The organism is Cytobacillus sp. (assembly GCF_964223445.1).
GTDB lineage: Bacteria > Bacillota > Bacilli > Bacillales > Cytobacillaceae > Cytobacillus.
In genome coordinates this window covers 1-57,671 of the sequence record NZ_CAXQGS010000115.1, presented here as the reverse complement: position 1 = coordinate 57,671, position 57,671 = coordinate 1, and the positions used below count along the sequence as shown (strand labels likewise).

Here is a 57,671-nt window from a genome sequence, read left to right as displayed (position 1 = left end):
CTCTATTGCAAGGTGTAATCATTAACTTGAGTGGTGAATCTTAGTAATCTCCACAAAACCGCCATACGTATCTAGCGAAAAATAAAATTTTAAAAAAATCTACTATCCTTTTAATCACCTTTGTATAAAATCTGCCAAGTATGTCCATCCTTTAACTAAGGCAACAGCAAAAAGAAATAATTTAGGGAGTTGAGGTTACATGAAAGTACGTCAGGACGCTTGGACAGATGAAAACGATTTATTGCTGGCAGAAACCGTTTTACGGCATGTGAGGGAAGGCAGCACTCAGTTAAACGCTTTTGAGGAAGTTGGAGACAAGCTGAACCGCACCTCTGCGGCATGCGGATTCCGCTGGAACGCTGTGGTAAGGCACCAGTATGAAAAAGCGCTTCAGTTAGCCAAGAAACAGCGCAAGCAGAGACAAAGAATGCTAGGAAAGGATCAGGGCGGCAAAAAGAAACTCTTATACTCTCCGCCAGTCCCAACTATGCAGGAGGTTGAAGCAGCGCCAATTCAGACAAATGCAATTGTACCGCCGTCACCGGCTGATTTTTACGAGGAGCGCACAGAGGATGAAGTGCACTCCCAAACAGAAACGGTCTCATCCTACACCTATTCAGAGCCGGTTTATACTCCGCCTGCACAGCTGGATATGGATACCGTTATCGCATACTTGCAAACATTGAATCATTCAGGCATTCAGCTTGATATACTAAAGAATGAGAATGAAAGATTGAAGCGCGAAAATGCAGATCTAAGAAGCCGGAATGAAGTGCTTGAGAGCAAAATCGGCGAATTGGAGCAGAATACGGTAACCATTCAGGAAGATTACGAGACACTGATGAAAATTATGAACAGAGCCCGCAATTTTGTTCTGTTTGATGAAGAAGAAAGGCCTGCATCCAAGTTTAAAATGGACCGCAACGGCAATTTGGAGAGAGTAGCGGAATAGAAAAGTGGAAGCGCCTTCCTCCCCAGGAGTTAAGACGCTGAAAATTCCAAAATAAAAAAGGTGTTCCCGGCAGCGGGAGCAGGAGAAAATGGCAGCAATTCCTTTCAAGGAGGGCCGCAGATCGATCATGACTGCGGCTCTTCTTTTATTTATTCGCTGCCAAGTACTTTCTCATTCCGTTCTATCACACGGCGATAATAGGCTTCAAATAGGCCCGCTTCCACATTTGTCAGCTGCCCTGCATAGAGGCGGCCCGCTTTCTTTTTCAATGATTGCAAAAAGCGGAGCATCACATCCTGAACCGTCAGCTCTGTCCCCAGCAATTCCGACAAGGATGCCATCACAGCCGGCTGAATTTCAGGGTACAGGAACTTCGTCTGTTCTTCTCTTTTAGCAAGAGAATAGAATTTGCCAATCAAATCTGCCCGCTCACTACCGCTGCCATCCACACACAGATAAATCTGAACTGCCACGCCATTGCGCAGCCGCCTTTGCGAAATGCCGGCAAACTTCTGTCCCCCGATACTTAGATCATAGCTTCCCGGGCAATAGGAGCCGACAATTTCACGCGCTTCTATTTCTATATGAAAATCGGAAAACATCTCCTGAATGAGCAGCCACATTGCATCATAGCCACGGTTTATATCAATCCCCTTTTCACTTTCGGGAAAAATCAGCGAAATATTAAGGACCCCTTGATCCAGGACAACGGCAAGGCCGCCGGAATTTCTAACGATCACTTCATATCCCTGGCTTTTTAGAAAATGGATTCCTTCACTCAGGAAAGGCAGCTTTGTATCCTGAATTCCAAGCACGATCGTATTATGGTGAACCCATGTCCTCGCGCTCGCAGGCGCTGCACCGGACCCGACAGAAGCACAAAGCGTATCATCCATCCCAAATGAATGCAGGGCATTTAAGTGGATTCCCGCAGCAGACTGGTCAATGACCCTCCATTCTTCCTGAATCAGCAAATCTTGTAGCGAATTCATCTTCATTTGATCCCCTTTTGCCGATATTTCCAGTAAATCGGCAGAATTTATCTATTTAGTATCCATTTAACGGCCAAAACTACAGCTTTATCGGCCAAAGGCCCATAACAGATACATTATAGCAAAAAAGCCAGTCGCAAGGGACCGGCTTCTAAGCTGCTGTATTATTGATGCAATGCTTGAGCAGCAGTAATTAAAGCAAGCTTGTATACGTCTTCCTCGTTGCAGCCGCGGGACAGGTCATTAACCGGACGGTTCAAGCCTTGAAGGATTGGTCCCACTGCTTCGAAGTTTCCTAGGCGCTGGGCGATTTTGTAGCCGATGTTTCCGGCTTCCAGGCTAGGGAAAACAAATACATTTGCATCTCCCTGGATTGGTGAATCGGGAGCTTTTTTCTCAGCTACAGATGGAACGAATGCCGCATCAAACTGGAATTCCCCATCGATGATCAATAGCGGATCGCGAACTTTAGCCGCTTCAAGTGCCGCCGAAACTTTTTCCGTTTCAGGAGACTTGGCAGAGCCCTTTGTTGAGAAGCTCAGCATGGCCACACGCGGTTCGATATCGAACATTCTGGCTGTCTTCGCGCTTTCAATAGCGATTTCTGCCAGGTCCTGGCTGTCAGGCGAGATGTTGATGGCACAATCGGCAAAAACATATTTCTCATCGTCACGGACCATGATGAATACACCGGATGTTTTGCGCACGCCTTCTTTTGTTTTAATGATTTGAAGAGCCGGGCGCACTGTGTCAGCTGTTGAATGGGCTGCACCGCTCACAAGGCCGTCTGCTTTGTTTGCGTAGACCAGCATGGTTCCAAAATAGTTTTCATCCAAAAGGATCCTGCGCGCATCTTCTTCTGTCGCTTTGCCTTTGCGTCTTTCAACAAATGAAGCCACAAGCTCATCCATCATTAAAAAGTTATTTGGGTCATAAATTTCTGCTGAATCCAGGCTGATATCCATGTCCTTTGCTTTCGCTTCAATTTCTGCAATGTTTCCAACAAGGATCGGAGTAACGATTTTTTCTGCAGCCAATCTGCCCGCAGCCGCTAAAATGCGCTCATCCTGTCCTTCTGGAAAAACGATTCTTAAATTCTGCCCTGTTACTTTTTCTTTCAATACTGTGAATAAATCACTCATGCTAATTCCTCCCACGGCGATAATTTTTCCGTTCAGTTTAATAGAAATTCTCCTATATACTCCCTTAGAATACTCTTCATCCTAATAATTTCAAGGAGTTCACATGCTGTTAGCGTTTACAACTAAAAAGTTTTTGTTTTCGGTAAATTTCCAATAATAAATATCCTTCTGATAGCCCATCTTCATACCTTTTTTAAGATATCCATAATGTCCGCTTTGTAAACGGGATTTTGCGGCGACAGGCACCTATAACCAGTTCGGCAAATTGGTATAGGTGCCTGTCACCCTGCCTGAATTCCAACATTTCAAGTTTTGTACACATGTTAATTGGAGAAACTATGTTATAGTAATGATGAGAATTTTAGTACATATTAGGAGTGATTATAATGAGTGAAGCAGCAGTAACGCTTGATGGCTGGTATTGTTTACATGACTTCCGCACAGTTGACTGGACAACTTGGAAAATGGCTCCCAGCGAAGAGCGTCAGGCAGCGATCCACGAATTTATGGCCCTAGTGGACAAGTGGAATACAACACAAAGCGGGAAAAACGGCAGCCATGCCCTTTATACAATTGTCGGCCAAAAAGCTGATTTTATGATGATGATCTTAAGGCCTACAATGGAAGAGTTAAATGAAATTGAAAACGAATTCAACAAAACCAAATTAGCTGAATTCACGATTCCGGCTCATTCATATGTTTCTGTTGTCGAGCTGAGCAACTACCTGCCGGCAGGAGAAGATCCATACCAGAATCCGCAGATCCTGGCTCGCCTTTACCCTGAGCTTCCAAAAGCGAAGCATGTCTGCTTCTATCCAATGGACAAGCGCCGCCAGGGCAATGACAACTGGTACATGCTGCCGATGGAAGACCGCCGCAATATGATGCGCAGCCATGGCATGATCGGTCGCCAGTATGCAGGAAAGGTAAAGCAGATCATCACAGGTTCAGTCGGTTTCGATGATTACGAATGGGGCGTAACCCTCTTCTCTGATGATGTTCTTCAATTTAAAAAGCTTGTTTATGAAATGCGCTTCGATGAAGTCAGTGCCCGCTACGGCGAATTCGGCTCTTTCTTCGTCGGAAACATCCTTGAAGAGGATAAAGTTGAAAAGTTCCTTCACGTTTAATCACCAAAACTCCCACTCTGCTGGGAGTTTTTCTTTTTTCACAGGTCATAAATAAACATGCCCCTTCATAGTAATGAAATAGTGAGTTTCTATTTTAAAATTCAACCCGCAGGACTTTCGACAGTCCATGGCAAAAATGCGGATAGAAATGGCTATTATAATTATTAGGAGGGAAAACATTGAGTCAATCAAATTATGGTCAATACCCTTTTTATGGTTACCAGCAGCAGCGTTACACGGACGGCACTCAAATGCCGCAAAACTTCCAGAGCCAGCCGCAGTTTCAGCCTGCTCAAACAGGCGGAACAGTTCCGGGTGCTAGCTCGGGCGGAATGTTTCCAGGTGCAGGTACAGGCGCCGGCGGCATGGGTGCACCTGCAGCTGCTCCTTCTATTCCAGGCATGCTCCCGCTTGAACAATCCTACATCGAAAATATTCTTCGCCTGAACAGAGGAAAACTCGCGACTGTTTATGCAACATTCGAAAACAATACGGAATGGAACGCTAAAATATTCAAAGGCATCATTGAAGCGGCCGGACGGGATCACTTAATTCTTAGCGACCCTCAAACAGGCCAACGTATCCTCCTTCCAATGATCTACTTAGACTATGTAACGTTTGATGAAGAAATAGAATATGAATATCCGTTTGGCGGAGGGCAAGGGATGTCGCAGTACTCTCCTAGATAATGAAAATGGAGCTTTGACACCCCGTCAAAGCTCCATTTCTATTATAGATATTTTACCGCCGCAATGATCAAGAGCACCCAAGCCGCAAGGAATGAGACTCCGCCAAGCGGGGTGATGGCACCCAGCACACTGATTTTTGTTAATGTTAAAACATATAAGCTTCCTGAGAAAAGGATTATGCCGATCAGCATCAGCCAGCCTGACCAGGATAATAAAGATGTCGCCGGCAATTTGCCAAGCAGGATGCCAATAATCAAAAGGCCTGTTGCGTGGAACATCTGGTAGGTTACACCTGTTTTCCATATCTCCAAATACTTCGGCTCCACTTTTCCCTCAAGCCCATGCGCCCCGAACGCACCTAATGCAACTGCTAAAAAAGCATTAATGGCTCCAATTATAATAAATAGCTTCATAGTCCCCTGCACCTCTTATCGTTTTATTAAAAATCGAATAATGAATCGCCGTTTGCCTCATCATCCATCTGCATTCTCTTTGGCTGCATCCCTGCTGTCTGAGCCGGTGGCGGTGTATTGTATGTATGGCTAATAGAAGCGGCAGCAGACACACTTCCGGTATCCGACTCTTCCAAAACAAGCTCGCATAATGACTTGATCGCCTGCACTCTTTCTCTTATTCTGGCGTCTGAAGAGCTGCTTTTCGCTTCCAGCAATTCCTTTTCCATCTTCCCTAAAAGCCTCTGAACAGAGATATTCATTCTCTACACCTCTTTCTGTAAGAAAAGCACAAGCACCTTGTGCCCGCAGCGACCCTCAGGGATCAGGCTGCTTCCGATGTACATTCCCGAAGTTCAAAAAAATGCTGCATTCTTTTTATAAAAAATGGCCTATGTTACCGGTCATATAAAGTTTATCAGTTTTTCTTTTCAAAACGCAAACAAAGGATGACCGGATGCCCGAAAAACTTCGAGAGAGGTCATCTGTCTGGTTTTAAGAAAAGCGGAAGCGCCTTGTCCACCCCTGACCCTCGAGGGGGTAGGCGCTGGAGCTAGACAGTTTAAACTGAAAAGCCCTGCATCCTTTTGGGTGGTTCCGGTCCCATGTAACATAGAAATATTTGCATTTAAAACAATCGATTTTCTGTGAACTCATTTATCTTTCCCTTCTCGAACAGAGCATATTTCGAGCACTTCTCTTATTCTCTTACACGAAACGGTATGTTTCACGTGAAACATGACGAATAGAATCAGAGATCATGAATCTTCCAGTCAATGGGCTCGTCCCCAAGCTCTTGTAATATCTCATTCGTCCTTGAAAATGGACTGCTGCCAAAGAACCCTTTCCTTGCCGAAAATGGACTTGGATGCGGCGATTTTATTATATAGTGTTTAGAAGCATCAACCAGAACTTCTTTTTCCTGAGCCGGTTTTCCCCATAAAATAAACACAACGGGCTTTTCCCTTTCATTCAGTTTTTGTATGACTGTGTCGGTGAAAATTTCCCACCCTTTCCCCTTATGCGCGTGCGCCTGCCCTTACCGGACGGTCAGAACCGTATTTAAGAGCAGCACTCCTGCTTGAGCCCATTTTAATAGATAGCCATTGTTTGGCACCTCGAAGCCCAGGTCATCCTGCATTTCCTTGAATATATTTTTCAGTGATGGTGGCAGCTTTACATCAGGCTGAACCGAAAAGCTTAATCCATGTGCCTGCCCGGGCCCATGATAAGGATCCTGCCCCAATATCACTGCCTTTACGTCTTTATGAGCTGTATATTGGAGAGCATTGAAAATATCCTCCTGCCTCGGATAAATGGTTTGCTCCTCATATTCTCTTTTTAAAAATTCACGAAGATGGAGATAATAGGGTTTCTCGAATTCCTCTGCCAAAATCTCCTGCCAGTCATTTCTTAAGACTCGCTTCATCTGCCAACACTCCCTCCTCTTATTTGAAAAGTCTATATGTACTCTTACTACCCATTGGTTATCATGGCATAATCTTTCATTTTTTGCATACATGTTTAAAAAATTTCAGAACGGATATGTATTAAATATAACGGCAGGACAGGCTGCCATTTAAATAAATCTGCAAATCTTTTAAGGAGGATGTTATATATGTATAAAGTTGAAGTTGTTGAAAATGGTGTACAGGCTACTGATACGATTGGACTGCTGCAAAGCCAGGGATTCAATAAGGAGAACATCTATATTTTCGCACATGACAAGGATCGTTCCGAGCACCTTTCTGACGCTACGGATACAGGTGAAGTAGGCATGAAAGAGCAGGGTTTATTCGATTCTGTCGGCAACGTATTCAAAAAGCGCGGAGATGAGCTTCGTTCAAAGTTTGAATCTGTTGGTTTAACGACAGTAGAAGCAGAACAATATGAAAAAGTTTTGGACGAAGGCAAGTTAGTTATTGTTGGTACAGACGAAGTGAAATAACTTGAAAAACGGAGGCGCCTTGCCCATCCCCGACACATCGAGGGGGTAGGCGCTGGAGCTAGACAGTATGAAAAAGCGATGAAGATTCTTCATCGCTTTTTTTGTGCCCTTAAAACATCAAGACCCATAACCCAATAAGCAATACAGGGTAAAGCACATACCACCAGACTCTGGTTACATTAACTTTTGACAGGATGAAAAAAACCAGTTCAGGCAGCACAATCAGACCTGCCTGAAGCCAGATGAACGTGCTGAAATGCTCCGGCGCTGTAATGCCGGCACCTGTCGCCCAGTCTCCACTATTGAATAAAAAGTAGAAAAAGTTCAGGAATGGGAGAATGATAGCGAAAAGAATCCGGCTTATATGCACGATTAAATCTGAAGGACGCTTTGTTTTATACATAGGGGTAACCGGAATGATAAAGCTGTAAAGGATCAAAACCAGCCCTATAAAATTGACCAGCAGCTGGTCAAACAAATACCCGAAAAAATACATGAATGTAATCATTGTTAACCTCTTCTGTCTTTTTGTCTTTATTTTACAAAAAAGGAAGGGGCATATATATAATGAAAAAGCACTAGTTTTCTAACCCATAATCCGCTGATAAATGGACTTCGCCTGAGCTAAATCCTTTGTGCCATGAATAAGGGCGCGTCCGTCTTTAAAGAGGACAAGGCGCTGCTCCTTCATTTCGACGGAAAGCAAATACGGATTGCCCTTCACCTGGAAGCCAAGTGCTTTCAGCTGCCGTGCGATTTCAGCGAATTCGATTTCCTGCTCCTTTGGCGGACGGATCTGAACAGTATCCCTTCCGCAGAGAACAGTGGATTTCATCATGTTTTCCGGCTGCAGATAAGGATACGTTCTTTCTGTTCCGCAAGATAAGCAGCCCTCATCTTTCGCTCTTGACACCTTCATGCTTGTGTATTGGTTTCGCCATAAATCAAAGCTGACCATAGCGGTACGCACGGCTTCCCAGTCCTCAGCCAGAATTTTCAGCGCTTCAGCTGCCTGATGGGCGACGACCATTTGCACAGCTGGGGCAATAATTCCTCCTGTATCACAGGTCATCCCCTGGATCGGAATCTTTTTCAATAAGCAATTCATGCATGGCGTTTTCCCGGGAATGATGGTCATGCTCATGCCAAAGCTGCCGACACAGGCTCCATAAATCCATGGAATATTAAATTTTTGAGAGATATCATTAATGGCCATCCTGGTTTCAAAGTTATCAGTCGAATCCAGAATCAGGTCCACCCCTTCCGCAAGCTCTTCCAGCTTTTCCGGAGTAGCGTCGCCAATAATTGAGCGGATTTCGACCTCACTATTAATCTGTTTTAGCCGTTTTTCTGCTGCTGCCGCTTTGGGCATTTTTTCTAAGGCGTCGCTTTCGGCAAAAAGCTGCTGGCGCTGCAGGTTGCTTTCCTCGACATAATCCCGGTCAATGATTGTCAGTTTGCCGGCACCTGAACGCGCCATTAATTCCGCATTTCCCGAGCCGAGAGCGCCGGCACCGACAATCACCACATGCTTGGAGCGGATTTTATCCTGACCCTCTTTTCCAATAGGCGGAAACAAAGTCTGGCGTGAATACCTTTCAGACAATGCGGCCCCTCCTCTCTTGAAGCTGCCATCATCCTCCGCTGACTGGAGGAATAAAGGCGATTGTATCTCCGTTCTGAATGACTTCATCATCTGAAGCAAATTCTTCATTCACAGCTGCCATGACTGAATCAAGCTTCAGCTCGTAATTTTCCTCAAGCATCTGTTTCAGCTCAGAGATTGTTTTGCCGCCGACATCCTTTGTCACAGACTCTTCTCCAACACGGTCCCGCAAATGGGCAAAAAACATAATTTTATTCATGTAAATCCTCCGCCTCCGGTTTTCCTTTTGGGTATGCCACTGTTTCCAGCTGGTTTCCGATCCATTCTTCGCCATCTTCCCAGTGTTCCTTTTTCCAGATCGGCACAATTTCTTTAATTCTTTCAATTGCATAGCGGTTTGCTTCATAAGCATCCGCACGGTGTGGAGTGGAAACTGCAATGACCACCGCTACATCGGTGATATCCAGTTTGCCTGTCCGGTGGGTAATTGCTACCTCTGCCCCATTCCAGCGCTCCTTTATCTCGTTTCCGATCTGCTCCAGTTTTTTCGCAGCCATTGATTCATACGCTTCATATATTAAGTAAAGTGTTTTTTTGCCATGTGTCAGCTCACGGACTGTTCCGATAAAGGTCGTAATCGCTCCCGCTTCCCGCTGCACCACTTTATCGATCACACTTTGGATATCGATCGGGTCTTTAGAAATCTCAAATTTCATGGAATCACCTCGTTTTATTTGATTTTGACATAGACAGAGCTGGAATGGAAATGAATGTATCCTTATTTTGAGGCATCTTCAGCCATTTTCAGTGCCAGCTGGTATTCCTCAGGACGGTTCATGTTAAAAAAATGAGCATTCTTATATAAAAATCCCATCTCTTTAAGCTGATCCTCCTTCAAGATTGCAGCATCTATATCCTGCAGGAATTGGCGGATCCGCAGCTTATTTTCCCCCAATGCCCGTTCTGCTGCATCTTTTGCATCCTTTCGGTATGCTGCAAAAAGCGGGTGAAGCTGCCCTTCAATTTCAGGTACGGATGCCTGATGCTGATTCAGCTGTTCAAGCAGAAGCCTGGCAAGCTCCCCGGATATGAATGGCATATCGCATGCCACAATTAAATTGTTTTGTGTCCCGGATTCAGACAGGCCGGCATGAATTCCTGCAAGAGGCCCCTTCTCTTTCCAGCGGTCGCTCACAAGGGGAAGGCCAAGAAACCGATAATCCTCCTGTTTATTGGCTACGATGATGATATGGGGCAATATAGATGACAGCTGATCGGCGATTCGTTCAATAACCCTTTTGCCGCCAATTTTCAGAAGGGCTTTATTCTCCCCCATCCGGCTTGAATGCCCTCCTGCCAAAATGATGCCTGTACTGCTCATTTTCCTCACCGTCTTTCGATGTAGCATATCGTTATCTATTTATTTTATCATCAATTCCGGCTTGTTTCTTTTATGAAGGCCTCTGGAGGTGGCAAAATTGTGACGTTGAGCAAATCAGAAATTCCATTATGTGCGGATAAATTTTTTTTACGTGCGAATAAGCTCGATTTATGTGCGCATAGCTATTTTTATGTGCGTTCAGGTAATATCGCGCTGTATTTTTGCCTGAAGGAGCGATTAACTTAATGCTATCTGCAGTCCGTTATAGTTTTTACCCTTTTCAATTATTGTTATAATTAGAAAAAGATATCCAGCAGCATTTCAAGGAGGAATTAAGCATATGACAATGAAAAAAGTTATGACCATTGCAGGTTCGGATACGAGCGGCGGCGCCGGCATCCAGGCTGATCTTAAGACATTCCAGGAGCTTGGCGTTTACGGGATGACTGCGCTGACTACAATTGTGACGATGGATCCGAAAAATAACTGGAGCCACAACGTTTTCCCGATTTCTACAGACATTCTGGAAACACAGATTGAAACGATTATTTCTACAGGAATCGATGCAATGAAAACAGGCATGCTGGGTTCTGAAGAAGTGATTAAAATTGCGGCAAAGACCATTAAAGAAAACAGCCTGGATCATGTTGTTATCGATCCTGTCATGGTATGCAAGGGTGAGGATGAGCCGATTCATCCTGAATTGAATGAAGCATTAAGAGATTTGCTTGTACCGCTTGCAACAGTAGTAACACCAAATTTATTTGAAGCATGGCAGCTGGCTAAAAAAGGTCCGATCAAGACTGTGGAGGACATGAAGGAAGCAGCTGTTAAAATTCATGAACTTGGTGCGAAGTATGTATTAATCAAGGGCGGAAGCAAGCTGCAGCATGAAAAAGCCGTTGACCTTCTATATGATGGACAAGAGTTCACTCTTTATGAAAGCGAATGCGTTGAAACGACTTACACTCATGGCGCAGGCTGCACCTACTCCTCTGCGATCACAGCAGAAATCGCGAAAGGCAAGCCTGTCAAAGAAGCGGTTCAGACTGCGAAGGAATTCATTACGGCTGCTATCAACCATGGCTTCAAATTAAATGAGTATGTTGGCCCTACGATGCCTGGCGCGTACCGCAAATATGGTGCAGGCCGTCTGGAATCAGAATAAGCATGATGGAACAGAGTCCGAATGGGGCTCTGTTTTTTCGAAATGGGCGGTTTCGCGTATAAAACGGGGATTTAGCGGATATATTGATTTTTTCGCGGTTATATTGATTTTCCCGCGGATAATATAAATTTTTCGCCGTTATATCTATTTGGCAGTCTTCATTGAGATTACTTTTTCGCTTTTCACTTCTTTTTTTAGTAAGATAAACATATAAATGCCGTCTCAGACGAAGATATGAAGATAAAACGGAAGGGGGACTATAGAGTGGAACCAGCAGTGATAGAACATGTGCAAAAAGAGATCGACCGCCTTGCCAATAAAGAGGTCTTTATTCATCTGGAAACAACGAATGGGGCGTATGCTTCCCATTTTGATGAAAGCTTCTTTTCTTCAGGCGCCTATATCCGCAATGCCAAATTGGTATATGAGCATGGAAAAATCACCGGAAAAGGCCCTTACCGGGTTGGATTGAAAATGAATTTTGGCTGGGTGTATGCTGAAGGAATTACCCACTTTGAAGTCGATGAACAAGACAGGCTCCTTTTAGCCGGCCACGATTTCAGCGGCAAGCTTGCAGTCGCCCTGCAAATTAGTGAAACACCTTTTGAATAAACAGGGCTCAGAGGACATCAAATGGAAAGGAGCACGACCATGATGGAAAAGGAAAGACATGTACTCGTCATCTTCCCACATCCGGACGATGAAGCATTTGGCGTTTCAGGAACGATTTCCTTACATATCGATAACGGCACACCTGTCACCTACGCATGCCTGACGCTCGGAGAAATGGGGCGCAATATGGGTAATCCCCCTTTTGCCACCAGGGAAACTCTGCCGAAAATCCGCAAAGAAGAGCTGGAGGAAGCAGCCAGGGTTCTGGGCATCCAGGACTTAAGAATGCTGGGGTACCGGGATAAAACCGTGGAGTTTGAGGATGAAGAAAAGCTCGCGAACAGACTCGGAGTCATCATTGGTGAGACCAACCCTTCCCTCATCATCACGTTCTATCCGGGATACGCTGTGCACCCGGATCATGACGCAACAGGCGCTGCTGTGATCCGTGCCGTAAAAGAGCTGCCTGCTGACAAGCGTCCGAAGGTTCACTGTGTCGCATTCGCCAATAACTGCGAGGAAGAAATCGGCCAGGCTGATATTGTCAATGACGTCAGTGCGGTTGCAGACAGGAAAGTTGCAGCCATCAAGGCGCATGCCTCACAGACACAGCTGATGGCAGCGAATATGGAAGAAAGCATTAAAAAGCAAGAGCCTGAAGTATTGGCCAGAATGTATAAAGAGCGTTTTTGGACCTATAAATTCTAAAAATAGAATACGCCGCCTCTGCTGTCAGAGCGGCTTTTTGTTTTTTCTGAATATTAACTACTTTCTGCCCATGAGTGAGCTTTCCCTATGATGATGTTAGAATTTACTTAAGTTTATGCAAGCGGTTTCATTTACTTTTTAGTGCAATCGATTGCACTACTTCTACTCAACCAATTATAGGGAGGGAATTTTATGGGCAGATATAGGAAAGCTGGCATCTTGATCATGCTGCTAAGCCTGATTCTCAGTTTATTCACAGGAATTCACCCGCATTCATCCTCTGCCAGCTCAGGCGAAAGCCCTGTTGTGGACAGGAATCAAGTTACTTTCTCCTATCAGGGAGAAGCTCAGCAGGTTCGGGTTGCCGGAAGTTTTTCCGATTGGCAAAATAAAGCGTTAGCAATGACGAAAGGCGCAAACAATATTTGGACAAAGACTATTCATTTGTCACCTGGAGTCTATGAATATAAATTTATTCTGGATGAAGACAATTGGATTACAGACCCGGCAAACAGCAGGACTGCTAATGGAAACAGCTTACTGGCTATTAGCGGATTAAAAACTGAAATGCCTGCTGAAGCTGTAAAAGACACCATGATTCCTCTTTCGGCCAAACTAGTACATAGCAACGGCACTATTGAAGATGTGCAGCCATCCTGGAAATTAAAAACTGAGGCAGATGGTGTTGAGGTAAAAAATAATCAGCTGGCAATCTCTGATTCTGCTGAAGCAGGAAGCGTAACTGTCATTGGCGAATTCAATGGCTATACTCTAGAGCATAGCTTCAGCATTATCGGTCAAATGAATAGCTATACAATAAACTACTGGCGCAATGACGGCGAGCAGTTCAATTGGGATCTATGGGCATGGGAGGATGAAAAAAGCGGCAAGGCTTACCCATTTACTAACCGGACAGAAGGATTTGCCCAAGCTGAGGTTTCCGTTCCTTCGAGTAAAATCCATGTCATTCCCCGTCCCGGAAACTGGGATACTCAGGATGTTTCCAGAACCATTACCATGCCTGATGGCCAAAATGAGGCAGAAGTATGGCTCGCTGAGGGCGACCAAACCGTTTATTACTCAAAAGAGGAATTTGACGATCGGAATGCTGAAGATAACCGTCGTTTTATTGAGTTTACGTATGTAAGAGACAATCACGATTATGAAGGCTGGAACATTTGGACCTGGCAGACTGGCATAAAGGATGGGCAGGCAGATTTTACCGAAGTCAATGACAAGGGGGCTGTTGCATTGATTGAAATTGGCCAGCAGACTGAGCAAATGGGATTTGTGCTTCGCAAAGGAACAGGCTGGGATCAAAAGGATCCTTATGGTGCCGACCGCTATATTAAAACAGGGAATGACAAGTACACCAAGGTTATTGTCAAAAGCGGCCAGAGTGAATTCTATCAGGTCCCTTCTCTTACGGGTCCTCTCCTGAACAATGGCAGTCTTACTCTTTATTTTAGAGATCCGGAGCTGTTCAAACAGGGAAAAATGGATTCGATTGAAAAGGTTCAGGCAAAGTTGAATGGACAGATTTATGATATGCAGTATTCCCTTAAGGAAGAACGTTTCTTTGTGACGATTGATCACTTAAAAGAAGGCACATACGAGTACTCTTTCCTTGTTACTAGAGATGGAGAGACTTCGGAAATGAAAGATCCTTTTAATGAGAAGTCATCCATCACCTATAAAAACCCAACAGCAGAGATCAGAACTGACGTGAATCCAAATAAAGTTTCATACAATGAAAATGCCGTTTTGTCTATTGAAACAATACTTTCAGATCCTGAGGTATCTATTAAAGAAGCTTACGCTGACCTATCTGCTATCGGCGGAAGCAGCAAAGTCAGTATTGACCCGGCATTAAATGCGCACACCATTTCCATTGATCAATCTGTAACGGCAGGCATTAAGAAGCTGCCGATCACAGTGATTGATGAATATGGGAATTTTCATGAGGGAGAAGCTTCCGTTGAAGTCAAAACCCGCACCTTCAGCGGCAAAAAGGAGGATTTTGATTGGGATGAAGCACGCATTTACTTTATGCTGACAGATCGCTTCAACAATGGAGATTCTTCCAACGATGATCCAAACCATTCAAATTATGATACGTCCCATCTGGAAACCTATCATGGCGGGGATTTCCAGGGTGTGATTGAAAGACTGGATTATCTAGAGGACCTTGGCATTAACACGATTTGGATTACACCGATCGTCGACAACATCAATTGGGACCTGCGCCATGATAAAGATGGAAACCAATATGGCTATCACGGCTACTGGGCAAAGGATTTTACAAAATTGGATGAGCATCTTGGGGACATTAAGACATTCCAGGAGCTTTTGGAAAAAGCGCATGACCGCGGCATAAAAGTGATGGTGGATGTGGTACTGAATCATACCGGATATGGATTAAAGGAAAACGATCCCTCCATTGGGCTTGGAATTCCCAACTTCCCTTCTGATGCTGACCGTGAGCGCTTTGCCGGCATGCTGCGGGATGGAGGAAATGATGCCATCCGCGGCGAGCTGGCCGGATTGCCTGATTTTAAAACGGAGGAAGAAGAGGTCCGCAGACAAATTATTGACTGGCAGACAGACTGGCTTGAAAAAGCAAGAACAGACCGCGGGGATACGATTGACTACTTCCGTGTGGATACCGTTAAGCACGTGGAGCACACAACCTGGAAAGCATTTAAAAATGCCCTGACTGAAATCAGGCCTGACTTTAAAATCATCGGCGAATATTACGGCGGCCACATCGATGAGCATGGAGGCTTTCTGAACAGCGGCGAAATGGACTCCATCCTCGATTTTGATTTTAAACATACCGCTGCTGATTTCATTAACGGCAAAATCGACGCAGCTGAAGCAAAATTACAGGCTCGAAATGATAAGCTCTCAAATACGGCAGCTCTTGGCCAATTTTTAAGCAGTCATGATGAAGACGGCTTCCTGATTACAAGTGCGGGCAATGATTGGGGCAAAATGAAAATCGCCTCTGCCCTCCAAATAACGTCAAAGGGACAGCCAGTTATCTATTATGGGGAAGAAATCGGGCTTTCCGGCAAACATGCAGGAGATATGGATAAAGGAGAGTTTAATGAAAACCGCTATGACTTTGACTGGTCCCTAATCGGAAATGACATGCACAAGCACTACCGGAAGCTCCTTAACATCCGGAAGGATTACTCGGCAGTGTTTTCAAAAGGTACACGCGAAAAGCTCGCAGGCAGTGACGCTGACGGGTATCTAGTCTTTAACCGCTCCTATAACGGCATAAATGCTGTTGTAGGCATAAACACTATGACGGATAAAAAGAAAGTAACAGTAAAAGTCCCATTTGCCGCCGGCAGCAAGGTCATTGACCAATATTCCGGAAAGAAATATTCAGTGGACAAAAATCAGCAGATTAAAGTCAAACTGCCCGGCAGAAATGCGGGCGGTACGGTCATTCTAGTTTTGGATGAAAAAAGGGATTAATAAGTCAGGGAGCCTCTCTAATGGAGAGGCTCCCTGTTTTCCTTTTAGCTCCAGGTAAGCTTAGCAAGTTTCATCATCACACGACGAAAACCGTTAAGAAAATGCTCCCATGATGTGTCGGGGGATAGTCAAGGCGCCTTGCGCTCTTCTTATTTCTCCATCATTTCCTTCAAATACTGAAGCTGGCTTCCGTCTTCCCGCTTCACAATATTCACGATGAAACGCTTCGTTAATTTGGCGACAAGGCCGCTGGTTTTGACGCTTGCTTCCATCTCCACCTGCGTTCCTTCTTCTATTTCATGAAAATCATATTTATATTCTGTTATCAATCCATTGGCATTGCTGCGGGTGGTATAGGATCTGTCCTGTTCAAAATCAATGATTTCAATATCTGCACTGATTTTTTTCCCTCTGACCATGCGGGTTTCAATGAACTTTGTTCCTTTTCCGATCTCGCCCTCGGTCTGTTTTTCCACTTTCACAACAAACGGCATGAGTTCAGGGACATTTTCCATTTTAATCATATAATCAAATACTTCATGTACAGGTTTATTGATAATCTCACTGGAACGAAAATCAGCCATGCTTTGCACCTCAGAGTAATAGATTCTATGACTCTATTATATAACAAAAAAGCCGGGCTGACTAAGAAAAGCGGAAGCGCGAACACAGGCTAAGAACGCTGCGTCCTCCCAAAAGCTAGCGCTTTTAATGTGAGATGATAAAGCAGTCGAAGCATTCCTTGTGGAGCAAAACATTCTTGAATTTTAAATTTGTACTTGCTCACCTTAAAAGTAACTTGCCCTTACAGCCTCTGATGGTAAAGGGAGCAAAATTTGCACCAGTCCACAATGACGATTTTTCTGCCTGTAATCTCGATGATTCCTTCTTTTTTCAGTCTGGAAAAAACCCGGCTGACACTTTCCCGGGATGTTCCGACAAGGGTGGAGAATTCCTGGACGGTTATGGGAAGCTCAAGATGCATCCTATTACAGTGGTTGGCGCCGAATTTTTCCGCGAGCCTTTCCAATGTCCGGACTGTTTTTGTATACACATCAAGCAGGGCGATGTCCCTCAGAATGGAGGTCATATCACGCAGCGATTCACTCATATAGCGGATAATCTGAACAGCCATTTCCGGTGAATACAAGAGCTCCTGTTCCAGATCATCCGTTTTCAGAAAGTAGATTTCACCATCCTGAACCATTGTACCCGTCGCAGGATAGGATTGGCCCGTCTGGTTAAAAAGGTTGGCTTCTGCAAAAATCTCGCCTTTTTTCTTAATGCAGGTAATGAGTTCGTTGCCATGTTCATCCTGTTTCGTCAGCTTCACAATGCCGGAATGAACAAAGTAAACTCCTTTGGCGACTTCATATTCAGACATAATTCTTTCGCCTTTTAAATAAGCTTTCTTAATAATTCGTTTATCGATCAGCAGTATGGATTCACTGGGGAGTTCTTTAAAGATTTCAATCTTGCCTAAAAATTCATCGATTAACCGCCTATGATCCTGCTTTTCATATTCCATTCCCATCCCCCGCTTTTACTATTCTATTAGAAATATTTTAGCTAACATGAGTTCGGGAAGTAGTGACTTAACTCACAAAAGCCTGCTCATACTTAAAGTTCCTGTATTACTGAAAATAATGAGTGATTACTCACTTTACAAACAGGCTGTACTTCGATTATTATTTATGTGAGTGATTACTCACTTTTTAAAAAGGAGTGAACTGATGAAAAGTCCAATTGTTTCCATTCAAAGTGTATCCAAGATTTATGGAAAGCAACAGGTTTTAAAAGACATTTGCCTTGAGATTTACGAGGGCGAAATTTTTGGCCTGCTCGGTCCATCTGGAGCCGGCAAGACGACGCTTGTTAAACAGCTGGCAGGACTTGAGGTGCCAACACAGGGGGAAAACTATATTTTCAGCGAAAAAATGCCCCAGCTGGACTTGATCAAAAGAATTGGCTATATGGCACAATCCGACGCCCTATACACCGACTTAACAGCAAAGGAAAATCTTGATTTTTTTGCAGCACTGTATGGATTAAAAGGAAAAGAAAAAAAGCAGCGGATGAATGAGGTCATGGAAATTGTTTCGTTAACGGATCACCTCGGCAAGCTGGTTTCCGATTATTCAGGGGGTATGAAAAGAAGACTTTCCCTTGCCATTTCCCTTTTGCATAGTCCCGGTCTCCTCATCCTGGATGAACCTACAGTTGGAATCGATCCTGTCCTCAGAAAAAGCATCTGGGAATCTTTTAACAGCCTGAAGGAGAATGGAACGACCATCCTGGTGACGACTCATGTCATGGATGAAGCGGGAAAGTGCGACAGGCTGGGCATGATTAGAGACGGAGGGCTCATTGCAGCTGGAACACCGGAAGAATTAATGCAGCAAACCAGCTCTGCCAATATTGAAGATGCCTTCCTGGCATATGGAGGTGCTTAATATGAGGATCATGGCCCTGGTTATACGGATACTCCGCCAGATTGTAAGAGATAAACGGACAATGGCTCTATTGATCTTCGCCCCTATCCTCGTCCTGACTATGCTTCACCTTGTGTTTAACGGAGATGAATATTTGCCTGAAATTGGCCTCGTTGATATCCCTGAAAAGCTGGAGGCTCAGCTTAATCTTGAAAATGCCAAACTCAAACACTATGAAACAGAGAAGCTGGCAGAAAATGATTTATCAGACAAAAAGCTGGATGCATATCTGATATTTGATAAGATGCCGCCATCATTGGTTTTGGAAGGAAGCGACCCGAGTGTAAACGGAGCTGTGGTGAGATGGGTTCAGGAGGCATTGAAGCCATTGCAGCAAAATGGCATGAATCAGGAAATAAAGATCGATTATTTATTCGGCTCGGGCGACATGGGGCAGTTTGATTATTTCGGCCCGGTGCTGCTGGGATTCTTTGTTTTTTTCTTTGTATTCCTGATTGCCGGTGTTTCCTTTTTGAGAGAAAGAACAACTGGTACGCTTGAGCGGCTCTTGACCAGTCCGCTTCGGAGGTGGGAAATTGTTGCGGGATATATCATGGGATTTGGGATTTTCACCATGATCCAGGCTGCCATCATCGCCTGGTATGCAATCTATGTGCTTGGCATGCTGATGGAAGGATCTTTTGGCTATGTCCTGCTCATCACACTGCTTCTTTCGCTGACTGCATTGACTCTGGGAATCCTGCTGTCTTCTTTTGCCAATAACGAGCTGCAGATGATTCAATTCATCCCGCTTATTGTGGTTCCCCAGATCTTTTTCTCGGGGTTATTCAATCTGGAGACTATATCAGAGTGGCTAAGCTGGATCGGCCCTTTTACGCCTTTGTATTACGCTGCTGAAGCATTAAGAAATGTAATGGTGAGAGGCTTTGGATGGGAAATGATTTATAAAGATCTGCTTATGCTGCTCGCGTTCTCCTTCCTCTTTATGATATTGAATATCGCTGCTCTAAGACGGTACCGGAAAATTTAAAATTTCTTTTTGCAATTTCATTCCTTTATAATAATGCTATAGATTTTGCACGTATAAAGGAGTTAACCATGCCAGAGCAGGATTCCATTTTAGAAGAGTTATTTCAGGAAGAAGAAAAACTTACGGAGAAGCAGAAGAAAATTATCATGGCTGCGATTGAATCGTTTTCCGAAAAAGGATTTGCAGCCACTTCGACAAGCGAAATCGCCAAGAAGGCTGGAGTGGCCGAAGGAACTATCTTCAGACACTATAAAACAAAAAAGGATTTACTGATGGGGATTGTTTCCCCTATGATGGCAAAGCTGATTGCTCCCTTTGTCATCAAGGATCTTTACAAAGTAATTGATCATAAATACGAGCGGTATGAAGATTTTTTAAGGGCTATGATGGAGAATCGGATTGAATTTCTTAAAAACAATGCCTCTTTGATAAAAATTCTTATACAGGAAATTCCGTTTCACCCGGAACTGAAGGAACAATTTAAAGAGCATATTGCCATGAAGGTGTTTGAACGCTTTGCCGGATTGGTCGAATACTATCAAAAAAAAGGCCAGATTATTGAGATTCCAGCCTACAGCGCAGTAAGAATGACCTTTACTTCCATTTTCGGCTATTTAATTGCGAGGTATTTACTCTTGCCTGAAGCCAATTGGGATGATGAAAAGGAAACCGAACGGACCATTCAATTTATTATGCACGGCCTTTCAGCCAAAGACTAAAGCCTGGCACTGCTGCCAGGCTCTTTTTATATATCCAATAACCGAATTTGATAAAGTTTGTCATCCTTATCAAGCGGATTGCCGCGTCCGTCCGTATTGTTGCTGATAAAATATAGCACATCTCCTTCAATAAAGACGTCCCGGATTCTTCCTAAGTTAGAAACCATTTTCCTGACTTTCTTTGTTTCCAGATCAAATTCAAGAACGGCATTGCCTCTTAAGGCGGCAGTGTAAAGCTTGCCTTTATAATAGGCCATCCCGGAAGGAGCCCAGGTTTCATCATCACCGGAGGTAAACAGCTGCGATTCCATGCCCTCCTTCGTTTCATTCCCTTTTATGACGGGCCATCCGTAATTTTTACCGGGAAGGATCTTATTTATTTCATCATTGGCCGATGGACCGTGCTCACTTTCATATAAAGTCCCATCCTCAGCCCATGCCAGCCCCTGCGGATTGCGGTGGCCGTAACTATAAATATAGGATCCGCTGAAAGGATTATCCCCCGGGACGCTTCCATCCAAATTCATTCTTAGGATTTTTCCTCCCAGAGAATTCACATCCTGAGCAATTTCAGGATCAGTGGCAGCATCGCCTGCAGTAGCATAAAGCTTTCCGTCAGGGCCAATTTCAAGCCGGCCTCCGTGGTGGAACTGCCCGCTCGGGATTTTATCGAGCAAAAGCTTCTCCTCTTTCCACGTTCCTTCTTGAAGCCTGAGAGTCACTATACGATTAAACTGACCTGAGGTGTTTTCATAGGTGTAATAGGCATATGCTTCGTTTGATTGTGAAAAATCAGGTGCCAGCACAAATCCAAGCAAGCCAGCTTCGGAAGCAGTAGAAAGTTTTTTCGCAAGCTCAACCTGTTGACGTTCTTTCTTGCCATCCTCCACTTTTACAATGCTGCCCTGTCTTTCCGTCATGTAAAAGGTTTCGCCTGTTCTGGCAATGGACCAGGGAATATCAAGCTCATCTGCCAGTATTTTTGGCTCTTCACCGGCAGGAAGGCTGGCCTCCTGATCCTCAACCTGTTTCCCGCTATCATTCTCGCCGGTACTTGAGCAGCCAGTCAGCAGACCAAAAACCAGCAAACCTGCACCTAACACCTTTTTCATCCAGCTTTCATCCCCCTTGAATTTTACTTCAGGACTTCCCGGATTGCCTTGGCAACACCGCTGTCTTCATTTGCAGATGTCACAGCATCACATTGTGCTTTTATTATTTCGTCGGCATTGCCCATGGCAACGGATCTTCCTGCGCGTTTGAACATGGACAAATCATTATAATTATCGCCAATTGCCATTGTCTCCAGAAGTGAAATGCCTTTTTCTTTTACAAAAGCTTCAAGGGCAATCCCCTTTTGGGCGTTCACACTTGTCAGCTCCAGGTTCTCATCCCCTGATGAACTTACGGCCATACCTTCAAGCTTAAGCAAGTCTTCTTTGGCGGATACGAGAAAATCCGGTTCGAATGAGAAGGCAAGCAGCTTGTATATTTGGTGCTCGTCACTGTTGAAAAGTTCGTCATAGCTGTTCACTTTTCGCACCAGCCCTTTTGTAAATCTTTCTTCGGCAGCTTTTGTCACTTCATCAATATCTGCTTCAGGATTTCCGCTTAAAAAGATGTCGACAATGATGGAGACGCCGCGGTCTTCATCAATTGTATATGTACCCTGGTTTGTGTATACCTCGAAATAAACGTTGTTCTTCACAAGGATATAGGCCGCTTTTTTCGCCAGGTCCTTGTCGAGCGGGTTGGAGGATACGACTTTTCCATCTGCAGCCCTTACTTCTGCCCCGTTTGCACAAATAATCGGGCAGGAGATGCCGGCTTCATCGAGGACGAAGCTTGCTTCGAAGTAGGAGCGCCCGGTTGCGATGACTACTTCGACTCCTTTTTCCTGTGCTGTTTTAATGGCCTCGATATTATCAGGCGTGATTTTCTGTGTGGCGGTTAAAAGGGTACCGTCCATATCACTGGCAATGCATTTGATCATTATCATTTCACCTTCTGGCTGTAGTATTTTTACTGAAAAACTTATTTGCCATTCTAACATGTTCTTTGGGTTATTTTAAATAATTGCTCTTTCCCAGGAATCTATCCTAAATATTTACTCCCTTCCCTAATGCTCAATTTGGCAAGTGTGTTTGATTCAATAAACCTTTTAACTGATTCAGGGTTTGTTTTGGAGTATTCCCTGAGCGCCCAGCCGATGGCTTTTTGGATGAAGAATTCTTTGCTGTCATTGTTTTGCATGATGTAGCGGTATAGCAGGTCTTCGTCTGTGCTGGTTTTGTATTTTAGCTGAAAAAGAATGGCTGTCCTGCGGAGCCACATATTTTCGCTGGTTGCCCATCCCTCTATTTTTTCGGGGATGACTTCCGGGTTTTTAGACGCGATGGCACCTACTGCATGGGTGGCCAGCATGTCAACGGTATCCCACCAGGATTTTGTTGTGATCAGCTTTTCGATTAATGCCAGATGGTTTTTGTCCAGTTTCCTGGTGAATTTTCCAATGTAATCGAGGGCGGAAGCCTGGTATTCACGCTCCTCCATGTCCCATAAGGCTTCCACAAATTCCGGATTAAACTCCTTCTTCAGCAGGCCTGTCTTATTGAAGAATTCTTTTAATAGAGTTCTTCTTTCAGGTGCCTTAATTCCCAGAAAGGAAAAGTGGTTTTTCATATAGTTTTGCATGGGGACTGCTTTTTCTGCGTCTTTGTTTTTTTCAAAAAGCTCTCTTAATAATTGGGTATCCATATAAGCACTCCTTTTTACATCAATGCAGGTTTATGTCATCATGTTAAGGGTAAGGTACTGTAGAGATTTGTTGCTTTCTCCGTTTTTGGACAGCTTTCCCTCTTCTATTTAATTCCATTTTATAGAGTTGTGCCTGCATTTTACAAATCCCAATGAATGATTAGACAGAAAAGAAGACCAAAATACAAATGTGATTGACTACTTTAGGGGGGATTTTATTGAATGATAAATCCGGCAGTATTAACAGTGTATTTTGGGTTTCAGCCGTTGTTATAACGCTATTAGTGTTACTGGGAGCCCTGGCTCCAAATTTGTTTGCCAGTGCTGCAACAAAAGCTTTCGATTTTACTACATACGCATTTGGCTGGTTTTACTTAATTTCGGTCTTGTTTTTTGTCTTATTCTGTATCTTTCTGGCTATCAGCAAATATGGCCGCATCAAGCTTGGGAATGATGAAGATAAAGCGGATTATCCCTTTTTCACATGGATTGGGATGTTATTTAGCGCAGGCTTTGGAATTGGATTGGTTTTCTGGGGGATTGCCGAGCCAATGAGCCATTATTTCACCCCGCCAAGACAGGGCATGGATCCTTTAACTACAGATGCTGCCCGCGAGGCGATGGGCTACTCCTTTTTCCACTGGGGTGTCAGCCAATGGTCTGTATTTACGATCGTCGGACTGGCAATGGGGTATTTCCAATTTAGAAAGAAAGAAAACGGATTGGTCTCTACGACTTTAACTCCTTTATTCAGCAAGAAAAAGGATCCTGTTCTGCTGAAAAAGATCATTGATATCCTGGCTGTTATTGCAACGGTCATGGGGGTTGCAACCTCGCTTGGACTGGGCATTCTGCAAATTAACGGGGGACTTGACGCTGTATTCGGAATTGAGCAGAGTACTATGACTCAAATTCTGATTATTGCGGTAATGACTTCTTTATTTCTTCTGTCTTCCTCGACAGGACTTGATAAGGGCATCAAATACTTGAGCAACTTAAATCTTGGATTGGCACTTCTCCTTATGATTTTCGTTCTGGTTACCGGCCCAACGGTGTTCATCTTAAATACCTTTACACTCGGAATTGGGGATTATATTTCGAATTTTATTAATTTAAGCCTGCGAATGACCCCCTACAAGGGAGGAACATGGATCCGCGACTGGACCATTTTTTACTGGGCATGGGCCATTGCCTGGTCCCCTTTTGTCGGAGCCTTTATTGCCCGGGTTTCCAGGGGGAGAACAATCCGCGAATTTGTGATAGGCGTCCTGATCGTTCCTCCGCTTATCGCGCTTGTATGGATTGCCGTATTTGGCGGAACAGCACTGCATTTTGATTTATTCAGCGGAACGCAGATTGCTGAAGCCGTTAACAGCGATGTGACTTCTGCTTTATTCCAAACCTATAACCATTTGCCTTTCAGCTTTTTGGTTTCTGTGCTTTCCATTCTGCTGATTCTCACGTTCTTAATTACATCAGCCGATTCAGCAACGTATATTTTGGGTGTTATGACAGCCAATGGCACTTTGACACCGCCGCTTTTCCCGCGAATTGTGTGGGGCATTTTAATGGGAGCCATTGCCGCAGTCCTGCTATTAAGCAGCGGACTCGAAGGCCTGCAGACAGCCTCACTGGTGTCGGCACTTCCGTTCACTATCATTCTGATATTCATGTGCGTATCGCTGCTGAAAATGCTGCGCAAGGAAACGATTCCTGTCAGGCAGAAAAAATAACGGGGCAGACCTCTGTAAAAGGAGGTCTGTTTTTTCACTTATAAGTCCGTATTAGGACCAGGTTCGGATTGTTTTATAAATTATCATTTCACCTTTACCAACTGCCCCACACATTCTTCTCCATCCTCCATTCTGGAAGTCTCCTGAACATCAAATTGATAATCACGATACACCTTTTGCCAAAAGCGGACGGCAGGCGTGTTTCGTTTTAATTGCTCGATATAGTAGGTACCCTTATAGTCACTAAAAAGCAGTTCGACAGCAGCTTGTCCCACTTTTTTCCCTCTGAACGAGTTGTATAGGAAAAAGTCATTGATGCAGTAATCTGCTTTTTTTAGAAAAGGAGCACGTAAAAGCAGCAGGAATCCTGCCAGTTTGTCATCAGCTTTAATGAGGTATGGTTCAATGCCTTCTTTGTCCCATATTAATGAGAAGGCATCAAATTCGAATGTGCCGTCTTCATTTACTTCCAATGCATCAGTGTATTTTGTTAAATCGTGCAGATAGAATGCATACAGGTTTCTTATGATGTCCTGTTCCCCGCTTGCCGCTTTCACTATTTTAACGTCCATGTCCCAATTCTCCTTTTCGGAAGTATACTCTCCAAATTTAAAGGGTCAAAGCATTTTAGACAAGATTTATTTCAGAAAAGAAGGAATAAATTGAATTTTACAGAAAATATACTAGGTTCGAGAAATATATTTTTTAGGGGGTTGCATCATGAAAGTACTGGTTTCTTTCTTTAACCGCATTATGCAGCGGTATTTGCCGGATCCATTTTTATTTGTTATTATCCTAACTTTTGCGGTTTTTGGATTAGGCTTGATTTTTACAGATAATGGACCTTATCAGATGGTTCAGCATTGGGGGAATGGGTTTTGGGGCCTCTTGACTTTTTCCATGCAGATGGTGCTGGTTTTAGTCACAGGTCATGTATTGGCCAGCAGCACGATCTTTAAAAGAGGGTTAGGTGCAATGGCATCATTAGCCAAGTCACCCGGCCAGGCCATCCTTATTGTGTCATTCGTCTCAATGATTGCAAGCTTAATTAACTGGGGATTTGGTCTCGTGATCGGCGCCTTATTTGCTAAAGAGCTTGCCAAAAAAGTAAAAAATGTAGATTATCGTCTGTTGATTGCAAGCGCTTACTCAGGCTTCGTTGTCTGGCACGGAGGAATTTCCGGTTCGATTCCATTGACCATTGCTACACCTGGACACTTCTCTGAAGATATGATTGGCGTCATCTCTACTGACCAGACCATTTTTGCCGGCTTCAATATTTTTATTGTCGTCGCACTTTTATTGGTTTTGCCTTTTGTAAACCGCTTTATGATGCCGTCTAAAAAGGAGACCATTGTGGTCGACCCTGCTCTTCTTCAAGAAGACATCCAGGCAGCTTCACTTGAAAAAGGGGCAATGACACCTGCTGAACGCCTGGAAAACAGCCGCATCATCTCATTGCTCGCCGGAATTTTTGGACTTGTATTCTTATTTTATTATTTCGCTTCAAAGGGGTTTAACCTGAACCTTGATATCGTGAATTTCTTATTCCTGTTCCTGGGCATCCTTTTCCATGGAACACCTAAAAGGTTCCTCGAAGCTGTCCTTAATGCAGTGAAAGGGGCCAGCGGAATTATTATTCAGTTTCCGTTTTATGCCGGAATCATGGGCATGATGACTGCCTCAGGGCTGGCAGCGGTTATGTCCGAAGCGTTTGTCAGCATTTCGAATGATTACACATTCCATTTCTTCACGTTTTTAAGCGCGGGGCTTGTGAACTTCTTTGTTCCTTCCGGAGGAGGCCAGTGGGCTGTTCAGGCACCCATTATGCTTGAGGCCGCTCAGTCAATGGGGGCTTCCATCCCTAAGACAGCCATGGCTGTCGCATGGGGCGATGCCTGGACCAACTTAATCCAGCCTTTCTGGGCGCTGCCGGCACTCGCCATTGCAGGCTTAAAGGCAAAAGATATCATGGGATTCTGCGTTCTGACCCTGCTGGTCAGCGGCGTGATTATTTCAATAGGTTTTTTATTATTTTAAAGGTAAAGAGCATGGCATCCGCCATGCTCTTCTATTATGAGATAATGTGTAATTTATGAATTTTGATAGCTGTCCAGCTCCACAAGGAACGCTTCGGCAGCATCATCATCGCACGACTAAAAGCGAGGAGCACCTACCCCCTCGAGGTGTCGGGGGTAGCCAAGGCGCTTCCGCTTTTCTTATGACATTCCGTTATGATGATCATTTTTCATGTTATGCATATAAGACTCAATGTAGGCTCTCTCTGACTCAGATACATGCTTTTCATTTTCCTCAGGGTCAAAATCGTCAATTCCATGCTTTTTATGCCACCAGTCCACAAACATTCCTGCACCCAGCAATACTGCACAAAAGCCCAGCAAATATAGAATCAATTTGATCACCTCTCTACAGTATATAAATTTTTCAGAAAATATTGACATATTAGCCGAGCCTATTTTTGCTAGTGCTGCAACTTACACCTTGACCGTTTCAGGCAGTTCCTGATAGCCCTCCTGATAAATGCGGCTGATGATCGATTCGATTGCAGGCTCTTCCACGGTTAAATCTTTGATATTATGTGTTTCGGTAATTTGGGCAATTATTTCCGATGCTGACACTTCATCCCGGTTAAATCGGATCCAGAAGCGGCTTGCTTCTTCTTTAAACACCTCACCGCCCTTAAGCTGAAGGCTGTGAGATGATTCCTCCAGGTCAACGATAAGTGTCATCGTTTTGCCAAAACGCTCTTTTACCACTTCGATTTCCCCGTCGTAAACTTTTTGCCCATGGTCAATGAGAATCATCCGCTCACAGAGTTTTTCGATATCCTCCATATCATGGGTGGTTAAAATGACGGTGATTTTGCGCTCATTATTAATCTCTTTAATAAAAGTCCTCATCTTCTCCTTGGCGACGACATCCAGGCCAATCGTCGGTTCATCCAGAAATAGGATTGGCGGGTCATGCAGCAGAGATGCGGCAATATCAGCCCTCATCCTTTGCCCAAGCGACAGCTGGCGGACCGGTGTATTCAGGAATTCATCCAGCCCCAATATCTCTGTAAAGGTGTCCATGTTTTCCTTATACCGTTTATCCGAAACCTGATAGATTTCCTTCAGCAGCTCAAACGATTCGATCGTAGGAAGATCCCACCAAAGCTGTGTTCTCTGGCCGAATACCACTCCGATATTCTTGGCATTTTCCTGCCTGTTTTCATAGGGAATGATGCCGTTTACCTTCACACTTCCTGAGCTTGGGACAAGAATGCCCGTCAGCATTTTGATGGTGGTTGATTTTCCGGCGCCATTCGGTCCGATATAGCCCACCATTTCTCCTTCTCCGATCGAAAAGCTGATATCCTTCACTGCTTCCTTCTTAATATGTTCTCTTTTAACCAGGCTCTTCACTGCGCCAAGAAAGCCTGTCTCCCTCTTGGCAATCATAAAGTCCTTCATTAAATTTTCAACCTCTATAATCGGCAATTCCAGCCCTCCTAAACTATGTCATGAACCTGTACTCTTATATCTCTTTAAACCAAGCATCCAAATAGAATAAGCTACGGCAAAAAAGACGATGCCGACAAACGGCGACAAATAACCGATATTCTCCGGGAAAAACGGCGTTTCCTTTTCCAGAAGCACAGCCGCGGGAAAATAGTTCACAAAACCGAATGGAACGACAAAGGCTGTAAACCATTGGACGGCTTTCGGATAAATGACCAAAGGATAATTGGTCAGATTTCGGGCAGGAAACATGGCCACCCAGTAAAATTGCTCCGATTTCGTCGTCCAGAAAGCGAGGGCAGATATCATGACAAGCAGACCGCCCTGGATGAGGATGCCTCCCACCACAGATAACAGCAGAAATAAACTTTTTCCAACTGTCCAATCCAGGTGCAGCTCAAAGCTGACCCAAATAAAAATGCCGATGCTGAAGATGAACTGCCCAAATGAGGCCACGTCAAACTTCATCGCCATGAAATGAAAAAATGGATTGATGGGCCTGACAAGAAAGCGGTCAAATGTGCCGTTTAAAATATAGGTGTCCAACCCCCTGAAATGAAAAAAGAGAATGATGCAGAATCCCCAGGATAAAACAGCAACAGCAAATAGAAACAGCATCTCATAAAAGGTCCATGAGCCCAGTTCCTGAAACTGATATAGCATGATCCACATGGTGACAGCAGTGCCTGTATAAGATGTAATGAGCCCGACAATCCGCATGACAAAGGCAAACCGGTACTGCAACTGAGCCCTCACACCTGCAGAGATGAGCTTGAAGTACAAATCGAAATATTTTAGAACACTCACACTCTATCCCCCCTGCACCACTACTTTTTGGGATGCGCGATTCCAGACAAACCTTAATAGCAGATAACTGGCAGCAGCCCAAAATAATTGGACACCCAGGGATAGCAGGATCTCCTCACCAGAGATTTTGCCAATAAAAATCGCATTTGGTATGTAATAGATTCCCTGGAACGGCAAGTAAAGTGCCATCTTCTCCAGCCAGCCCGGAAAAAACCACAGAGGAATTACTGATCCTGAAAGAAGGGACATGGCAAAGTAAAAGACATCGACAATGCCGCCCGTTTCAACGAGAAAAAAGGAAAGCAGCCCAAAAGACATTTCAATGCAATAGCGAATCAGGAATCCAATTAAAGCTGATACGATGAACAAAGCCCAAGTCTCCCAGGCTGAAGGCAATGTCAAATCCATAAAAAAGAACATGACTGTATATAAAGGGAGCAGTGCTGTCAGTATGTAAAAGGCCACACTTCCAAAGTCGGCAAAAAGATAACGCAGCGGCACATCAAACGGCCTCATTAATTCCAGGGAAATATCTCCTGTCCGGACCTTCTCCTGGATTTCCCACAGCGGGGTGCCCGCCCCATTTACTCCGGATAAAAATTGACTGACGACAATATAAGTCAGCATGGACTCAAAGCTGACGCCGCCAGCTTCTTCCCTCCCGGCATATAAAGCAGTCCAAATCGAGCCCCACATCAGCAAAAAAATAAGATTTGAGCCAAGCCGCGACCATACATCAAACCGATAAACGGCTGATCGAAGAAAGGCCTTCTTTGTGAAGGTCCAATATAACCGAATCCTGAACATCCGCACACCCGCTTTTTAATTATTTTGATTATTTTATATTTTAACATAATATGGGAGCGTAAAAATAAGTTTGTTTTAGAAGTTTAAAAAGAAGGGAAACAGTGGAATTTAAGAGAAAGGGTTGGCTTTTTCAGGGGTTATGAATTAAAATAACATTTGGCTTATAAATATAAGAAAAAGGTGAATATATTGATTGATGCATCCAGAAAGAAGCATTCTTCTTCAGACCTGATAAAATTTCTAATACCGTCTTTAATTGGAATCAGCTTGTTCATGGTTCCGATCAAATATCAAGGAGATATTACAATTCCCATAGCCATTTTTTCAGGCTGGATCCAAAACCTGCTCTCAGACTATCTTCCTGAAATCATGACCTTTATTATTGTCATTACATTATTGGGTACATTGCTTGCAAAATTCGCTAAGCCTGCTTTTATCGAAAAAAGCCCTTTTTTCAAGAACTTATTTGACGTTCCCTATATCTGGGCTGCAGCGAGATTTATAGGCGCTGTTTTTGCTGTTATTACCCTTTTTCAAATCGGTCCTGAACAGATCTGGTCTGAAAACACAGGAGGATTGCTCTTAAATGACCTTCTGCCGATCCTGTTTTCAGTCTTTTTATTTGCCGGGCTGTTCCTGCCTTTGCTATTGAACTTCGGATTGCTCGAATTTTTTGGCGCGCTTTTAACGAAAATCATGCGTCCGGTATTTAAGCTGCCTGGAAGGTCATCAATTGACTGTGTGGCATCCTGGCTAGGCGATGGTACCATTGGTGTTCTTCTGACCAGTAAGCAGTATGAAGAAGGCTATTATACGAAAAGGGAAGCAGCTATTATTGGCACAACCTTTTCTGTAGTATCCATTACCTTCAGCCTTGTGGTAATTTCACAGGTGAATCTTGGCCATATGTTTGTGCCTTTTTATCTGACCATCACAGCAGCGGGCTTCATTTGCGCCATTATCAGCCCTAGAATCTGGCCCCTTTCCAGGAAGCCTGATACGTATTATAACGGCCAGGAGGCAGAACTGAATGAGAGCATCCCTGAAGGACATACTCCAGCAAGCTGGGGACTTAAACAGGCTGTTTCTAAAGCAAGAACAAACCAGAGCTTGAAAGCCTTCTTCCAGGATGGCGCCAAAAACATTCTGGATATGTGGATGGGTGTAGCCCCTATTGTCATGGCTTTGGGAACCTTGGCTCTGATTATCGCGGAGTACACTCCTGTTTTTGCATTTTTAGGAATGCCGTTCATACCTTTGCTTGAATTAATGCAGGTGCCGGAAGCAAAAGCTGCTTCTGAAACACTAGTGGTCGGGTTTGCTGATATGTTCCTGCCTTCTGTAATCGGTGCAGGCATCGAAAGCGAAATGACACGGTTTATCGTAGCTTCTGTATCCGTTACCCAGCTGATTTATATGTCAGAGGTTGGCGGCCTTTTGCTTGGCTCTAAAATCCCGGTAACATTATGGGATCTGATTATTATCTTTATTCAAAGAACACTTATTACTTTGCCGGTAATTGTGGTGGCTGCGCATATTCTTTTCTAAATGTTTTGCTATCTGGTTCATGCTAAAAGCTGATATGACGGGAAGTGACCGATATATTGAGAAACTGACCGATATGCTTGGGTAGCTGACCGATATATCAGCATTTTAACCGATAAACTTGCTTTACTGACCGATATATTAAAATCCTGGCAGATTATCAAGCTGCGGTGGCTGAAGAATTAGTGTAACAAGCGCTGTTTCTTCAGAAAAAGAGGTATCCTCAAGCGGGATACCTCTTTTTATTAGCTCTTTATTTTAAAAACATTGGAAAGAACGAATTCTTCTCAAGTCAGTTCCATAATAGGTCCAGCGCCAGTTTCTCCAGCGCCAGCCAGCCACAGAAGTTCTGCCGACGAAGGTTGGATAGAACCAGAAGCTGTTACCGTTTTGAAGCCATACAAACGTATAGCGGAATAGGCAGCCTCTTATGGCGCCAGGATCAACAGCAAACGTGCTGACCTGCTGCATCTGAGGTGTGAAGCTTGGCGGCGGCCCTGATGGAGGCCCATCCTGCCCCCCTGGGCCTCCTCCACCGCCCGGAGGTCCTGGTGGAGGTCCCGGAGGCCCAAAGCCGCCGCCCCCTCCTGGAGGAGGTCCCGGCGGAAAACCTGGAATATTGAACCCGCCTCCTGATCCTCCGCCTGGAAAACCTGGAATGCTGAACCCGCCTCCCGATCCTCCGCCCGGAAAAATGCGTCCATGTTCATTTTGGTCATACATATATGGATAAAACGGATAGTTTGTATAATCCATTTTTGAAGCTCCTTTCGTTTCCTGATTTAGACTTTCTCTGAAATCAGCAGCAGCTCAGAGCGGACTTTCTCTTTGATCCGGTCAACCACTGTAAAGTCCATGGCGTTGACATAGATTTTTTCCAGCGTGTCCCGCTGGGTTTTTGCCCGTGCCAGATAGGATATGGCTTCGGTCATTTTATTTTTATAACGGGTGCTGATATCCTTTAGCTGTTCAGCGTAAATTTCATCTGTGCCCGAATTAATCGTAATTTCATACATGTCGACGATTTCATCCCCATCACGATTCGGAAAATACTCATGCGGGGCCGTGCTGTCGAATATAGCGAGGCCCAGCTCACGTACAATGATCATATCCAGGCTGTGCGGATCAAACCCGCAATGATAGATTTCAATATCAAATCCGCGGTTTTCAGCTTCGACTGCCAGCTTTTTCAGCATGGTTGACTTGCCGGAACCCGGACGCCCTTTTATGAAGTACCTTTTGGGAATATCCTCCGTAAGATTCGGCACAAAATCCACCGCTCCGATTGGAGTGGCTGCCCCTAAATAACGATGTTTTACAGTTGGTGTCTTATTTAATTTCATCTTTCCATAGAAGGTGGAGATCAGCTTCTTGGTCAATTCATCCGCCTTCTGGAAATTCATATTTTCTATATAGATTTTTTCCCATTCATCATGGATTCTCAGTGCTTCTGCAAACGTGTCATAGGCCGCTGCAAAGGAATTGCTGATCTGACCAGTCAGTACAGTGATTTCTTCTTTACTCGCAGCCAGAGCCCTTGAGTCCCAGGCTTCTCCGAGATTGATATATTCTTCGACCGCGCCGGGTGCTTTTGGTTCTATCACGTGCGGTGCTGTTCCATCGACAATGCCTGCTTTCAAAGAAGGAATGATCAAACCATCGATTGATTGACTGTCAGAGGAACAATAAATGTATTCAAGGTCATAGCCCTTTTCGGACAGTTCCGCTCCGATTGCTTTCATCAGGGATGATTTGCCTGTTCCAGGGCCGCCTTTTAAAATGAATAAGCGATCAAGCCCCTGCAGGTTCGATTCGAATAAATTGTGAAATCCCCGGGCTGTATTCCCCCCGGCGAAGTATTTTAATATTTTCCCAGCCACTCTTACACTTCCTTTCGAAATGCATTTTCACCTTACAATATGCAAAGGGAGCAGGATGGGTGAAAGCCTATTTAGAAAAGCGAAAGCGCCTTAACCACCCCCGACAAGCCTTTTTGGGAGGATTGGCTTGTGCTTGTCGGGGGCAGGCTGCTTGCGCTAGACAATTATCGACGTTCAAAATTTTATACTTTTTTCGGAAAAAAGAGTGCTGAATCATGGTGATTCAGCACTCTTCACTTTCATTATTTTATTAAATCCGCAAGATTAGCTCCGATTGCTTTCTGTAAATCTTCCGCTTTGAGCTCCATCTGCATGCCGATTTTGCCTCCGCTGACAATGATCAGATCAAGCTCCGCTGCCTTTACATCGATGAAAGAGGGATACTGCTTTTTCATTCCAACCGGGGAGCAGCCGCCGCGGATGTAGCCGGTCAGCTTTTGGATATCTTTGACCGGAATCATTTCGACTTTCTTTTCGCCGGATGCTTTAGCGGCCTTTTTCAAGTCCAGCTCGTCCTTCACGGGAATGATGAACACGTAGATCTGCTTGCTGTGGCCTTGAGCAACTAAGGTTTTATAGACAGCTTCAGGATCTTTGCCAATCTTCGATGCCACCGAAACCCCATCGATTTTCCCGTCCTGATTGTCGTATGTAATCAGTCCATACTCCGTTTTCTGAGAATCCAGCATACGCATTGCATTTGTTTTACCCTTTGCCATTGCCTGCGCCTCCATTGGTTATTTTTCTCATTTTAGCATTTTGGGATGATTTCAAAAAGGATCAGACTTATTAAAAAAGCAGGATCCCTAAAAGGAATCCTGCGAACAAAGCTTATTTCAATCGATAAACACGGGCTTCATAAGGCTTAAGCGTAAATGAATCCATATCTTCATGCGTTTCAACCGGGTAGTTATTCAATAAAAGCTGATTATTAGAAAGCTTAAATTCAGCTTCAAAAGATGCTTCCTCTGTTGAAAGATTTGTAATGACGACTACCTTGTCATCATCTGATGTACGTGTATAGGCATAGATTTGCATATCTTCTTCAAGAAGCAGATCGTATTGGCCATAGGTGAAGACTTCATTATCTTTTTTCAATCGAATCATTTTTTTATAGAACGAAAGGATGGATTCCTGGTCCTGCGACTGGACTTCCACATTGATTTCCTTATAGTTCGGATTGACCTTCATCCATGGCTGGCCTGTTGTGAATCCTGCGTTGTCCCTGGAAGACCACTGCATAGGCGTACGGCTGTTATCGCGGGAAGAGGCCCAGATAATATCCATGATTTCCTGATGGGACATGCCTTCCTCTTTTTTAAGGCGATAAAGGTTTTTCACGGCTACGTCATCATAATCTTCAATGGATGGGAATTGGACATTGGTCATGCCGATTTCCTGTCCCTGATAAATGAATGGCGTTCCCTGCATCAGGAAGTACATGGCACCCATGGATGTTGCGCTCTGGTGCCAGTATTCCTCATCATTTCCCCATGTTGAAACAACTCGAGGCTTGTCATGGTTTTCAATAAATAGGGCGTTCCATCCATCAGATTCCAGGCCTTTCTGCCAGCGGGTAAGAACTTTTTTCAGCTCGACAATATCAACCTCCGGATTGGTTTCCGCATCCCAAAGGCCAAGGTGTTCAAATTGAAAAATCATATCCATTTTACCCTGTTCTTCACCAACCCAAAGATCAGCTTCATCCACGGTAACTCCGTTTGCTTCCCCCACTGTCATTACATCATAGTTCGCATATGTGCGGTCTTTAAATTCCTTTAAGAATGCGTGAATGCCTTCCTGGTTCATATGCATATCGAAGGAAGAAACATACTTTTGCTTCTTCGGATTCGGCATATCAGGCAGGCCGGCTCGCTTTTTGATATGGCTGATGGCATCAATCCGGAAACCGTCGATTCCCTTATCCAGCCACCAGTTCACCGTATCATATAAAGCCTCACGGACTTCTTTGTTCTCCCAGTTTAAATCAGGCTGCCTGGTTGAAAAAACATGCAGGAAATACTGTTCCGTCTTCTCATCATATTCCCATGCTGACCCGCCGAAAATGCTTTCCCAATTATTCGGTTCCTTGCCATTCTTTCCGTCTCTCCAAATATACCAGTCCCTCTTCGGGTTCTCCTTGGATGAACGGGATTCGATAAACCATTGATGTTCGTCACTTGTATGGTTCAAGACAAGATCAAGAATCAGCTTCATATCTCGCTTATGAACTTCATCCATCAGCTGGCTGAAATCCTCCATCGATCCGAAATCCTCCATGATATCCTGATAATCTGAAATATCGTAGCCATTATCATCATTAGGGGATTTGTACATTGGGCAAATCCAGATGACATCGATCCCTAATCCTTTAATATAATCTAGCCGCTGAATGATTCCCTGAAGATCGCCAATTCCATCTCCGTTTGTGTCCTGGAAACTGCGGGGATAAATTTGATAGCCTACTGCTTCTTTCCACCAAACCTTCTTCATGTTAACACCCTCAATTTATATAAATTTCTTTTCTATTATCGCGGTTGGTGCGCAAACGTTTGCATTAAGAGCCATAAAAAAAGCTGCCTGCTTTTAAGCATTTGCATACTACTACATAAGTGTAACGCTTACAATTGGATTTTTCAATACCCTTTTTCAGGACAAATAAGAAAAGCGGAAGCGCCTTGCCCACCCCCTACACCTCGAGGGGCAGGCGCTCCTCCTAAAAGCTAACGCTTTTGACGAGCCATGATGATGCTGTCGAAGCGTTCCTTATGGAGCTAGACAATTATCAAGATTCCAGAATATAAAATCTGGTAAAAATTTAAAAGCCGCAGCATTTGGACTGCGGCTTTCTTATATATTGTCAGGCTGGCTCCACTTGAAGCTGCTCCCGATATGGTTTTAACGAATGATAGATGATTTTCTGCATGAAGGCTTTATCCATATCCGGCAGCAGTTTTTCAGCAAATGCCCATGCATTCTCCTCAATTTTCAATGCTGTAAGGAAGTGCTCCTGCTCTGTTATGCAGGAATCAAGATGATTGGCCAATTCCTCCAGCTCTGCATCTTCTGCATGGCCAAGCTCATGAGCAAACACAACAGTGAAATAGTCCAAGAAACGATCAGCAGAAGAAAAAAGCTGATGACATTGGTTCTTAATCTCTTCCATATATAAGGTTACGGTATGTGTTCCCATGCTGTATTTTCCGCCAGCTATACGATTTCCCGGAAAATGACTCTCTAATTTAATCTCTGCCAGACTCCCCGATCTCTCCAGTAACTCCCGAACGACTAGATCCAAGCTTTCTTTCTTCAATGCATACACCTTTCTCTATTTAATAGCTTATAGGCTATTATATGAGAAAAGTGTACAGAAATAAACCAATATATACCCTTTAAATTCTATGTTCAAACCACAATTGGTTAATTTTTGTTCTGAAGCAGCGATTTATGGATCCAAATAGCAGCCTGAGAACCCTCCCCCATTGCGATCGTTACTTGTTCCGAATGGGCAGCCACATCTCCGGCTGCCCAAACATTTTTGATGCTTGTCATTTTTGAGCGGGGATCTGTCAGGATATGCTTATTTTCAAGGCGCTCTGCACCAAGCTGTTTCGCCAGATCAGATTTTACTTCGTTTCCTCCAAAAGCGATAAATCCTCTGTCACCTGTAATTTCTTCACCATTTTCAAGCTGTACACCATTGAATTTTTCGTCGTCTGCGAGTACCTTACTTATAGATTCTTCAAGGTATTCAATATTCTTTTCTTTCATTTTCTCCAGTAATTTCTGATCTGCCGGCTTTTTCTCATGATTGATAAAAACTAGATCATTTGTCCAATAAGACAATGTTAATGCCATATTAGCTCCGGCATTCCCTGAGCCAAGCACAATGGTGCGTTTATCCTTTACCTCATATCCGTCGCAGTCAGGACAGACATAGACAGAAATGCCGAGACAGGGCATTAATTCGGGAAAGGGCGGCATCCTGTCCATAATACCCGTTGCAAGTAAAATCCGTTTACCCTTATATTTATTGCCCTTTTGGGATGAAACCTCAAATCCTCTATCAGTCTTTTCTGCCTGCTCCACTTTTTCATTAACAAACTCCACTCCAAGGCGTTCCGCGTGCTTTTTCCCAATCTCCCGGAGTTCCGGGCCGCTCACACCATCCGGATAGCCTAAGATATTATGATAGCTTTTGCATATCGTGGAACGCCCATCATTGGAATCAAGCACCAGAACCTTATGTTTATATCTGCCCAGCTGAATGGCAGCCTGGAGTCCTGCAATACCCCCTCCAACAATCAGGCAATCATAATTCAATTGAAATTCCTCCTTTTCGTTTCAATATAGGCTATACGTGTAAATTACCCAGAAATTCGGCTTCCAAATACACTACTTTAATAAAATGGTCTGCTTCGTTACTGGGAAGAGGGGCTGCTGTTTGAGGTGCGGGAACTTGGTTTGTTGGTAAATCCGGGGTTTGCAGCTGCTTTTTTTGCGTTTTGGCGGAGAAGTGATTTCTATTCGGGCTTTTGATGCAGCTTATTTTTGGTTTTATATAATAAGTGGTTTCTATCCGGAACTTTGACGCTGCTTCTTTCTAGTTTTATCGAATAAGCGGTATCTAAAACAGACTTTAATACAGTTTCTTCCAAAATACAAAAAAGGAGAGTCTCATCACTGAAACTCTCCTCAAACTCATTTATTCATATGTGCAAGAAAGCCGCCAAGAAGAGTATCCAGGTCCTCTTCGCTTTCCTCTTCAGTTTCTTCTTGCTGTTCCTGTTTAGCTTTGTCCCAATCAAAGTCAAGCAGATCATCTTCTATATCCAAATCTGCCTCTGCCATTCCATCTTCCTCTAAAGCTGCAGCTGCCGAATCATACTGATTCACAGCAGGTCTCGACTCCTCCTGCAGATATAGAGCTTCATCTATATCAGAAGAGCGGCTGTTCAAGGACGCCAGCAGGGATGTTGCCCGCACCGGGTCCGTAATCAGCTGATAAATGATGCTGCCAAGCAAGGCTTCTGAGTGCTCATGCTTTAGCCAGTCGCGTTGAACCTTACTTAACCCCTTAGGAAGGGGAATGGTGATGGTTTCCCGGTCTTTTGATTGTGAACTGCTGACTCCCTGCATCACAAACTCGGCCATTTTGCTCGAAAAATTCCGCTTTTCGGTTTCCTTGAGCTTTTGCAGATGCTTCAGAATATGATCAGGTGTGTCAGATGGTACCCGAAAGGATATAGATTGTCCTCTCTTAATTTCAGAAGAGGAAGCTTTACTCATGAAAAATCACCCTAGTTGGCTTTTACAGGTTTCTTATCCTGGTCTGCCTTATCTTTATTCGTTCTTCTTGAAAAATCTGAGATCAGCTTGTAATAAGCATTTGCCATCATCCAGATGCTTTCTTTTTCATCCTCGAAGAAGTCAATGTTATAACCATCCAGATTGTTATTTAATGTTTTCAGATAATCTTTTAGAACAATTGAGCCTCCGCCGACGAAATAGCAGATTTCCGTCTGGGAGTTTTTCTGCCAAACATTGCGGAGCAGGCGATACTGCTTCTTCGCCAGGTCAAGCAGGATACGGTCTGTAATATCATGTACACTTGTACGGCTTCCTTTAACCATAATATGATTGCGGTCATTTTTCTTCGTGATGATTTCCACGACATCTGTGCGGCTGTCTAGCTCAACGCCATGCTTCGAACGAATCTCTTCACGGATGGATTCAAGCGCTTCAGACACGCCAAGGTTGAATCCCTGCGCTTTATCATCATCTACATTGCGGTTTTTAATGACAGCAATATCCGTTGATAATCCGCCGATATCCTGGATTAAAATACGCTTATCAATTAAATCCTTATTAATGATGTTTAAGTTGTTATCCATTACAAGGTTGATGTAAGCAGCAAATCCTTCAGGATAAACCTTGATTTCTTCAAACTTGATATTTACTTTTTGCCCCTGGTATTTCGGTGTTACAAGGAACTCAACCTGATGGACAGAGCCCAGCAGCTTGGAACGGTAGCCCGCATCCTTGCCTTCCTTTACTTCACGAAGCGGAAGTCCTGTGCCAAGTGTGTAGTTTGCATCGATCACATTACCGGACTTTTTAAAGCCAGTGGAACCGCCGTTCTGTACAGCATCCAGTGCCAAAGCAGTGAAAAGCATAACTAATGTCTGATCTTCTTCGGATTTGCTGCTGCCCGGATCCAATTCAGTAGCGTTGTCGCTTTTTGTTGCCAGGTGTCCCACACGGTAAATCGTATTGTTTTCCTTCAAAGCAGGGGAGTGAACTCTAATATGTATGCCTTCAAGCGGATTTTTGCTGTCAAGTTCTTCAATTCCGATAACCGGACGGTCCTCAACATCTCTCGCAATAACATTCGGTATGTTTAATTCTGAATCCAGTTTCCCAAAGATTGCTTTAATAGAATCGTTACCTACGTCAACTGCTGCAATTCTTGAATTCGTCAAATCATTCAATCCTTTCATTCTCCATAATATAGAGCTGTTATTTTAAGAGTAATTCAGATTGAGAGATTAATCAATGAGAGGAAATAAAAAGTAATCAAAGCGTAAAAACGTAAACAAAATGTAAACTTGTACCTCCATTGTATACACTTTCCGTATACTTGTAAACAATATTGCACACATCCTTATACACCAACATGTACACATATTTGTATACTTGTTTACATTTTGAATACAAACGTAAACAAAATTGCATACTTGTATTCAATTTTGTTTACAAGCAAATTCATTTGGTGTTTTTCATGAAATTTGATAGTTTAAAAGAGGCAATAATATCCCTCTTGCCTCCAGAAAAAACATTTAAACTAATTGATATTAAAAAATTTAGAAAATATATTAAATTTGTCTACTTTCGAGAAAAAAGTTCCTTTAAAATAAAGGTATAACAATAGGCAAAGGAGTACAGAAAGATGCAAAGCTCCAGAATATTTATGGTTACGCTTTTTAGTGTTTCACTTTTCATCGCTGTTATCTCGGACGGAATCATCGTCGAGAGCTCTGCATATATAAAAGCCCTGGTCATATACCTGCTGTTTTCCTGCTTGTATCACCATTTGCGGATTATCAGCAGAAACGGAAATACCTCGATTGATTATGGGATTAATTACAGTCTCTCCATTGGGCTTTTTACAGGGCCATTAGGTTTATTTATATTTGAAGCCATCTATCGATTTTGCGTTTATTTTTATAAAAAACACACAAAAACAGACGATCCGGATGAATTTTTCCATACATTTTATAACATTGGCTCCTTTGTGATGAGCAACTCTATCGCATTCTATTTATTCAATCGGCTATATCCCCTCTTTCAGGATGCGGCATTCGGTTTTTGGATAGTCATGCTGCTGCTGATTACCGTAACATCCATGCTTTCAGACATTTTCCTGATTACCGTGTTTAAATTGACAGGTGACATTAAAACGAAGCAGGAAGCGATTGAATTTATCAAAACCAGAAGTGTGCTGGATATGGGGAAGATTGCCTTTACTAATGGTCTTTTGCTGTTATTCTTGAATGAGGGAAAATGGGAAATGCTCATAAGTCTGTTTATACTTAATTATCTTGTAAGCCGCTCCTTCCTGTCGAAATCGCAGATGCTGCAGAATAAAATCGAACGCGATAAATTTGAGCAGATGGCCTATACGGACTTTCTTACTGGAGTTTTTAACCGTGCTTATATGGATAAAAAAATGACAGAACTCAATCAATCGGGGGAATACATCGGGATTGTAGTGGCAGATATCGACAAATTCAAAAGGATTAATGACAGCTATAACCACGCTGTGGGCGATCAGGCAATCAGGCATTTTGCCGACTCATTGAAGAGCTATCTCTCCAAAGATGATTACTTGTTCAGAAGCGGCGGAGAGGAATTTACCATAATTATGAGATTCAGGTCATATGAAGAATGCTTGAATTTAGCCCAGAAAATACGCAAAGGCATTGAAAACAGCACGTTTCATACAGACTTTAAAGAGCAGTCCATTTCTCTTTCCTACACGGCATCCTTTGGACTTTTTTACTATAAAGTGAACGAGATGCTTTCTATTGAAAAAGCTTATGTATACGCAGACCAGCTCCTTCTGCAGTCCAAGGACATGGGAAAAAACAGGCTATCCTGCCGGGAAGAGCCAATCCATCAGCATACCCCTAAAGAAGCAGTACTTACAAACGCATAGGTATATTTGCAGCAGCCGCCGGTTTGAGCGGCTTTTTTTATGGGAATAATACCTTTGCTTTTCGAATAAGTTTTAATACTGTTATTATTCTGAAAAAATATTCTTTTATTTAATTCTCAGAAAAAATCAATTTATTCTGCCTGAAAAGTCAATAATAACCATCGTTACATAAAATTTTTTTTGACAATTAGGAACTATGAAAGATATTATAGAATAGCTAAAAGGAGGATGAAACATGTCAGATTTTAATAGGCAGAAAATTGTTGAAAGTGTGCCTCAAAAAGGTTTCTTTGGACATCCTAAAGGCTTGTTCACACTTTTCTTCACTGAGTTTTGGGAGCGCTTTTCTTATTATGGAATGAGAGCGATCCTTGTATTCTATATGTATTATGAGGTTTCAAAAGGCGGTTTAGGCCTGGACGAGCCGACAGCTTTAGCAATCATGTCCATTTATGGATCATTGGTGTATATGTCAGGGATCATCGGCGGATGGATGGCCGACAGATTGTTCGGAACCTCCAGAGCTGTATTCTATGGAGGAATTTTAATCATGCTCGGCCATATTGCCCTTTCTATTCCTGGCAGCCTGGCTATGTTCTTTGTTTCCATGGTGCTGATCGTATTAGGTACTGGATTATTGAAGCCAAACGTATCAAGCGTGGTTGGGGATATTTACAGCCCGGAAGATAATCGCCGCGATGCCGGTTTCAGTATTTTCTATATGGGTATCAACCTTGGCGGATTCCTTGCTCCATTAATTGTCGGAACAGTTGGAATGAATTATAATTTCCACCTAGGTTTCGCAATTGCAGCTGTTGGTATGTTCTTTGGTTTATTAGTGTTTATTTTTACGAAAAAGAAAAATCTTGGATTAGCAGGAACTTATGTATCTAATCCATTATCTGAAGGCGAAAAGAAAAAGGTATATACAAGAATTGGCCTTGGCGCCGTAATTATTGCCATCTTAGTGGCAGTGGGCATCCCAACTGGGCTTTTAACGTTTGATTCCTTTATTGCCCTTGTTGGTATTTTGGGAATTGGTCTTCCGATCATTTACTTTACTGTGATGTACCGAAGCCCTAAAACAACAGAAGTGGAACGTTCACGCATCATTGCTTATATTCCATTATTCATTGCATCTGTTATGTTCTGGGCTATCCAGGAGCAGGGTTCAACGATTCTTGCGAATTATGCGGACAAGCGTACCCAGCTTGACTTTATGGGACTTGATATTTCACCGGCATGGTTCCAGTCTCTAAACCCTTTGTTCATCATTTTCTTTGCGCCAGTTTTTGCATGGCTGTGGGTGAAGCTTGGCGACCGCCAGCCTTCAGTACCTCAGAAGTTCTCTCTGGGTCTATTATTTGCCGGATTATCTTTCATTGTAATTCTGCTTCCAGCCTATCTTGGCGGAACAGATTCTCTTGTAAGTCCATTATGGCTGGTTCTTAGCTACTTTATTGTTGTTCTTGGTGAGCTTTGCTTATCTCCAGTCGGACTTTCAGCCACAACAAAATTAGCGCCTGCTGCTTTCTCCGCTCAAACGATGAGCCTTTGGTTCCTATCAAACGCGGCCGCACAGGCAATCAATGCACAGATTGTTAAGTTCTATTCACCAGAAACCGAAATGACTTACTTTGGTGTAATTGGTGCAGCTGCGATCGTGCTATCCATTATACTATTCATGTTGAGTCCTAAGATTCAAGGATATATGAAGGGTGTACGTTAATAGAAAAGCGGAAGCACCTTGCCCACCCCCGACAAGCACAAGACAAGCCCCCTTGCCTTTTTGGGAGGATTGGCTTGTGACCTCGAGGGGTAGGCGCAGGAGCTAGACAGTTTTCGATTTTTTTAATTTTCCCCTTGTTATTTTAGAAAAGCGGAAGCCAGAAGAGTGTGTGCTCTTCTGGCTTTTTTTGTACGGCTTATTCGGATAAAATCTGCTTGGCCGGTAAGTTCGTCAATTTGGCCTGTATTTTCTTATAATTGGCCGGTAAATCCTCTATTTTGACCGGTAAAATACTGCTTTTATTTCCCCCATTTCTCAAGCATCGGCCCCTCATCTCCATAGACAGGATCAGTCTGCGGAACAGGGACATTTTTTATTTCAGCCAGCGCCTGTACACGGTCTGATGGATCCTTTTTTTTCATATTCGGGCTTGTTCCGACGGGGTAGGCACCCACGACTTCGAGGTCCGGACTGCTTTCAGCATTCCTATGTCCTGTGCCTGCAGGAAGGAGAATGGCGTCGCCCTGCTTAAGTACAAGGCGTTCCCCCTGGTCACCGCCAATGAGTACGGTGGCTTGTCCTGCTTTGACACCCAGCACTTCATGAGTATTGCTGTGATAATGGTGGTAATCATACACCCCGCCCGTCCAGCTGCCGGTCCATTGATGTCTGTTAAAAGCCGCCTCTATTTCATCAGGCTGATCCTTAAAAACGGCCTTGTAGATGATAACAGGGAGGTCAGGATTGTTGGGTATTTGCCCATCATCCGCAAGCTGGATTGTTTGAATTTGGCTTTTCATATGAACCGCTCCTTTCGAATTGCTTCAATTACTTTGTTTAAATGTGTCTCCGCCTTTGATGGTTCCGTTTTGGAAGCCTTTGTAGAACCATGACTTTCTCTGCTCTGACGTTCCATGAGTAAAGCTTTCCGGCACCACATAGCCCTGAGCCCGTTTTTGAAGGGTGTCGTCCCCTACTGCCGTTGCAGCATTCAGGGCTTCTTCCAGATCGCCTTCCTCTAAATATCCCATTCCCTGGGCATGGTGGGCCCAAACGCCTGAATAGTAGTCGGCCTGCAATTCAAAGCGGACAAGATACTGATTAAACTTTTCTTCACTCATACTCTGGCGGAGAGGCATGATTTCCTCAGTGGTTCCAAGCAGCGTCTGCACATGGTGCCCCACCTCATGGGCTATGACATAGGCCATGGCAAAATCGCCGGGAGCCTGGAATTTCCTTTGCAGCTCTTCGTAAAAGCTTAAATCAATATACAATTTTTGGTCGCCTGGACAATAGAAAGGCCCTACTGAAGAGGACGCTGCCCCGCATGCAGACTGTACGCTGCCTGAGTATAAAACAAGGGTCGGCTCCTCATATTGCAGCCCCTGTTCTTCGAATATTTCCGTCCAGACTTCTTCTGTATCAGCCAGCACAACAGAGACAAAGTCAGCAAGCTCTTTTTCCTGCTCTGATTCTTCATATGGCACAGCTGTTCCGGAGTCTGTTCCGGCCATATTGCCTAAAAGCTCTCCCGGATCACCGCCGAGGAAGGTAAATAACAATACAATAATAATTCCGCCGAGGCCGCCGCCGATCAGGGTTTTCCCCCCTCCGCCCATGCCTCTCCGGTCTTCAACATTAGAACTCGCTCTTCTGCCTTTCCACTTCATGTTTCAGCCTCCTAATGTAACGCCTTTTATCATTCATTTGATTAGTGTATACCCGAATAGAGGGGATTTATTAACTTAGCAGAAGTAAAAAAAGGTGCCTGCTGCGAACAGGCACCTTTATCTCGTATTATTTTTCTATCGCGCCAGCAGGATCATAGAGGCTCAGGTCAATATCCACCTCTTGCCCGAGAGCAATCTTGGCCAGCTGGGCGCCAAGAAAGGGCCCTGCGGTTAGCCCTGAGGCTCCAAGTCCATTTGCTATGTAAAGACCCTTAACACCCGGAATTTGGCCTATAATGGGCAAGAAGCCTGGTGTATAGGGGCGGAAGCCCACCCGTGCTTCTGCGAACGTTCCATCAGCCAATCCCGGTGCTATAGTTAACGCTTTCTCAAAAATTTCATTCAAGCCGCCTGCAGTTACTCTTATATCGTAGCCCATATCATCCTCATGGGTGGCACCAACAACGATGCGGCCGTCTTTAAAAGCCAGAATGTATTGATTGTTTGGCGGCATTACAACCGGCCAGGTGCCCGTATCCTCCCCTTCAAGCTGAAGATGGACAATCTGGGCTTTTTGCGGCTTCACATCCAATTGAATACCAAGCGGCTTTAAAAGCTCACCAGCCCACGCTCCAGCCGCTGCAATCACACTTTGCGCTTTATATTGTTTTCCGCCGGATTTGACGCACCTCATCTCAGCTCCTTCACACATTAGTTCAGCTGATCCCTGCACCAGCTCTGCACCATGCTTTTCAGCCGCCCGCAGCAGGGCGTCCCTTAGTTCCCGGCCGTTGACGCGCGCCGCACCGCTTACATGAACCGAGGCATATTCCTTCGATAGTGGCGGGAACAGCTCCAATGTCTGATCTGGGGATAATGGTGTAATCTCTCCCATTTCTGGTGCATCGCCGCGCCTTTTTACAGCACGTTCTTCCATTTTCTCAAGCTTTACAGGGTCGGTATGAAGGCTGACGGCTCCTACTTTCTGATAACCCGTCTCTGTCTCTCCGTCCTTTTCAAGCTCCCGTATGAGTGTTTGATAATAGGCCGCTCCCCCTCTGGCCAGCGCGTACCACGCCTTATTCCGCCGCTGTGTCAGCCATGGGCAGATAATACCGGCCGCTGCGTCTGTTGCCTGCCCCGGGTCTTTGCGGTCAATAACGGTGACATTTGCACCTGCCTTAGCCAAATGGTAGGCTGCAGAAGCCCCCAGTATTCCTGCACCAATGATGATATGACTTTTCATAATGACTCCTTTTCGCGAACTTGTTTGCCACTTATTTTACAAGAGTTTGGGGCAGGGCACAAAAAAATCATGGTAGATGCTTTTAGAAACATTTGCACGGTTATGGTACTGGAAAGTTGCTGGGACGCGAAGTGACCGATAAAGTGGGATTCTGCCCGATATCCTTAGAAAAGTGGCCGATATAATGAAATATTGACCGATAACCTTGGCAAAGTGACCGATATATTTAAAATCTGACTGAAATACCTGGTGCAAGCCCTGATAAAGGTAATTTCCTGCGCCTAAATCCTAATCTAGCAATAAAAAATCCCCTTTCTGACCGCTATCCTTTGTCCTGCGGCTGAATTCGATACAAAAAAACTGCATGACAGGCATAAAACCCATCATGCAGCTCAATTAAAACGGCTTATTCGGTTCATAGGTCGGCTGCTGGTTTTGAGCCTGATACTGCTGGCTTTTGGCTGCAGCATCCTGAACGTTTTCTTCAAGAGCAAATTCTGTGTCCATTCCTTTTTTGAATTGATCCGCCTGGTTTTGGGCGGTTACAATCTGCTGTTCTTCTGTTACTTTATTCGGCTGCTTTGGCATCACTATCTCTCCTTTATTTTAGAAGTATATATATAGATTTTCCAAAGCTTCAGGCACTATTCATCTTTTTACAGGTCCACCTTTGTTCCGATGCCTTCGAGAACTGCTTTTTCATAAACGGCGGCAGCTGCAGCGAGGTCAAAGTAGGCAATGCCGACTGATTTGAAAAAGGTAATCTCTTCATCGTTTTCTCTGCCTGCTATCATTCCGGCTGATAATTGCCCGATTTCGCCATGAAGGTCCGAAAAGCTCCAGATGTCTTCGGCGGCAGGAATAATAAAATCACCTGCTTCATCTTTTACCCCTTCTGTAGTGTCCACAACGATCTTAGAGCTTCGCAGCAGTGTGTCTGTATCGACTTCCTGCATATGCGGAAGATAAGAGCCTACCCCGTTAATATGCGTACCCGGACGGAGAGCCTTGCCGGAGAATACCGGCTTTTCCGAGCGGGTGCTGCAGATGACAATATCCGTCCGGGAAACAGCTTCATCTGCATTTTCCATGATGGTCATCTCACCTTTAAATTCATGAAATTTTTCAGCAAACTCATTAGCCTTTGCAGCCGTCCGGTTGTATAGGAAGATTTCCTCTATTTCGCGGACCTCCAATACGGCATTCAGCTGTTCTTCAGCCATTGCCCCGCAGCCAATCACGGCCACAGAACTTGCCGATTTTTTTGCCAGATGCTTGGTGGCAATGCCGCTCACTGCCCCGGTCCGGAGTCTTGTCAGGTAAGAGGCATTCATGCATGCCAGATGTTCCCCTGTTTCCGTATCACTTAATAAAATGACTCCCTGAGTGGTCTTTTTGCCGATCTCAGGGTTCTCCGGAAAGATGGTGACCACCTTCACAGCCGTTTTTCCGATTGGCGGCATGGCGCTCGGCATATAAAGGGCAGAGGCCTGTCTCTCCGGAAAGTCCAGGACGGTTCTATGGGGATTTCGGATTTTCCCCTCCAGATTATGAACCAGGGCATTTTCCAAATCTTTAATGGCTGATTCCATCGTATAGATGGATTTGATTTCTTTTTCAGATAATAAAAGCATGAACTCTACCTTTCTAAGCTTTTTGATCGGTTTGTCCGAGGCCCGTATGGAATGAATTATCTCCTGGCAGATCAGAATCAAGGTCCTGATTGCTTCGGTCACGGACGGATGCAATTGCAATCAAAGAGATGGCGGCTGCAAGCATGATGTATAACGCTACAGGAACATAGGAATTGTCATATTCATTCAGCAGGGCAGTTGCAACGAGAGGGGCGGTTCCTCCCGCCAGAGCGGCCCCAATTTGATAGCCCAGCGTGATGCCGGTATAGCGTACGTTCGACTTAAATATTTCAGAAAACATCGTCCCAAGTACAGCGGTGATGGGAGCCCAGATGATGCCGAGACCCAATATGGTAGCCACAACCAATAGAACTGCTGAACCCTGGTGAAGCAGCCAGAAGTATGGAAAGGCATAAAGCATCATCAGGACCGTTCCGCCCACATACAGCTTTTTTCGGCCAATTTTATCAGACAATTTCCCCATGATCGGGATTAGAATAGTAGTAATAATTGTTGCAATTGTAACGGCATTCAGAGTAACCGTGCGCGAGAAACCAAGCTGTGTTGTCGCATAGGAAACAATAAATGTTCCGAAGATATAAAATGGCGCTGTCTCCACCACTTTTGCTCCGACAGCAATCAATACTTCCTTCCAATGGCTTCGCATCGTTTCCACAAACGGAATCTTGGCGATTTCACCTTTCTCCTGAGCCTTTTTAAAGGATGGTGTTTCATCAATGCCTTTTCTAATCCATAAGCCAAAAAAGACAAGCAGGGCACTTAGAATGAACGGGACACGCCATCCCCATGATAAAAAGGCTTCTTCAGGCAATAAAGTCATGATGGATAAGGCAAGCGTTCCAAGGAGCATTCCAATTGTGACACCCATTTGTGGAATACTGCCAAAGAAGCCGCGCCGATTTTTTGGGGCATACTCAACAGCAAGCAGAAGCGCGCCGCCCCATTCTCCTCCGAGGCCGATACCTTGTATTAAGCGTAAGAGAATCAGCAGGATCGGTGCTGCCGCGCCTATATTATCATAGGTAGGCAAAAAGCCCATAAGGACTGTTGCACCGCCCATGAGGGACAGTGTGAGCACAAGGGTTTTCTTTCTGCCGATTTTATCGCCGATGTGGCTGAAAATAACGCCACCAAGCGGACGGATGAAGAAAGCAAGTGCGAAAGAGGCATACGCCAGCATCAAACCGACAGCCGGGTCATCGCTATGAAAAAACATTTGATTAAATACAAGTGCAGCAACCGTCCCATACAAAAAGTAATCAAACCATTCGATGGAACTTCCGATCAGGCTTGCAATCAGCACTTTCTTTTCTAATTTCTTTTCCATACCATTTCCCCCTCTCTTGACTGTAAAAATGTACAAGTTCATCATAGTTTATATTATTTTGATATTTCAATATATTTTTAAAATTGACTGATAAATAGAACTTATTTACCTGTCCAATCCCTAAGGTGAAAGTATGGGAATGTTTTTGTTATAATCATAATACTTAGATGGAATTTGATCTTAACTGGAGTGAACACGTTGAATACAAAAAAAGCACTGCCTCTTTTATTCGCAGTTATGTTTCTTGTTATGGTGGGGTTTGGAATCATCATTCCTGTCATCCCCTTTTATGCGGAAGAGTTAGGGGCCTCACCTACTGAACTGGGCCTGTTAATGGCCGTTTATTCGCTGATGCAGCTGCTGTTTGCTCCTATGTGGGGGCGTGTTTCCGATAAAATCGGACGCAAACCGGTCATTATGATCGGCATTTTTGGCCTTGGCCTGTCTTTTTTCATGATGGCCTTATCCACTGAGCTTTGGATGCTGTTTGCTGCCAGAATCATCGGCGGCTTCCTGTCATCTGCCAATATGCCGACTGTCATGGCCTATGTAGCGGATATTACATCTGAAGAAGACCGCGGAAAAGGGATGGGGATCATTGGAGCTGCAGTGGGCTTGGGGTTTATTTTCGGGCCTGCAATCGGCGGCATCTTTTCCCGGGAAAGTTTGAACATTCCTTTCTACGCGGCAGGAACATCTTCGTTTATCACATTTTTCCTTGTCATGCTTGTGCTGAAAGAATCCCTTTCACCAGAGCAGCGCAGCCAGGGAACTGCTAAGCGTCCAGGTCTTTTAACAGCCTTAAGCGGGAACACTGGAATTTTATTTATCCTTCAGCTGTTTGTTTCGTTGTCACTGGCAGGCCTTGAAGCAACTTTTGCGTATTTTGCAGCTGACAAGGCAGGTCTTGGCACCGTGGAGCTTGGCTATATCTTTATGATCATGGGATTTGGAGGCGCCCTTGTACAGGGCGGTTTAGTAGGAAGAATGACGAAAAAGTACGGAGAAGGAGCTGTGATTCAGCTGGGAATTATCATCTCCGCCATTGGCTTTGGACTTATTCTCCTGGTTGACAGTTTTACCACAGCAGCGATTTTCTTAACAGTTTTCGGCATCGGAAACGGGTTTATCCGCCCAAGCGTGTCTTCCCTGCTGACAAAGACATCTCAGACTGGACACGGCAGCACAACCGGCCTGCTTTCATCATTTGACTCCCTGGGACGCATTATCGGGCCTCCGCTGGGCGGCTGGCTTTTTACCATGAGCATCGGTGCCCCGTACATCTCGGGAATCCTGCTTTCCGGAATGGCATTCGTGTTGTATCGTGTTTATTCATCCAAGGTAAACAGCACCCAGTCAATTACATCTTAAAAACAGAAAAGGAGGCCGCTCATGCCTCCTTTTTCTATTTCTGCAATATAGCCTGAATAACATGTCCCGTACCTGTATGGCCTTTTCCTTCTACTCTTTCCTGTTCGCCATAAAAGAAATGAAGGACTTTATAGCTCTTTATCCATTGGAGAAGATCTGCCGGATCATAAACCATATCAATACTTTTCGGTCCGCCTGTACCATAGCGGAGTTGATCCTCCGAATAGACTTCAAGCATGACGATTCCACCCGGCTTTACAACGGAAACGAGCTTATCGAAAACAGTCTTTTGATCCTTTTTCCGAAAATGGCCGAAAACCATAATCGAAGCATCATACTCCCCAGATGGCACAGAATCATGAATGAGATCCTTCTGTCCTGTTTCGACTCTGACATGATGGCGTTCAGCCAGCTGCTGCGTTTTAATTAACCCGCTTTGTGTATAATCCCATGCGGTTACCTCATGCCCCTGCCTGGCAAGGAATACAGCATTTCGGCCCTCACCCTCGGCCAAAGCAGCAACTCGTTTATGCCCTTTAAGCCGCCATGTTTGCTCTCTGATAAATTCATTGGGCTCCTCGCCATATAAATATCCTTCTGCGGAGAACTTTTCTTCCCATAGATTTGCCAATATAACCACTCCTTCCTGTTAAGGTATTCTAGAAGTGATTATGGAAATCCTATTGTATAATGGAAAAAATGCCAGCAGTAGAGGTGGATGGAGATGAAAGAGCTGACAGCGATGGAAGAGGTGCATCAGTTTATTCAGAACGCTGAGCTTGGCCTAATTTATGTGCTGACTGACAGCTGAAGCGTCTGTCATGGCCTGCTTCCTCAGGTTGAGGAAGTGTTGAAAGATTATCCCCGTATAGAAGCACGATTTGTGAATGCAGGCAAGGTCACTGAAATAGCCGGGTACCTCATGGCTTTTACAGTGCCTGTGATTGCCTTATATCTTGATGGAAGAGAGGTTTTGAGGGAGGCGCGGTTCATACCGGTCGAGAGGCTGCGTGATGATTTAAAGAGGATCTATGAGGGTGTTTTTGATGTATAAAGGAAGGACTGACGGTGCTTTTCCGCCGGTCCTTTTTGACTATTCAGCTGATGGTATTAGATAATCAGCATTGCATAATGAATAAGAATTCGATTGTTATAGGGAATAGATTTGCAGTAAATTAGAATATTATTATCTTCCCCTATTAAATAACCCCAAATTTTATTGTCATAATTACCTACAAACACTCCCAATAATCCATCAATTTATCGAAACCTAATTCTTTTAGCCCAGATTTAATACTTAAATCGCCTTTTAATTTCCCCAATTAACAGAATGTTCTTTCTTCTTTATACTTTTCAATAGAAAGTCCTTTTAAACTATGAATCAAGTATTTAGGGAGGTTGGATCTTGATTATTTTAAAGCAGTCAATAGGGGTGATTCCCCAGCTGCTTTAAGGGTGGAAGACTATATTTTTGAAGAGGAGAATGGGCACGAATGGGAGATTTCAGGTTTAAAAAGTATTTAACAGCTGCCATGGCTGCGGCAATGTTAGCTGTTCCGCCCCTGCAGGCTTCTGCAGATGATTCTGGAAAGGGCATCCTAAAAGGTGCAGATGGCAAAGCGGCCATAACCGATCTGCAAGGGATGAATGCAAAAGCCAGTAAAGGCAAGCATGTCATCACCCTTATTACAGGTGATGTTGTAACCGTAACAGAATTTGCAGATGGAAAGAATATCATTCATGTTGAACCAGTGGACCCTTCCGCAAATGGAGCACGAATTTTGACAGCCAACAAGGAAACGTATGTCATTCCTGATCAGGCTATGCCCTATCTGGCTTCCGGATTTTTGGACCAGGATCTGTTCAATATTACCGCTTTAATTAAAGATGGCTATGATGATGAGAATCAAAAGGAATTGCCGGTCATCATTCAATATTCCGAGTCCAAAGGCCGTTCAGCTGATGTCCATCCAGCCCCAAAGGGCTCAAAGAAAACCCATGTGCTTGAAAGCATAGATAGTGTAGCAGTCTCAGCTAATAAGAAAGAAACAAAGAATTTCTGGGAAGAAATCACTAAAGCAAACAAGACTTCTAAAACAGCTAAGGCCGCACTGGCTCCGGGCATTGAAAAAATCTGGCTGGATGGCCGTGTCGAAGCTTCTCTTGAACAAAGTGTCCCACAGATCGGAGCGCCTTCTGCTTGGGAATCCGGCTATGATGGAACAGGCGTAAAGGTGGCTGTTCTTGATACCGGAATTGATTCAGAGCATCCGGACATTGCAGGCCAGCTGGATGAGGCAGTGAGCTTTGTGCCAGGAGAGGAAGTTACCGACAGACATGCACACGGAACACATGTGGCTTCCACAGTACTAGGCACAGGTCAAGCATCTGAAGGGCGGAATAAGGGTGTGGCTCCCGGCGCCCGTCTCCTTGTAGGAAAAGTACTTAGTGATGAAGGCTTTGGCCAGGATTCCTGGATTATAGATGGAATGGAATGGGCTGCTGAAAATGCCAAAGTCGTCAATATGAGCCTTGGAAGTTCTGAACCAAGCGATGGAACAGACCCGATGGCTCAGGCTGTAAACAATCTTAGTAAAGAAACAGGTTCCCTGTTTGTTATTGCTGCCGGGAACACTGGCAGTGAAGGAATTGGATCACCAGGAGCGGCTGATGAAGCTCTTACTGTTGGCGCCGTGGACAAGTCCGACAATCTTGCCTGGTTCTCGTCTAAAGGGCCTAGCTTTGGAAGCTCAGGATTAAAGCCTGACCTCACTGCTCCTGGAGTAGGAATTATGGCTGCGCGTTCTCAGCATACGAACCAGGGAAGCGGCTCTTATATGAGCATGGATGGTACCTCAATGGCAACGCCTCATGTTGCTGGAGCCGCAGCCCTTCTCTCCCAGCTCCACCCTGATTGGACCGGAGAACAGCTTAAGGAAGTTCTGATGAGCACCACAAAGAAGCTAGAGGACATTAAGCCTTTTGAAGGCGGAACAGGCCGTCTTGACACTGTAGCCGCGCTTGGTGATGTAAGGGCTACCGGTTCACTGGATTTCGGCTTCTATGACTGGCCTCATGAGAATGATGCTCCGGCTGAGAAGACCATTACGTATTCAAACGACAGCAACCAGGATGTAACATTGGATCTGTCAGTATCGATGAAAGATAGCCATGAAACCGACGCTCCTGCCGGATTGGTAAAGCTTTCATCAGAAAAAGTGACTGTTCCAGCTAACGGAAGTGCCTGGGTTACCGTTACACTTGACCCGAATAAGGGGGAATTTGGCGCCCGTTATCAGGGCCATATTAGTGCTTCGGCAGAAGGCCAAAAGGTTGTCCATACGTCATTAGGCATGATTAAAGAAGATGAAAGGTACCCGCTTACCATAAAGGCGATTGACCGTGACGGAGAAGCTGCCTCTGCATACTTCTACCTTTTGGGACCAACTGGCGAACCACAGTTTATGTCAGTGGAAGGCACGAAGGAGCTGCGGCTGCCGAAAGGAACGTATTCAGTTATGTCGATGATGGCTGTTGATGCAGATACAGATCAGGCAGGTGTAGCGCTTGTCGGCGACCCGGAAATTAATCTGGATGGACCTCAGACAGTTATGCTGGATGCCCGCATGGCCAACGAAATTACTGTGGATGTTCCGAAAGAAACAGAAGCCAATTACAGAAAGCTGGAATATTACCGCAGCATCAATGGAAACCAGGTGAATGACATTTACATTATGCCGGTAGTGGTGGACAAAATGTACGCTGCACCTACAGAGAAAGTTAATGTTGGTGAATTCACGCAGGCAACGCGCTGGCGCCTGGCAGAACCAATGCTGACAATCGGCTACAAAGGAAAGGAATTGGATGATATCCCGCAGGCAGGAAGCACTCTCCTGAATGACAAGTATAATTTGAAGGCTGTCTATGCCGGAAATGGATCTCCAGAGGATTATGAAAAGCTGGATGTGAAAGGAAAAGCAGCAATAGTGGAGCGCAGTGATGATTTAACAGGATCTGAACGTGCTGCAGCAGCGTTAGCAGCAGGAGCAAAACTATTGATTACCGTTAATGATGGACCTCAGGAGCTTAGTGAATGGGTAGGAATAGAAAATGAAGATTTTTCACTTTCCAACAGCCCTCTCCCGGTTGCCGGTGTCAGCGGCACTGAAGGCAAAGAGCTGATCGCAGCTGCCAAGTCCGGAAAATTGACCTTAAAAGTCGAGGGTACTCCTGACTCGGATTATTTATATGACCTTGTGGATATGCATCATCAGGCAGTGCCTAAAAAGGTAAACTATTCACCGAAACCGAAGGACCTGGTCAAAATCACCTCTGAATATAAATCAGACCGTCCTGCACCTGGTGCTGAGTTCCGATACGATATCCTGGCGCACAGCTTTGCCGGAGTAGGCTTCCTGCAGACCCTTTCACTTCCGTCTGTCAGAACAGAGTGGGTATCGGCACAAAAAGGCACATCTTGGTATCACCAGGCTGGTGTTCTTGATGCCCAGTGGGAAGTAAGACAGCCAAAAGTAGAATATACACCGGGTCAGACATTGAATGAAGAATGGTTTTCACCTGTGGTCCGTCCTCGTTTTGGTGATGGTTTCTGGGCTCCATACCGTTCAGGCAATAATTTGATACTAAATGTTCCTGCCTGGGCTGACTCAGGACCTGGACATACAGGAGCAGACATGAATTACCCTGGCGATCAGACATTAAAGCTATATCAAGGGGATAAGCTGGTTAAAGAAGGAAAGGGCCAGGCACTCTACTTATTTAATGAATTTCCGGCAGAGAAAACCCAGTACAAACTCGTAAGTGAGGCTGCCCGTGATGCAGAGCGCTGGAACACATCAGTCCGTACACATACGGAGTGGACATTCTGGTCACAGAAGCAAGAAGATTTCCAGACTGCTCTTCCGCTGATTTCTCTTGATTATAAAGTGGATACTGACATGTCAGGCAACTCCACTGCCGGTAAAAAAATTAAGCTTGATTTATCAGCTGTTCAAATAGCCGATGCTCCTGAAAACGGCAAAATAAAAGGAGCCAGCCTTGACGTGTCCTTTGATGAAGGAAAGACATGGGAAGCGGCAAAATTAGTTTCCAAGGGCAATGGCTGGACCGCTGAAATCAAGAATCCAAAGATGAAGGGAAGCTCTGTCTCCCTGCGTGCCAGTGCATGGGATGATGCAGGCAATCGTGTAAGTCAGGAGATTATCAAGGCTTATGGTTTAAAGTAATGAAGAATGGATGAACCTCTTGTTAAGCAGTGGATGCTTACAGAGGATGCATGAACCAGGCAGCCAATGCCTGGTTCATTTTTTTAATAGATCAGTTAACCGTCTAACTTCGCAGCCTGCTAGGGCAGCTTTTGAAGGATCCGATGAGCCTTCCCCTGCGCTTTTCTAATTCCTATGCCCTATAATGGCTTGTCATTTCAGACAATGATCTTGCCAGAGTATTGAGTTTCATCCCAATTTCATCCGTTTTCTCCATCTGTTCTGTTTGAATGACGCTGGCGGCAAGCATCTCTTCTGCACTGGCCAATGTTTCCTGTGAAACAGAGGAGAACTGTTCAGCTCCCTGTTCAAGCTGCGGCAGCGTTTTTTCCAGGCCTTTCAGCTCCTTTTGCATGGTTTGAAGCTTTCCGCTTACATTAGAAATCTCATTCATCAGCTCGTCCAATGATATTTTGGATTGGCCCGCCATCTCAAGATTTCCTTTTATTTCTGTATGGAGCTGGTCAAATTCCTCTGAAGCTCTGAGTGTTATATTCTCCATATTGCTTATTCCCTGAGTGATATCTTCTGCAGCACCTGCAGATTGTTCAGCCAGTTTACGGACTTCTCCTGCGACCACGGCAAAGCCTTTCCCTGCCTCTCCTGCACGGGCAGCCTCGATGGAAGCATTTAAGGATAGCAGCCTTGTTTGTTCAGCAATCCCTTTTACCATTCCGACAAGATTTGTAATCGCTAAAGAATGGTCTTTGACCTCTTTTATTGTCAGGGTCAATTTTCCAAATTCCGAGCCAAAGGAATGAATAGCAGCGATCAGGTCACTGATGCTGTTACCGCCGCGCCTGGCAGAATCATTCATCACCTCCGAGCTGCGGTTTACACTTTCCATATGTAAAAACATATCTTCAAACTTATCTTTCATTTCTTTAAAACTGGCCGCACTATTTTCAGAACTGGCAGCGGTTTGCTCTGCCCCCATTTTCACAAGATGAATGGCTGATACCAGCTGCTGCCCGCTTTCAAGAGCGCTGCAGGATGACCCTTTCAGCTCAGTTCCCGTGCTCTCCAGCTCCTTCGTTGTCCCGGTCAGCTCCCGCAGCAGGCTCCTCATTTGTTCAATCATGCTGTTATAACTTTTCTGCAGAGAAACAATTTCGGGAATTTCTGTATGAATCTCAAGCGGGTTTTGCAGGTTTCCTTCCCGGACCTCCCGCATGGTGTTTCTTAATAAGTTCAAAGGCTGTGTTATTTTCCTTACAAAAAGACTGATAATTGCCGATGCAGCCGATAAACTGACCACAATCGCTGCAATCATAAAATACCCGATCTCATGAACATCAGACATATACGCTTTTGCCGGGATGAGAACTACATAGACTCCACTGATTTCCTCCATCTCCTGAAAGGCCGCCGTATAATCTGTCCCATTCATCTCAATGTGTATGACGCCATTTTTCATTGCGCTGATTTCATTGATCGTATCCTTTGAAAAAGTGGCATCTGTCTTGCTGCTGACCTTAAAAGGCATAATCTTGTTATCTGCAATATAGAAAAAATCAGAGTCAATCCCATCCGACTGCAGCTTTTTCTGCTGAGAACGGACACTGGCCTCGAGCTGCTGCTTAAAGTACGCATCATCACTGACATTCACAAACTTTAAGTTTTCCGCTATGTATCCCATCATTTCA

At 44.4% G+C, this 57,671-nt stretch carries 54 protein-coding genes and 1 pseudogene; 19 read left to right on the top strand and 36 right to left on the bottom strand.

Features of this window, described 5'->3' with window-relative positions; translation table 11 throughout:
* The first annotated feature begins 199 nt into the window (after positions 1-199).
* Positions 200-952, top strand: a complete 753-nt coding sequence (locus ACEQ1T_RS20020) for an RsfA family transcriptional regulator (protein WP_370224419.1) — start codon at positions 200-202, stop codon at positions 950-952.
* 149 nt (positions 953-1,101) lie between these two features.
* Here the strand turns inward: ACEQ1T_RS20020 and ACEQ1T_RS20015 are convergent, their stop codons facing one another.
* Both ACEQ1T_RS20015 and pta read right to left on the bottom strand, forming a co-directional pair.
* Positions 1,102-1,944 carry a lipoate--protein ligase family protein gene (locus ACEQ1T_RS20015; protein ID WP_206840837.1) on the bottom strand — a complete coding sequence of 281 codons (843 nt, stop codon included), beginning with the start codon at positions 1,942-1,944 and terminating at the stop codon, positions 1,102-1,104.
* Between the two features lie 164 nt (positions 1,945-2,108).
* Positions 2,109-3,086 carry a phosphate acetyltransferase gene (gene pta, locus ACEQ1T_RS20010; protein WP_206840838.1) on the bottom strand — a complete coding sequence of 326 codons (978 nt, stop codon included), beginning with the start codon at positions 3,084-3,086 and terminating at the stop codon, positions 2,109-2,111.
* 386 nt (positions 3,087-3,472) lie between these two features.
* On the opposite strand from pta, the gene hemQ reads away from it, so the two are divergent.
* A complete protein-coding gene (gene hemQ / locus ACEQ1T_RS20005) occupies positions 3,473-4,216 on the top strand; it encodes a hydrogen peroxide-dependent heme synthase (RefSeq protein WP_009332332.1) in 744 nt (247 codons plus the stop codon).
* Positions 4,217-4,395: 179 nt separating this feature from the next.
* Entirely contained in the window at positions 4,396-4,905 is a 510-nt protein-coding gene (gene gerQ / locus ACEQ1T_RS20000; RefSeq protein WP_206840840.1) for a spore coat protein GerQ, read from the top strand.
* A gap of 41 nt (positions 4,906-4,946) precedes the next feature.
* Here the strand turns inward: gerQ and ACEQ1T_RS19995 are convergent, their stop codons facing one another.
* From ACEQ1T_RS19995 to ACEQ1T_RS19985, 3 genes and pseudogenes are all read right to left on the bottom strand, one after another.
* On the bottom strand, positions 4,947-5,318 hold the full coding sequence (locus ACEQ1T_RS19995) for a DUF423 domain-containing protein (RefSeq protein ID WP_370224417.1): 372 nt from the start codon (positions 5,316-5,318) through the stop codon (positions 4,947-4,949).
* A 26-nt stretch (positions 5,319-5,344) separates the two neighbouring features.
* The gene (locus ACEQ1T_RS19990; protein WP_206840844.1) at positions 5,345-5,620 is read right to left on the bottom strand and encodes a YwdI family protein; all 276 of its coding nucleotides are present in this window, start codon (positions 5,618-5,620) and stop codon (positions 5,345-5,347) included.
* Positions 5,621-6,108: 488 nt separating this feature from the next.
* A pseudogene (locus tag ACEQ1T_RS19985) lies at positions 6,109-6,786 on the bottom strand (uracil-DNA glycosylase).
* 189 nt (positions 6,787-6,975) lie between these two features.
* On the opposite strand from ACEQ1T_RS19985, the gene ACEQ1T_RS19980 reads away from it, so the two are divergent.
* Complete coding sequence (locus ACEQ1T_RS19980; RefSeq protein ID WP_206840847.1) at positions 6,976-7,305, top strand: general stress protein; 330 nt, start codon at positions 6,976-6,978, stop codon at positions 7,303-7,305.
* 109 nt (positions 7,306-7,414) lie between these two features.
* On the opposite strand, the gene ACEQ1T_RS19975 is transcribed toward ACEQ1T_RS19980, so the two are convergent.
* The 5 genes from ACEQ1T_RS19975 to ACEQ1T_RS19955 form a co-directional block, all read right to left on the bottom strand.
* Entirely contained in the window at positions 7,415-7,813 is a 399-nt protein-coding gene (locus ACEQ1T_RS19975; RefSeq protein ID WP_370224415.1) for a hypothetical protein, read from the bottom strand.
* A gap of 78 nt (positions 7,814-7,891) precedes the next feature.
* Positions 7,892-8,911 carry a thiazole biosynthesis adenylyltransferase ThiF gene (locus tag ACEQ1T_RS19970; protein WP_370224414.1) on the bottom strand — a complete coding sequence of 340 codons (1,020 nt, stop codon included), beginning with the start codon at positions 8,909-8,911 and terminating at the stop codon, positions 7,892-7,894.
* A 28-nt stretch (positions 8,912-8,939) separates the two neighbouring features.
* Complete coding sequence (gene moaD / locus ACEQ1T_RS19965) at positions 8,940-9,170, bottom strand: molybdopterin converting factor subunit 1 (RefSeq protein ID WP_370224413.1); 231 nt, start codon at positions 9,168-9,170, stop codon at positions 8,940-8,942.
* Positions 9,163-9,627 (bottom strand): molybdenum cofactor biosynthesis protein MoaE, encoded by a 465-nt coding sequence (locus ACEQ1T_RS19960; RefSeq protein WP_370224412.1) that lies wholly within the window; start codon positions 9,625-9,627, stop codon positions 9,163-9,165. The genes moaD and ACEQ1T_RS19960 overlap by 8 nt, the downstream gene beginning before the upstream one ends.
* Before the next feature lie 62 nt (positions 9,628-9,689).
* The gene (locus ACEQ1T_RS19955) at positions 9,690-10,292 is read right to left on the bottom strand and encodes a molybdenum cofactor guanylyltransferase (protein WP_370224410.1); all 603 of its coding nucleotides are present in this window, start codon (positions 10,290-10,292) and stop codon (positions 9,690-9,692) included.
* Between the two features lie 340 nt (positions 10,293-10,632).
* On the opposite strand from ACEQ1T_RS19955, the gene pdxK reads away from it, so the two are divergent.
* The 4 genes from pdxK to ACEQ1T_RS19935 all read left to right on the top strand — a co-directional run bounded on the left by pdxK (position 10,633) and on the right by ACEQ1T_RS19935 (position 16,269).
* A complete protein-coding gene (gene pdxK / locus ACEQ1T_RS19950; protein WP_370224409.1) occupies positions 10,633-11,460 on the top strand; it encodes a pyridoxine/pyridoxal/pyridoxamine kinase in 828 nt (275 codons plus the stop codon).
* Between the two features lie 264 nt (positions 11,461-11,724).
* On the top strand, positions 11,725-12,072 hold the full coding sequence (locus tag ACEQ1T_RS19945) for a YojF family protein (RefSeq protein ID WP_370224408.1): 348 nt from the start codon (positions 11,725-11,727) through the stop codon (positions 12,070-12,072).
* A 42-nt stretch (positions 12,073-12,114) separates the two neighbouring features.
* Positions 12,115-12,780 carry a bacillithiol biosynthesis deacetylase BshB2 gene (gene bshB2 / locus ACEQ1T_RS19940; protein ID WP_206841078.1) on the top strand — a complete coding sequence of 222 codons (666 nt, stop codon included), beginning with the start codon at positions 12,115-12,117 and terminating at the stop codon, positions 12,778-12,780.
* 192 nt (positions 12,781-12,972) lie between these two features.
* Positions 12,973-16,269 (top strand): alpha-amylase family glycosyl hydrolase, encoded by a 3,297-nt coding sequence (locus ACEQ1T_RS19935; protein ID WP_370224407.1) that lies wholly within the window; start codon positions 12,973-12,975, stop codon positions 16,267-16,269.
* 149 nt (positions 16,270-16,418) lie between these two features.
* Here the strand turns inward: ACEQ1T_RS19935 and ACEQ1T_RS19930 are convergent, their stop codons facing one another.
* A complete protein-coding gene (locus ACEQ1T_RS19930; RefSeq protein ID WP_206840865.1) occupies positions 16,419-16,853 on the bottom strand; it encodes an SRPBCC family protein in 435 nt (144 codons plus the stop codon).
* A 221-nt stretch (positions 16,854-17,074) separates the two neighbouring features.
* Positions 17,075-17,797 (bottom strand): Crp/Fnr family transcriptional regulator, encoded by a 723-nt coding sequence (locus tag ACEQ1T_RS19925; protein ID WP_370224405.1) that lies wholly within the window; start codon positions 17,795-17,797, stop codon positions 17,075-17,077.
* A 205-nt stretch (positions 17,798-18,002) separates the two neighbouring features.
* Between ACEQ1T_RS19925 and ACEQ1T_RS19920 the strand changes: the two genes are divergently transcribed.
* The 3 genes from ACEQ1T_RS19920 to ACEQ1T_RS19910 all read left to right on the top strand — a co-directional run bounded on the left by ACEQ1T_RS19920 (position 18,003) and on the right by ACEQ1T_RS19910 (position 20,471).
* Entirely contained in the window at positions 18,003-18,722 is a 720-nt protein-coding gene (locus tag ACEQ1T_RS19920; protein WP_370224404.1) for an ABC transporter ATP-binding protein, read from the top strand.
* A gap of 1 nt (position 18,723) precedes the next feature.
* Complete coding sequence (locus ACEQ1T_RS19915) at positions 18,724-19,752, top strand: ABC transporter permease (RefSeq protein WP_370224403.1); 1,029 nt, start codon at positions 18,724-18,726, stop codon at positions 19,750-19,752.
* A gap of 68 nt (positions 19,753-19,820) precedes the next feature.
* Positions 19,821-20,471, top strand: coding sequence for a TetR/AcrR family transcriptional regulator (locus ACEQ1T_RS19910; RefSeq protein ID WP_206840876.1), 651 nt, complete (start codon positions 19,821-19,823; stop codon positions 20,469-20,471).
* 26 nt (positions 20,472-20,497) lie between these two features.
* Here ACEQ1T_RS19910 and ACEQ1T_RS19905 read toward each other — a convergent pair whose 3' ends face one another.
* The 3 genes from ACEQ1T_RS19905 to ACEQ1T_RS19895 form a co-directional block, all read right to left on the bottom strand.
* Positions 20,498-21,583 carry a sorbosone dehydrogenase family protein gene (locus tag ACEQ1T_RS19905; RefSeq protein ID WP_370224401.1) on the bottom strand — a complete coding sequence of 362 codons (1,086 nt, stop codon included), beginning with the start codon at positions 21,581-21,583 and terminating at the stop codon, positions 20,498-20,500.
* Positions 21,584-21,606: 23 nt separating this feature from the next.
* Complete coding sequence (locus ACEQ1T_RS19900) at positions 21,607-22,464, bottom strand: HAD family hydrolase (RefSeq protein WP_206840880.1); 858 nt, start codon at positions 22,462-22,464, stop codon at positions 21,607-21,609.
* Positions 22,465-22,565: 101 nt separating this feature from the next.
* Positions 22,566-23,228, bottom strand: coding sequence for a DNA alkylation repair protein (locus tag ACEQ1T_RS19895; protein WP_206840881.1), 663 nt, complete (start codon positions 23,226-23,228; stop codon positions 22,566-22,568).
* 218 nt (positions 23,229-23,446) lie between these two features.
* On the opposite strand from ACEQ1T_RS19895, the gene ACEQ1T_RS19890 reads away from it, so the two are divergent.
* Positions 23,447-24,961 carry a BCCT family transporter gene (locus tag ACEQ1T_RS19890; protein ID WP_370224398.1) on the top strand — a complete coding sequence of 505 codons (1,515 nt, stop codon included), beginning with the start codon at positions 23,447-23,449 and terminating at the stop codon, positions 24,959-24,961.
* An 83-nt stretch (positions 24,962-25,044) separates the two neighbouring features.
* Here the strand turns inward: ACEQ1T_RS19890 and ACEQ1T_RS19885 are convergent, their stop codons facing one another.
* Positions 25,045-25,533 (bottom strand): GNAT family N-acetyltransferase, encoded by a 489-nt coding sequence (locus ACEQ1T_RS19885; protein ID WP_370224396.1) that lies wholly within the window; start codon positions 25,531-25,533, stop codon positions 25,045-25,047.
* Positions 25,534-25,681: 148 nt separating this feature from the next.
* Here ACEQ1T_RS19885 and ACEQ1T_RS19880 point away from each other — a divergent pair, with 148 nt between their 5' ends.
* Positions 25,682-27,001, top strand: coding sequence for a short-chain fatty acid transporter (locus ACEQ1T_RS19880; protein WP_206840887.1), 1,320 nt, complete (start codon positions 25,682-25,684; stop codon positions 26,999-27,001).
* A 179-nt stretch (positions 27,002-27,180) separates the two neighbouring features.
* On the opposite strand, the gene ACEQ1T_RS19875 is transcribed toward ACEQ1T_RS19880, so the two are convergent.
* From ACEQ1T_RS19875 to ACEQ1T_RS19860, 4 genes are all read right to left on the bottom strand, one after another.
* Positions 27,181-27,384 (bottom strand): hypothetical protein, encoded by a 204-nt coding sequence (locus ACEQ1T_RS19875; RefSeq protein ID WP_162271992.1) that lies wholly within the window; start codon positions 27,382-27,384, stop codon positions 27,181-27,183.
* Positions 27,385-27,456: 72 nt separating this feature from the next.
* The gene (locus ACEQ1T_RS19870) at positions 27,457-28,464 is read right to left on the bottom strand and encodes an ATP-binding cassette domain-containing protein (RefSeq protein WP_370224394.1); all 1,008 of its coding nucleotides are present in this window, start codon (positions 28,462-28,464) and stop codon (positions 27,457-27,459) included.
* A gap of 21 nt (positions 28,465-28,485) precedes the next feature.
* Positions 28,486-29,292 (bottom strand): ABC transporter permease, encoded by an 807-nt coding sequence (locus ACEQ1T_RS19865; RefSeq protein WP_206840891.1) that lies wholly within the window; start codon positions 29,290-29,292, stop codon positions 28,486-28,488.
* A gap of 3 nt (positions 29,293-29,295) precedes the next feature.
* The gene (locus ACEQ1T_RS19860) at positions 29,296-30,099 is read right to left on the bottom strand and encodes an ABC transporter permease (RefSeq protein WP_370224393.1); all 804 of its coding nucleotides are present in this window, start codon (positions 30,097-30,099) and stop codon (positions 29,296-29,298) included.
* Positions 30,100-30,372: 273 nt separating this feature from the next.
* Between ACEQ1T_RS19860 and ACEQ1T_RS19855 the strand changes: the two genes are divergently transcribed.
* The gene (locus ACEQ1T_RS19855; RefSeq protein ID WP_370224423.1) at positions 30,373-31,647 is read left to right on the top strand and encodes a YjiH family protein; all 1,275 of its coding nucleotides are present in this window, start codon (positions 30,373-30,375) and stop codon (positions 31,645-31,647) included.
* A 255-nt stretch (positions 31,648-31,902) separates the two neighbouring features.
* Here ACEQ1T_RS19855 and ACEQ1T_RS19850 read toward each other — a convergent pair whose 3' ends face one another.
* The 8 genes from ACEQ1T_RS19850 to ACEQ1T_RS19815 all read right to left on the bottom strand — a co-directional run bounded on the left by ACEQ1T_RS19850 (position 31,903) and on the right by ACEQ1T_RS19815 (position 40,006).
* Entirely contained in the window at positions 31,903-32,400 is a 498-nt protein-coding gene (locus tag ACEQ1T_RS19850; protein WP_206840897.1) for a hypothetical protein, read from the bottom strand.
* Positions 32,401-32,426: 26 nt separating this feature from the next.
* Positions 32,427-33,524 (bottom strand): PRK06851 family protein, encoded by a 1,098-nt coding sequence (locus ACEQ1T_RS19845; RefSeq protein WP_370224391.1) that lies wholly within the window; start codon positions 33,522-33,524, stop codon positions 32,427-32,429.
* A 242-nt stretch (positions 33,525-33,766) separates the two neighbouring features.
* Positions 33,767-34,243, bottom strand: coding sequence for a Cys-tRNA(Pro) deacylase (gene ybaK, locus ACEQ1T_RS19840; protein WP_370224389.1), 477 nt, complete (start codon positions 34,241-34,243; stop codon positions 33,767-33,769).
* A gap of 112 nt (positions 34,244-34,355) precedes the next feature.
* Positions 34,356-36,017: an alpha-glucosidase gene (locus ACEQ1T_RS19835; protein ID WP_370224388.1), complete on the bottom strand. Its 1,662-nt coding sequence runs from the start codon at positions 36,015-36,017 to the stop codon at positions 34,356-34,358.
* Positions 36,018-36,384: 367 nt separating this feature from the next.
* Complete coding sequence (locus ACEQ1T_RS19830) at positions 36,385-36,846, bottom strand: hypothetical protein (protein ID WP_370224387.1); 462 nt, start codon at positions 36,844-36,846, stop codon at positions 36,385-36,387.
* A gap of 98 nt (positions 36,847-36,944) precedes the next feature.
* Positions 36,945-37,847, bottom strand: coding sequence for an NAD(P)/FAD-dependent oxidoreductase (locus tag ACEQ1T_RS19825; protein WP_370224386.1), 903 nt, complete (start codon positions 37,845-37,847; stop codon positions 36,945-36,947).
* A 378-nt stretch (positions 37,848-38,225) separates the two neighbouring features.
* Positions 38,226-38,813 carry a hypothetical protein gene (locus ACEQ1T_RS19820; protein ID WP_206840908.1) on the bottom strand — a complete coding sequence of 196 codons (588 nt, stop codon included), beginning with the start codon at positions 38,811-38,813 and terminating at the stop codon, positions 38,226-38,228.
* Positions 38,814-38,824: 11 nt separating this feature from the next.
* Entirely contained in the window at positions 38,825-40,006 is a 1,182-nt protein-coding gene (locus tag ACEQ1T_RS19815; RefSeq protein WP_152539667.1) for a ParM/StbA family protein, read from the bottom strand.
* A gap of 467 nt (positions 40,007-40,473) precedes the next feature.
* Here ACEQ1T_RS19815 and ACEQ1T_RS19810 point away from each other — a divergent pair, with 467 nt between their 5' ends.
* Together ACEQ1T_RS19810 and ACEQ1T_RS19805 are read left to right on the top strand one after the other, a co-directional pair.
* Positions 40,474-41,742, top strand: coding sequence for a GGDEF domain-containing protein (locus ACEQ1T_RS19810; protein WP_370224384.1), 1,269 nt, complete (start codon positions 40,474-40,476; stop codon positions 41,740-41,742).
* A gap of 235 nt (positions 41,743-41,977) precedes the next feature.
* Positions 41,978-43,471, top strand: a complete 1,494-nt coding sequence (locus tag ACEQ1T_RS19805) for a peptide MFS transporter (protein ID WP_206840912.1) — start codon at positions 41,978-41,980, stop codon at positions 43,469-43,471.
* A 299-nt stretch (positions 43,472-43,770) separates the two neighbouring features.
* Here ACEQ1T_RS19805 and ACEQ1T_RS19800 read toward each other — a convergent pair whose 3' ends face one another.
* From ACEQ1T_RS19800 to ACEQ1T_RS19775, 6 genes are all read right to left on the bottom strand, one after another.
* Positions 43,771-44,271: a cupin domain-containing protein gene (locus ACEQ1T_RS19800; protein ID WP_370224383.1), complete on the bottom strand. Its 501-nt coding sequence runs from the start codon at positions 44,269-44,271 to the stop codon at positions 43,771-43,773.
* Between the two features lie 24 nt (positions 44,272-44,295).
* Complete coding sequence (locus tag ACEQ1T_RS19795; RefSeq protein ID WP_370224382.1) at positions 44,296-45,141, bottom strand: neutral zinc metallopeptidase; 846 nt, start codon at positions 45,139-45,141, stop codon at positions 44,296-44,298.
* A gap of 127 nt (positions 45,142-45,268) precedes the next feature.
* The gene (locus tag ACEQ1T_RS19790; protein WP_370224381.1) at positions 45,269-46,387 is read right to left on the bottom strand and encodes an NAD(P)/FAD-dependent oxidoreductase; all 1,119 of its coding nucleotides are present in this window, start codon (positions 46,385-46,387) and stop codon (positions 45,269-45,271) included.
* A gap of 396 nt (positions 46,388-46,783) precedes the next feature.
* Entirely contained in the window at positions 46,784-46,975 is a 192-nt protein-coding gene (locus ACEQ1T_RS19785) for a hypothetical protein (protein WP_370224379.1), read from the bottom strand.
* Between the two features lie 68 nt (positions 46,976-47,043).
* A complete protein-coding gene (locus ACEQ1T_RS19780; protein WP_370224378.1) occupies positions 47,044-48,021 on the bottom strand; it encodes an ornithine cyclodeaminase family protein in 978 nt (325 codons plus the stop codon).
* A 13-nt stretch (positions 48,022-48,034) separates the two neighbouring features.
* Positions 48,035-49,369 (bottom strand): MFS transporter, encoded by a 1,335-nt coding sequence (locus ACEQ1T_RS19775; protein WP_370224377.1) that lies wholly within the window; start codon positions 49,367-49,369, stop codon positions 48,035-48,037.
* A 198-nt stretch (positions 49,370-49,567) separates the two neighbouring features.
* Here ACEQ1T_RS19775 and ACEQ1T_RS19770 point away from each other — a divergent pair, with 198 nt between their 5' ends.
* Positions 49,568-50,740, top strand: coding sequence for an MFS transporter (locus ACEQ1T_RS19770; protein ID WP_370224375.1), 1,173 nt, complete (start codon positions 49,568-49,570; stop codon positions 50,738-50,740).
* A 34-nt stretch (positions 50,741-50,774) separates the two neighbouring features.
* On the opposite strand, the gene ACEQ1T_RS19765 is transcribed toward ACEQ1T_RS19770, so the two are convergent.
* Positions 50,775-51,371, bottom strand: coding sequence for a bifunctional 2-polyprenyl-6-hydroxyphenol methylase/3-demethylubiquinol 3-O-methyltransferase UbiG (locus tag ACEQ1T_RS19765; protein ID WP_206840927.1), 597 nt, complete (start codon positions 51,369-51,371; stop codon positions 50,775-50,777).
* 216 nt (positions 51,372-51,587) lie between these two features.
* Here ACEQ1T_RS19765 and ACEQ1T_RS19760 point away from each other — a divergent pair, with 216 nt between their 5' ends.
* Together ACEQ1T_RS19760 and ACEQ1T_RS19755 are read left to right on the top strand one after the other, a co-directional pair.
* The gene (locus ACEQ1T_RS19760; protein WP_206840928.1) at positions 51,588-51,794 is read left to right on the top strand and encodes a thioredoxin; all 207 of its coding nucleotides are present in this window, start codon (positions 51,588-51,590) and stop codon (positions 51,792-51,794) included.
* A 439-nt stretch (positions 51,795-52,233) separates the two neighbouring features.
* Positions 52,234-55,986 carry a S8 family serine peptidase gene (locus ACEQ1T_RS19755; protein WP_370224374.1) on the top strand — a complete coding sequence of 1,251 codons (3,753 nt, stop codon included), beginning with the start codon at positions 52,234-52,236 and terminating at the stop codon, positions 55,984-55,986.
* A 172-nt stretch (positions 55,987-56,158) separates the two neighbouring features.
* Here ACEQ1T_RS19755 and ACEQ1T_RS19750 read toward each other — a convergent pair.
* Positions 56,159-57,671: methyl-accepting chemotaxis protein (locus tag ACEQ1T_RS19750; protein ID WP_370224373.1), on the bottom strand; the 1,513-nt coding region annotated here is incomplete at its 5' end.

What these genes read in the sequence shown, in the direction of transcription:
- ACEQ1T_RS19900 (WP_206840880.1), bottom strand. Translation starts at nt 22,464, where the DNA reads ATGATCAAATGCATTGCCAGTGATATGGACGGTACCCTTTTAACCGCC.
- ACEQ1T_RS19820 (WP_206840908.1), bottom strand. Translation starts at nt 38,813, where the DNA reads ATGAGTAAAGCTTCCTCTTCTGAAATTAAGAGAGGACAATCTATATCC.
- ACEQ1T_RS19790 (WP_370224381.1), bottom strand. Translation starts at nt 46,387, where the DNA reads ATGAAAAGTCATATCATCATTGGTGCAGGAATACTGGGGGCTTCTGCA.
- ACEQ1T_RS19785 (WP_370224379.1), bottom strand. Translation starts at nt 46,975, where the DNA reads ATGCCAAAGCAGCCGAATAAAGTAACAGAAGAACAGCAGATTGTAACC.
- ACEQ1T_RS19775 (WP_370224377.1), bottom strand. Translation starts at nt 49,369, where the DNA reads ATGGAAAAGAAATTAGAAAAGAAAGTGCTGATTGCAAGCCTGATCGGA.
- ACEQ1T_RS19805 (WP_206840912.1), top strand. Translation starts at nt 41,978, where the DNA reads ATGTCAGATTTTAATAGGCAGAAAATTGTTGAAAGTGTGCCTCAAAAA.
- ACEQ1T_RS19800 (WP_370224383.1), bottom strand. Translation starts at nt 44,271, where the DNA reads ATGAAAAGCCAAATTCAAACAATCCAGCTTGCGGATGATGGGCAAATA.
- ACEQ1T_RS19885 (WP_370224396.1), bottom strand. Translation starts at nt 25,533, where the DNA reads ATGGACGTTAAAATAGTGAAAGCGGCAAGCGGGGAACAGGACATCATA.
- ACEQ1T_RS19905 (WP_370224401.1), bottom strand. Translation starts at nt 21,583, where the DNA reads ATGAAAAAGGTGTTAGGTGCAGGTTTGCTGGTTTTTGGTCTGCTGACT.
- ACEQ1T_RS19995 (WP_370224417.1), bottom strand. Translation starts at nt 5,318, where the DNA reads ATGAAGCTATTTATTATAATTGGAGCCATTAATGCTTTTTTAGCAGTT.
- ACEQ1T_RS19960 (WP_370224412.1), bottom strand. Translation starts at nt 9,627, where the DNA reads ATGAAATTTGAGATTTCTAAAGACCCGATCGATATCCAAAGTGTGATC.
- ACEQ1T_RS19795 (WP_370224382.1), bottom strand. Translation starts at nt 45,141, where the DNA reads ATGAAGTGGAAAGGCAGAAGAGCGAGTTCTAATGTTGAAGACCGGAGA.
- pta (WP_206840838.1), bottom strand. Translation starts at nt 3,086, where the DNA reads ATGAGTGATTTATTCACAGTATTGAAAGAAAAAGTAACAGGGCAGAAT.
- ACEQ1T_RS19980 (WP_206840847.1), top strand. Translation starts at nt 6,976, where the DNA reads ATGTATAAAGTTGAAGTTGTTGAAAATGGTGTACAGGCTACTGATACG.
- ACEQ1T_RS19935 (WP_370224407.1), top strand. Translation starts at nt 12,973, where the DNA reads ATGGGCAGATATAGGAAAGCTGGCATCTTGATCATGCTGCTAAGCCTG.
- ACEQ1T_RS19925 (WP_370224405.1), bottom strand. Translation starts at nt 17,797, where the DNA reads ATGGAATATGAAAAGCAGGATCATAGGCGGTTAATCGATGAATTTTTA.
- ACEQ1T_RS19895 (WP_206840881.1), bottom strand. Translation starts at nt 23,228, where the DNA reads ATGGATACCCAATTATTAAGAGAGCTTTTTGAAAAAAACAAAGACGCA.
- ACEQ1T_RS19835 (WP_370224388.1), bottom strand. Translation starts at nt 36,017, where the DNA reads ATGAAGAAGGTTTGGTGGAAAGAAGCAGTAGGCTATCAAATTTATCCC.
- ACEQ1T_RS19755 (WP_370224374.1), top strand. Translation starts at nt 52,234, where the DNA reads ATGGGAGATTTCAGGTTTAAAAAGTATTTAACAGCTGCCATGGCTGCG.
- bshB2 (WP_206841078.1), top strand. Translation starts at nt 12,115, where the DNA reads ATGGAAAAGGAAAGACATGTACTCGTCATCTTCCCACATCCGGACGAT.
- ACEQ1T_RS20020 (WP_370224419.1), top strand. Translation starts at nt 200, where the DNA reads ATGAAAGTACGTCAGGACGCTTGGACAGATGAAAACGATTTATTGCTG.
- ACEQ1T_RS19990 (WP_206840844.1), bottom strand. Translation starts at nt 5,620, where the DNA reads ATGAATATCTCTGTTCAGAGGCTTTTAGGGAAGATGGAAAAGGAATTG.
- ACEQ1T_RS19880 (WP_206840887.1), top strand. Translation starts at nt 25,682, where the DNA reads ATGAAAGTACTGGTTTCTTTCTTTAACCGCATTATGCAGCGGTATTTG.
- moaD (WP_370224413.1), bottom strand. Translation starts at nt 9,170, where the DNA reads ATGAATAAAATTATGTTTTTTGCCCATTTGCGGGACCGTGTTGGAGAA.
- ACEQ1T_RS20015 (WP_206840837.1), bottom strand. Translation starts at nt 1,944, where the DNA reads ATGAATTCGCTACAAGATTTGCTGATTCAGGAAGAATGGAGGGTCATT.
- ACEQ1T_RS19975 (WP_370224415.1), bottom strand. Translation starts at nt 7,813, where the DNA reads ATGATTACATTCATGTATTTTTTCGGGTATTTGTTTGACCAGCTGCTG.
- ACEQ1T_RS19955 (WP_370224410.1), bottom strand. Translation starts at nt 10,292, where the DNA reads ATGAGCAGTACAGGCATCATTTTGGCAGGAGGGCATTCAAGCCGGATG.
- ybaK (WP_370224389.1), bottom strand. Translation starts at nt 34,243, where the DNA reads ATGGCAAAGGGTAAAACAAATGCAATGCGTATGCTGGATTCTCAGAAA.
- ACEQ1T_RS19855 (WP_370224423.1), top strand. Translation starts at nt 30,373, where the DNA reads ATGGTTCCGATCAAATATCAAGGAGATATTACAATTCCCATAGCCATT.
- ACEQ1T_RS19915 (WP_370224403.1), top strand. Translation starts at nt 18,724, where the DNA reads ATGAGGATCATGGCCCTGGTTATACGGATACTCCGCCAGATTGTAAGA.
- ACEQ1T_RS19910 (WP_206840876.1), top strand. Translation starts at nt 19,821, where the DNA reads ATGCCAGAGCAGGATTCCATTTTAGAAGAGTTATTTCAGGAAGAAGAA.
- ACEQ1T_RS19920 (WP_370224404.1), top strand. Translation starts at nt 18,003, where the DNA reads ATGAAAAGTCCAATTGTTTCCATTCAAAGTGTATCCAAGATTTATGGA.
- ACEQ1T_RS19850 (WP_206840897.1), bottom strand. Translation starts at nt 32,400, where the DNA reads ATGGATTATACAAACTATCCGTTTTATCCATATATGTATGACCAAAAT.
- ACEQ1T_RS19780 (WP_370224378.1), bottom strand. Translation starts at nt 48,021, where the DNA reads ATGCTTTTATTATCTGAAAAAGAAATCAAATCCATCTATACGATGGAA.
- ACEQ1T_RS19810 (WP_370224384.1), top strand. Translation starts at nt 40,474, where the DNA reads ATGCAAAGCTCCAGAATATTTATGGTTACGCTTTTTAGTGTTTCACTT.
- hemQ (WP_009332332.1), top strand. Translation starts at nt 3,473, where the DNA reads ATGAGTGAAGCAGCAGTAACGCTTGATGGCTGGTATTGTTTACATGAC.
- ACEQ1T_RS19930 (WP_206840865.1), bottom strand. Translation starts at nt 16,853, where the DNA reads ATGGCTGATTTTCGTTCCAGTGAGATTATCAATAAACCTGTACATGAA.
- ACEQ1T_RS19860 (WP_370224393.1), bottom strand. Translation starts at nt 30,099, where the DNA reads ATGTTCAGGATTCGGTTATATTGGACCTTCACAAAGAAGGCCTTTCTT.
- pdxK (WP_370224409.1), top strand. Translation starts at nt 10,633, where the DNA reads ATGACAATGAAAAAAGTTATGACCATTGCAGGTTCGGATACGAGCGGC.